This window comes from Streptomyces sp. NPDC058470, assembly GCF_042721055.1.
Lineage (GTDB): Bacteria > Actinomycetota > Actinomycetes > Streptomycetales > Streptomycetaceae > Streptomyces.
The window spans coordinates 54,649-112,180 of record NZ_JBHXMF010000023.1 but is presented as its reverse complement, the minus strand read 5'-3'; the positions used below and the strand labels follow the sequence as shown (position 1 = coordinate 112,180).

46 protein-coding genes, 2 tRNA genes and 1 pseudogene (2 of these 49 running past the window's edge) are annotated in these 57,532 nt (G+C 69.7%); 33 read left to right on the top strand and 16 right to left on the bottom strand.

Annotation, left to right across the window (positions count from 1 at the left end; translation table 11 throughout):
* Nucleotides 1-1,381, bottom strand: the 5' portion of a protein-coding gene (locus ACFWP7_RS19000) for an alpha/beta hydrolase (RefSeq protein WP_384382681.1). The gene continues 164 nt to the left of window position 1, outside the view; the window shows 1,381 of its 1,545 coding nt (coding positions 1-1,381); the start codon lies at nucleotides 1,379-1,381; the stop codon falls past the left edge of the window.
* 154 nt (nucleotides 1,382-1,535) lie between these two features.
* The gene (locus tag ACFWP7_RS18995) at nucleotides 1,536-4,400 is read right to left on the bottom strand and encodes a lysylphosphatidylglycerol synthase domain-containing protein (RefSeq protein ID WP_384382680.1); all 2,865 of its coding nucleotides are present in this window, start codon (nucleotides 4,398-4,400) and stop codon (nucleotides 1,536-1,538) included.
* A gap of 186 nt (nucleotides 4,401-4,586) precedes the next feature.
* Here ACFWP7_RS18995 and ACFWP7_RS18990 point away from each other — a divergent pair, with 186 nt between their 5' ends.
* The 5 genes from ACFWP7_RS18990 (at nucleotide 4,587) to nudC (ending at nucleotide 14,942) form a co-directional block, all read left to right on the top strand.
* Nucleotides 4,587-4,952 carry an MGMT family protein gene (locus ACFWP7_RS18990; protein ID WP_384382679.1) on the top strand — a complete coding sequence of 122 codons (366 nt, stop codon included), beginning with the start codon at nucleotides 4,587-4,589 and terminating at the stop codon, nucleotides 4,950-4,952.
* 306 nt (nucleotides 4,953-5,258) lie between these two features.
* Nucleotides 5,259-8,732, top strand: coding sequence for an ATP-dependent helicase (locus tag ACFWP7_RS18985; RefSeq protein ID WP_384382678.1), 3,474 nt, complete (start codon nucleotides 5,259-5,261; stop codon nucleotides 8,730-8,732).
* A 196-nt stretch (nucleotides 8,733-8,928) separates the two neighbouring features.
* The gene (locus ACFWP7_RS18980; RefSeq protein ID WP_384382677.1) at nucleotides 8,929-12,462 is read left to right on the top strand and encodes a UvrD-helicase domain-containing protein; all 3,534 of its coding nucleotides are present in this window, start codon (nucleotides 8,929-8,931) and stop codon (nucleotides 12,460-12,462) included.
* Between the two features lie 10 nt (nucleotides 12,463-12,472).
* A complete protein-coding gene (locus tag ACFWP7_RS18975) occupies nucleotides 12,473-13,885 on the top strand; it encodes a dipeptidase (RefSeq protein WP_384382676.1) in 1,413 nt (470 codons plus the stop codon).
* Nucleotides 13,886-13,994: 109 nt separating this feature from the next.
* The gene (gene nudC, locus ACFWP7_RS18970; protein WP_384382675.1) at nucleotides 13,995-14,942 is read left to right on the top strand and encodes an NAD(+) diphosphatase; all 948 of its coding nucleotides are present in this window, start codon (nucleotides 13,995-13,997) and stop codon (nucleotides 14,940-14,942) included.
* Between the two features lie 170 nt (nucleotides 14,943-15,112).
* Here the strand turns inward: nudC and ACFWP7_RS18965 are convergent, their stop codons facing one another.
* Nucleotides 15,113-15,367 carry a mycoredoxin gene (locus ACFWP7_RS18965; protein ID WP_384382674.1) on the bottom strand — a complete coding sequence of 85 codons (255 nt, stop codon included), beginning with the start codon at nucleotides 15,365-15,367 and terminating at the stop codon, nucleotides 15,113-15,115.
* A 184-nt stretch (nucleotides 15,368-15,551) separates the two neighbouring features.
* Here ACFWP7_RS18965 and ACFWP7_RS18960 point away from each other — a divergent pair, with 184 nt between their 5' ends.
* The 5 genes from ACFWP7_RS18960 (at nucleotide 15,552) to ACFWP7_RS18940 (ending at nucleotide 19,459) form a co-directional block, all read left to right on the top strand.
* Nucleotides 15,552-17,747, top strand: a complete 2,196-nt coding sequence (locus tag ACFWP7_RS18960) for an ATP-dependent DNA helicase UvrD2 (protein ID WP_384382673.1) — start codon at nucleotides 15,552-15,554, stop codon at nucleotides 17,745-17,747.
* 162 nt (nucleotides 17,748-17,909) lie between these two features.
* Nucleotides 17,910-18,233, top strand: coding sequence for a hypothetical protein (locus ACFWP7_RS18955; protein WP_384382672.1), 324 nt, complete (start codon nucleotides 17,910-17,912; stop codon nucleotides 18,231-18,233).
* A gap of 174 nt (nucleotides 18,234-18,407) precedes the next feature.
* Entirely contained in the window at nucleotides 18,408-18,776 is a 369-nt protein-coding gene (locus ACFWP7_RS18950; RefSeq protein ID WP_266454605.1) for a WhiB family transcriptional regulator, read from the top strand.
* Nucleotides 18,773-19,096, top strand: a complete 324-nt coding sequence (locus ACFWP7_RS18945) for a hypothetical protein (protein ID WP_384382671.1) — start codon at nucleotides 18,773-18,775, stop codon at nucleotides 19,094-19,096. The genes ACFWP7_RS18950 and ACFWP7_RS18945 overlap by 4 nt, the downstream gene beginning before the upstream one ends.
* 138 nt (nucleotides 19,097-19,234) lie before the next feature.
* The gene (locus ACFWP7_RS18940; RefSeq protein WP_384382670.1) at nucleotides 19,235-19,459 is read left to right on the top strand and encodes a hypothetical protein; all 225 of its coding nucleotides are present in this window, start codon (nucleotides 19,235-19,237) and stop codon (nucleotides 19,457-19,459) included.
* 11 nt (nucleotides 19,460-19,470) lie between these two features.
* Here the strand turns inward: ACFWP7_RS18940 and ACFWP7_RS18935 are convergent, their stop codons facing one another.
* Nucleotides 19,471-20,832 carry an ABC1 kinase family protein gene (locus ACFWP7_RS18935; RefSeq protein WP_384382669.1) on the bottom strand — a complete coding sequence of 454 codons (1,362 nt, stop codon included), beginning with the start codon at nucleotides 20,830-20,832 and terminating at the stop codon, nucleotides 19,471-19,473.
* Nucleotides 20,825-22,007, bottom strand: a pseudogene (locus tag ACFWP7_RS18930) (TOMM precursor leader peptide-binding protein). The gene ACFWP7_RS18935 and the pseudogene ACFWP7_RS18930 overlap by 8 nt, the downstream one beginning before the upstream one ends.
* 218 nt (nucleotides 22,008-22,225) lie before the next feature.
* On the opposite strand from ACFWP7_RS18930, the gene ACFWP7_RS18925 reads away from it, so the two are divergent.
* The 4 genes from ACFWP7_RS18925 (at nucleotide 22,226) to ACFWP7_RS18910 (ending at nucleotide 26,174) form a co-directional block, all read left to right on the top strand.
* Nucleotides 22,226-22,822, top strand: coding sequence for a M48 family metallopeptidase (locus ACFWP7_RS18925; RefSeq protein ID WP_384382668.1), 597 nt, complete (start codon nucleotides 22,226-22,228; stop codon nucleotides 22,820-22,822).
* Nucleotides 22,823-22,970: 148 nt separating this feature from the next.
* Nucleotides 22,971-24,710, top strand: a complete 1,740-nt coding sequence (locus tag ACFWP7_RS18920; RefSeq protein WP_384382667.1) for a TerD family protein — start codon at nucleotides 22,971-22,973, stop codon at nucleotides 24,708-24,710.
* A gap of 11 nt (nucleotides 24,711-24,721) precedes the next feature.
* Nucleotides 24,722-25,402 carry an AIM24 family protein gene (locus ACFWP7_RS18915; RefSeq protein ID WP_384382666.1) on the top strand — a complete coding sequence of 227 codons (681 nt, stop codon included), beginning with the start codon at nucleotides 24,722-24,724 and terminating at the stop codon, nucleotides 25,400-25,402.
* A 16-nt stretch (nucleotides 25,403-25,418) separates the two neighbouring features.
* On the top strand, nucleotides 25,419-26,174 hold the full coding sequence (locus ACFWP7_RS18910; protein WP_384382665.1) for an AIM24 family protein: 756 nt from the start codon (nucleotides 25,419-25,421) through the stop codon (nucleotides 26,172-26,174).
* Between the two features lie 72 nt (nucleotides 26,175-26,246).
* Here the strand turns inward: ACFWP7_RS18910 and ACFWP7_RS18905 are convergent, their stop codons facing one another.
* Entirely contained in the window at nucleotides 26,247-26,768 is a 522-nt protein-coding gene (locus ACFWP7_RS18905) for an NUDIX hydrolase (protein WP_384382664.1), read from the bottom strand.
* A complete protein-coding gene (locus ACFWP7_RS18900) occupies nucleotides 26,765-28,204 on the bottom strand; it encodes a zinc-dependent metalloprotease (RefSeq protein WP_384382663.1) in 1,440 nt (479 codons plus the stop codon). The genes ACFWP7_RS18905 and ACFWP7_RS18900 overlap by 4 nt, the downstream gene beginning before the upstream one ends.
* A gap of 194 nt (nucleotides 28,205-28,398) precedes the next feature.
* Here ACFWP7_RS18900 and ACFWP7_RS18895 point away from each other — a divergent pair, with 194 nt between their 5' ends.
* From ACFWP7_RS18895 to ACFWP7_RS18880, 4 genes are all read left to right on the top strand, one after another.
* A complete protein-coding gene (locus tag ACFWP7_RS18895) occupies nucleotides 28,399-29,511 on the top strand; it encodes an SDR family oxidoreductase (protein ID WP_384382662.1) in 1,113 nt (370 codons plus the stop codon).
* A 298-nt stretch (nucleotides 29,512-29,809) separates the two neighbouring features.
* Nucleotides 29,810-30,271, top strand: a complete 462-nt coding sequence (locus tag ACFWP7_RS18890) for a molybdenum cofactor biosynthesis protein MoaE (protein ID WP_384382661.1) — start codon at nucleotides 29,810-29,812, stop codon at nucleotides 30,269-30,271.
* Between the two features lie 149 nt (nucleotides 30,272-30,420).
* The gene (locus ACFWP7_RS18885) at nucleotides 30,421-30,762 is read left to right on the top strand and encodes a hypothetical protein (protein ID WP_384382699.1); all 342 of its coding nucleotides are present in this window, start codon (nucleotides 30,421-30,423) and stop codon (nucleotides 30,760-30,762) included.
* Nucleotides 30,763-30,849: 87 nt separating this feature from the next.
* Nucleotides 30,850-31,944 carry a PDZ domain-containing protein gene (locus ACFWP7_RS18880; protein ID WP_384382660.1) on the top strand — a complete coding sequence of 365 codons (1,095 nt, stop codon included), beginning with the start codon at nucleotides 30,850-30,852 and terminating at the stop codon, nucleotides 31,942-31,944.
* A gap of 9 nt (nucleotides 31,945-31,953) precedes the next feature.
* Here the strand turns inward: ACFWP7_RS18880 and ACFWP7_RS18875 are convergent, their stop codons facing one another.
* The gene (locus tag ACFWP7_RS18875) at nucleotides 31,954-32,496 is read right to left on the bottom strand and encodes a PPA1309 family protein (protein ID WP_384382659.1); all 543 of its coding nucleotides are present in this window, start codon (nucleotides 32,494-32,496) and stop codon (nucleotides 31,954-31,956) included.
* A gap of 164 nt (nucleotides 32,497-32,660) precedes the next feature.
* On the opposite strand from ACFWP7_RS18875, the gene ACFWP7_RS18870 reads away from it, so the two are divergent.
* From ACFWP7_RS18870 to ACFWP7_RS18855, 4 genes are all read left to right on the top strand, one after another.
* Nucleotides 32,661-35,609, top strand: a complete 2,949-nt coding sequence (locus ACFWP7_RS18870; RefSeq protein WP_384382698.1) for a UPF0182 family protein — start codon at nucleotides 32,661-32,663, stop codon at nucleotides 35,607-35,609.
* Nucleotides 35,610-35,652: 43 nt separating this feature from the next.
* Nucleotides 35,653-35,726, top strand: a tRNA-Met gene (locus ACFWP7_RS18865).
* A gap of 228 nt (nucleotides 35,727-35,954) precedes the next feature.
* A complete protein-coding gene (locus ACFWP7_RS18860) occupies nucleotides 35,955-37,769 on the top strand; it encodes a tetratricopeptide repeat protein (RefSeq protein ID WP_384382658.1) in 1,815 nt (604 codons plus the stop codon).
* Between the two features lie 185 nt (nucleotides 37,770-37,954).
* Nucleotides 37,955-38,028 (top strand) — tRNA-Met (locus ACFWP7_RS18855).
* Nucleotides 38,029-38,110: 82 nt separating this feature from the next.
* On the opposite strand, the gene ACFWP7_RS18850 is transcribed toward ACFWP7_RS18855, so the two are convergent.
* Complete coding sequence (locus ACFWP7_RS18850) at nucleotides 38,111-38,527, bottom strand: Fur family transcriptional regulator (RefSeq protein ID WP_384382657.1); 417 nt, start codon at nucleotides 38,525-38,527, stop codon at nucleotides 38,111-38,113.
* 124 nt (nucleotides 38,528-38,651) lie between these two features.
* On the opposite strand from ACFWP7_RS18850, the gene ACFWP7_RS18845 reads away from it, so the two are divergent.
* A complete protein-coding gene (locus tag ACFWP7_RS18845; RefSeq protein WP_384382656.1) occupies nucleotides 38,652-40,121 on the top strand; it encodes a catalase in 1,470 nt (489 codons plus the stop codon).
* A 141-nt stretch (nucleotides 40,122-40,262) separates the two neighbouring features.
* Here the strand turns inward: ACFWP7_RS18845 and ACFWP7_RS18840 are convergent, their stop codons facing one another.
* Together ACFWP7_RS18840 and hisN are read right to left on the bottom strand one after the other, a co-directional pair.
* Nucleotides 40,263-40,661, bottom strand: a complete 399-nt coding sequence (locus ACFWP7_RS18840; RefSeq protein ID WP_384382655.1) for a cyclic nucleotide-binding/CBS domain-containing protein — start codon at nucleotides 40,659-40,661, stop codon at nucleotides 40,263-40,265.
* A gap of 429 nt (nucleotides 40,662-41,090) precedes the next feature.
* Nucleotides 41,091-41,891, bottom strand: a complete 801-nt coding sequence (gene hisN / locus ACFWP7_RS18835; protein WP_384382654.1) for a histidinol-phosphatase — start codon at nucleotides 41,889-41,891, stop codon at nucleotides 41,091-41,093.
* Between the two features lie 501 nt (nucleotides 41,892-42,392).
* Here hisN and ACFWP7_RS18830 point away from each other — a divergent pair.
* Complete coding sequence (locus tag ACFWP7_RS18830; RefSeq protein ID WP_384382653.1) at nucleotides 42,393-42,998, top strand: TetR/AcrR family transcriptional regulator; 606 nt, start codon at nucleotides 42,393-42,395, stop codon at nucleotides 42,996-42,998.
* Between the two features lie 3 nt (nucleotides 42,999-43,001).
* On the opposite strand, the gene ACFWP7_RS18825 is transcribed toward ACFWP7_RS18830, so the two are convergent.
* Nucleotides 43,002-44,687 (bottom strand): ABC transporter family substrate-binding protein, encoded by a 1,686-nt coding sequence (locus ACFWP7_RS18825; RefSeq protein ID WP_384382652.1) that lies wholly within the window; start codon nucleotides 44,685-44,687, stop codon nucleotides 43,002-43,004.
* Nucleotides 44,688-44,857: 170 nt separating this feature from the next.
* On the opposite strand from ACFWP7_RS18825, the gene ACFWP7_RS18820 reads away from it, so the two are divergent.
* The 3 genes from ACFWP7_RS18820 to ACFWP7_RS18810 are packed head-to-tail and all read left to right on the top strand — an operon-like array spanning nucleotide 44,858 to nucleotide 48,545.
* Entirely contained in the window at nucleotides 44,858-45,844 is a 987-nt protein-coding gene (locus ACFWP7_RS18820; RefSeq protein ID WP_384382651.1) for an ABC transporter permease, read from the top strand.
* A complete protein-coding gene (locus ACFWP7_RS18815) occupies nucleotides 45,841-46,740 on the top strand; it encodes an ABC transporter permease (protein ID WP_384382650.1) in 900 nt (299 codons plus the stop codon). Before ACFWP7_RS18820 ends, ACFWP7_RS18815 begins: the two co-directional genes overlap by 4 nt.
* Nucleotides 46,737-48,545, top strand: coding sequence for a dipeptide ABC transporter ATP-binding protein (locus ACFWP7_RS18810; protein WP_384382649.1), 1,809 nt, complete (start codon nucleotides 46,737-46,739; stop codon nucleotides 48,543-48,545). Before ACFWP7_RS18815 ends, ACFWP7_RS18810 begins: the two co-directional genes overlap by 4 nt.
* 28 nt (nucleotides 48,546-48,573) lie before the next feature.
* Here ACFWP7_RS18810 and ACFWP7_RS18805 read toward each other — a convergent pair whose 3' ends face one another.
* From ACFWP7_RS18805 to ACFWP7_RS18790, 4 genes are all read right to left on the bottom strand, one after another.
* A complete protein-coding gene (locus ACFWP7_RS18805) occupies nucleotides 48,574-48,897 on the bottom strand; it encodes a DMT family transporter (protein ID WP_384382648.1) in 324 nt (107 codons plus the stop codon).
* Nucleotides 48,898-49,046: 149 nt separating this feature from the next.
* Nucleotides 49,047-50,057: a ribosome small subunit-dependent GTPase A gene (gene rsgA / locus ACFWP7_RS18800; protein WP_384382647.1), complete on the bottom strand. Its 1,011-nt coding sequence runs from the start codon at nucleotides 50,055-50,057 to the stop codon at nucleotides 49,047-49,049.
* A 16-nt stretch (nucleotides 50,058-50,073) separates the two neighbouring features.
* On the bottom strand, nucleotides 50,074-51,414 hold the full coding sequence (aroA, locus tag ACFWP7_RS18795) for a 3-phosphoshikimate 1-carboxyvinyltransferase (protein WP_384382646.1): 1,341 nt from the start codon (nucleotides 51,412-51,414) through the stop codon (nucleotides 50,074-50,076).
* Nucleotides 51,415-51,489: 75 nt separating this feature from the next.
* Nucleotides 51,490-52,212 (bottom strand): M50 family metallopeptidase, encoded by a 723-nt coding sequence (locus ACFWP7_RS18790; RefSeq protein ID WP_384382645.1) that lies wholly within the window; start codon nucleotides 52,210-52,212, stop codon nucleotides 51,490-51,492.
* Between the two features lie 50 nt (nucleotides 52,213-52,262).
* On the opposite strand from ACFWP7_RS18790, the gene ACFWP7_RS18785 reads away from it, so the two are divergent.
* The 6 genes from ACFWP7_RS18785 to ACFWP7_RS18760 all read left to right on the top strand — a co-directional run.
* Nucleotides 52,263-53,078, top strand: a complete 816-nt coding sequence (locus ACFWP7_RS18785; protein ID WP_384382644.1) for an SOS response-associated peptidase — start codon at nucleotides 52,263-52,265, stop codon at nucleotides 53,076-53,078.
* A 1-nt stretch (nucleotide 53,079) separates the two neighbouring features.
* Nucleotides 53,080-53,718 (top strand): alpha/beta family hydrolase, encoded by a 639-nt coding sequence (locus ACFWP7_RS18780; RefSeq protein ID WP_384382643.1) that lies wholly within the window; start codon nucleotides 53,080-53,082, stop codon nucleotides 53,716-53,718.
* Nucleotides 53,719-53,976: 258 nt separating this feature from the next.
* Nucleotides 53,977-54,669 (top strand): RNA polymerase sigma factor SigR, encoded by a 693-nt coding sequence (sigR, locus tag ACFWP7_RS18775; RefSeq protein WP_384382697.1) that lies wholly within the window; start codon nucleotides 53,977-53,979, stop codon nucleotides 54,667-54,669.
* Nucleotides 54,666-54,968, top strand: coding sequence for a mycothiol system anti-sigma-R factor (gene rsrA / locus ACFWP7_RS18770; RefSeq protein WP_384382642.1), 303 nt, complete (start codon nucleotides 54,666-54,668; stop codon nucleotides 54,966-54,968). Before sigR ends, rsrA begins: the two co-directional genes overlap by 4 nt.
* Before the next feature lie 152 nt (nucleotides 54,969-55,120).
* Nucleotides 55,121-56,509 (top strand): HD-GYP domain-containing protein, encoded by a 1,389-nt coding sequence (locus tag ACFWP7_RS18765; protein WP_384382641.1) that lies wholly within the window; start codon nucleotides 55,121-55,123, stop codon nucleotides 56,507-56,509.
* Nucleotides 56,506-57,532: the 5' portion of an HD-GYP domain-containing protein gene (locus ACFWP7_RS18760; protein ID WP_384382640.1), read on the top strand. Its footprint extends 215 nt past the window's final position; 1,027 of the gene's 1,242 nt are visible here — the first part of the coding sequence; its start codon is at nucleotides 56,506-56,508; its stop codon lies beyond the right edge, outside the window. Before ACFWP7_RS18765 ends, ACFWP7_RS18760 begins: the two co-directional genes overlap by 4 nt.

Genomic DNA, 57,532 nt, shown 5'->3' with positions numbered 1-57,532 from the left:
CCCCCTCGTACGGCGTCGCCGGGTCGCCGGTGTTTCCGACGACGAGGATCGGCGCCGCACCGGCAGCGCTCACGTCAGGGTGGTCGGCGGCGCCCGCCACTGCCCAGTCGGTGCAGCTGACCATGCCCCAGGCCAGATAGTCGCCGAACAACGGCGATGAGGCCCGGAACTCCGGAAGCTTCGACTCCACGTATTCGGAGGTGTAGCGCGGCTTGTCGTCCGCGCAGTTGACGGAGATGTTCGCCGCCGTGATGTTGCTGTACTGCCCGTTCTGGTTGCGCCCGTTCATCGAGTCCGACAGCAGCATCAGCACCTTGCCGTCACCGTCGTACGCCTGCTCCAGACCTTCCGTCAGGTACTCCCAGAAGTCCTTGGAGTACAGGGCCTGCGCGATGCCGTTGGTCGCGGCGGTCTGAGTGAGCTGACGCGGGAAGACGCCGGGGATCGGCTTGCTGTCGAGGTCCGCGAGAAGCTTCGCGATGCGGTCCTTGACGTCCTGCGCGGTGTCGCCGATCGGGCAGTCCTCGGTCTTCGAGGTGCAGTCCTCGGCGAAGTTGTCGAGCGCGAGCTGGAAGCCCTCCGCCTGCCCCAGCGAGCCCTGCTCCGCGTTCTGTGTCGGGTCGACGACCGCGTCGAACACCGCCCGTCCCACGTTCTTGGGGAACAAGTGTGCGTAGACCCCGCCGAGTTCGGTGCCGTACGAAATACCGAAGTAGTGCAGCTTGCCATCGCCGAGAACCTGGCGCATCAGATCCATGTCCCGGGCCGCGTCGGTGGTGCGCAGGTGCGGGAGGGTCTTGCCCGAGTTCTTCTCGCAGGCCGCGTTGAAGCTCTTGGTGTTCTCCAGCAGTTTCTCCCGCTCGGCGCTGTCGTCCGGCGTGGCGTCCTGCTGGAAGTACTCGTCGAGCTGATCGTCGCTCTCGCATGTCACGCCGGCACTGCGGCCGACCCCGCGCGGGTCGAAGCTCACCAGGTCGTAGCGAGTACGCAGCTTCGCGTAGTCCTCACCGAAGGCGGGCAGTGTGGTGACGCCGGAGCCGCCGGGGCCCCCGAAGTTGAAGACGAGCGAGCCGACGCGCTTGCTCTGGTCGCCGCTGGTCGTCGCCCGGATCAGCGCGAGCCCGATCGTGTCGCCCTTGGGCGCGGCCCAGTCGAGGGGCGCCTTCAAGGTGGCGCACTGCCACTGCGTACCGCCCGGAAGAGGCGAGGGAGCATCCCCGCCACCCTCGGACTCGGACGGCGCCGGGCAGTCCTTCCAGCTCAGCTTCTGGGCCGTCAGATCCTCGTCCTTGGAGTCGTCGCCGCAGCCCGTCATCAAGGACGACAACAGGACGGCGGTGACGGTCAGGGCGGCGGCGCGCAGCTGGGGAGGGTTCGGCATGCTCCCCATCCTGCGGTCGTGCCGGGCAGGGCGCTCGGGGCGCGAGCCGTGTGGGTGAGGACGCGCTGTGTCCCGTACGAGATGGCTCGTACGGTGCGGCGTGTCGTCGTACGAGACGGCCCCGTACGGTGCCGCGTGATCCGCCTGACAGGCTCTATAGCGCGCCCTTGCGCGTCAGGTGGTTGAAGAACAGCCACCCCGGCAGCACCGGAATCCACAGTGTCAGCAACCGGTACAGGAGTACGGCGGGTGCTGCGACCTCCTTGGGGAGGCCGACCGCGATCAGGCCGACCGTGAGGGTCGCCTCGACCGCGCCGACGCCACCGGGGGTCGGCGCCGCCGAGCCGAGCGCGTTACCGGCGAGGAAGACGACGGCGACGCTGGCGAGGCTGAGGGTGTGGGTCTCCTCGTGGCCGAATGCACGGATCGACGCGTCCAGGCACATCACGAAGCAGGCGGTGAGCAGGAGCATGCCGCCGATGCCGGTGATCAGCTTCTGCGGCCGCTGCAGCACGTCGAGCATGCGCGGGATGACGCCCGCGAACAGCGACCTCACGCGCGTGGAGACGAATTTGCGCAGGAACGGCACCGATGTCACCACGAGGACCAGTACGGCGACGGTGAGCAGACCGGCGATGACCGTGCGGGACGGCGACAGGGAGGGTGTTTTCTCGGTGCCGGTCAGGTAGCCGAAGGAGAGCAGCATCAGGATGTGGCAGCCGAGTCCGAACAGCTGCGACGCGCCGACGCTGGCCACCGCGAGCCCCGGCCGCACCCCGGCGCGCTGCAGGAATCGCGTGTTCAGGGCCACGCCGCCGACTGCGGCGGGGGCCACGATCTTCACGAACGAGCCTGCCACCTGCGCCGCCACGGCGCGCAGGAACGGAACGCGCTCGGGCACGAAGCCGAGCAGACTCATCGCCGCCGCGAAGTAGCTCAGCGCCGAGAACAGCACCGCCGCGGCGACCCAGCCCCATTCGGCGCTGTCGAAGAGGGTGCCGAACTCGATATGGGTGAGCTGGGTCAGCAGGAAGTAGGCGCCGATAGCGCCGGCGATGAAACTGAGCAGGGTGCGCGGCCGAACACGCTCCAGGCGGACGGGTTCGACCGGTGCCTGCGGCCTGATCAGCAGCACCTGGTGGCGGATCTGGGTGAGCAGATCCTCCTCGCGCGCCTCGTCCAGTGCATCGTCGATCGCCCGCTTCTCGGCCCGCTGCTCCGCCCGAACGGCCTTCTTGTCCGGCTTTTCCAGTACGGGCGCGGTGTCTTCCTTGGCTTCCTCGGCGCGGGCGAGTCTGTCCAGCCGGGAGGCCTCCAGAACCGCTTCACGCTCGCGCTGGGCGCGCTCCCGGGCGAGTTTGCGCAGAGTCGCGCGCGTGGCGCGCGTCAGCGCGATGGGCTGGAGCATCGGCAGACAGTCGGCGACCGAGTCCGGGCCGAGTACGCCGACCGCAGAGGCCACCGCGCGCTCGGCGCCCACGCGAAGCCCCATGGTGGTGACCAGCTGGGCGATGTCCACGCGCAGCAACAGGTCACCGGCGGCAATCTCGCCGCCGCGCAGATCGGTGAGGATCACCGTGCCGGAACGATCCACCAGAATCGCGTCTCCCGCGAGCCTGCGATGCGCGATGCGCCGGGACTGCAGTGCCTGCACCTGATGCCAGGTGTCGCGCAGGAGGTCGTCGGTGATGAACTCGTCGGGCAGTGAGTCGAGGGTGCGGCCACCGGTGTGCTCGTAGACGAGCATCACGGCGTCCGGGCCCAGTTCGGAGGTCGCGATCAGCTTGGGCGCGTTGGCTCCGGCCGCGATGGCCGCGTACGCGAGAAGGGCCTCCTGTTCGAGGGCCTGGCGCAGGGACTGGAGGCTGCGGCGGGTGGTGATGCCGCGCAACGTGAGCCGTCGCCATACACGGTAGAAGAAGCCCTGTGCCTGCTGCTCGCGGTCAACCACCGTGACGTCCAGTGGTGGGCCGTCCTCCAGGGTGACGAAGTAGCGTCGGCCGCGGTCGCCGTTCTCCGTGGCGACCTCATGGGCCTCCTCGCGGGCCGCCGTCACCGGATGGAAGCCGACGTGCCGCAGTCCCGCCATCAGCGTCCGCCCGGTGGGCCGTACGTTCGGCGAGCCGACCGCGTACAGCGTCCCGTACGCGACGGTCCAGCCGATCAGCACCGTGAGGATGATCGAGAACGGCGTCGTATAGCCGGTGACCAGCATCGAGAAGGCGTCGAGGAGCAGCACCACCCACAGCACCGCGCGCCAGCGGGGTCGGCGGGACATGCCGACGGCCGTCATGTACGCGATGACCGGCGCGAGATAGCCGTGCACCGGGTCGGTGAGGGCGTGGATGTCGCCCGGCGAGGGCTGGGTGAGCGCTTCCTGGATGGAGTTCGGGGCGGCTTTCGCGACCCACAGGTCGGTGGCGAGTGTCACTCCGTGCGCGAGGACCGCGGCGAGGACGCCGTCGGCGATCCGCAGCCCGTCCCGTTTGATCAGCCGTTCGATCGCGAATGCGACCGGTACCAGGAGGATCGCGATGCTCGATGCCAGACCTGCGATCTTGATCAGTAGATCGGGTGCCTGGCCCGTGCCCTTGTTGATGTCCTGTTCGAGTCCGGATGTGGTGCCGTGTGCGAACGCGGCGATGGCGAGCAGCAGGACGATCGCGAGGAACCCGACCAGGAGGCGCATCAGATCGGACGGACGGTGCACGCGCGCGGGGAGCAGCGGTTCGTCGCCCTCGACCTCGTCGTTGTGGACTTCGTCCACGCAGTCGGCGTCCCGCTCGACCTGCTTCTTCTCGTCGTCGTACGTCTTTTTGAACGTCTTGGGGGCGAGATCGTCGTCCGGCTTGGTGAGGGGCTCAGCGCGCGACGTGGTACTGGGCGCTTTGCCAGCCTTGGAGGTGGACTCGGTGATCTGCTCGCCCGTCTCCTTCTCGTCGGCTTCGCCGGAGTCCGGGCGCGACGAAGCCGCGGAGGTGCCCTCCGCGTTTTCGGGGTGCACGCCCTGCTGCCTCATGGACTCTTCTTGATCTCGTATCACCGGTCACCGCCCGCACGATGGTGGCATGCCCCACCGACACACGGGGGCATCAGGGTGCAAATGCGGGGGCGCACAGTCTGCCCCACGCGCTGCCTCGGAGCGAGGAATACGCACAGTCTTCACCACGTCACATTGTCGGTGGGGTGGTGCAGGATGGGGCGGATGAGCGAGGAGAGCCTTCCGGCGGACGACCTGCCGGAGTACGCGGAGCGGGTCCTTGAGGTCGCCGAGCTGATCCCGCCCGGGCGGGTGATGACGTACGGGGATGTCGCCGAGTGGCTGGAGGAGGGCGGGCCGCGCCAGGTGGGCCGCGTGATGGCCCTCTACGGGGGAGCGGTTCCGTGGTGGCGTGTCATACGCACGGACGGTGTGCTGCTCCCGGGCCACGAACTCGAGGCGCTGGCCCACTACCGCGTCGAGGGGACTCCACTGAAGGAGGCGGGCAGGGCGTCCGAAGGGCATCTGCCGCGCGTCGACATGAGACGGGCGCGATGGGACGGCGGCGAACGCGCGGAGAGTCACACCTGACAGCTTCCGGTATCGGACGGGCGGAGGGGGAGCCTGTGGCCCGTACGGGGGAAGCGAGGCACATCCGTGACATGCCGTACGTTCGAGGAACGCGGGACGCGCGGGGCCTGCGAGAAGAAGGGGAAGGCCTCCTTCCACAGTGCTCACCGGCGTAGCGTCGTCGACGCGGATCCCTCTCACCCCGCAGCCACCGCCCCGAACGCGCGGCAGTCCTCCCATCACTCGCCCGATCACCACCCCCGTCACGACGGCGCTCAGCGCCGACCGTGACGATCCCCAGCACAACCACCAGGACCGGCGAACCACGTGAGCTCCACTTCCTCCATCAGGCGCCTGTCGCACCCCAACGTGCGACAGGGGACCCGCGGCGCGTATCGACTGGTTCGTACCCCGCCGGGCCGAGTGGATCCCCCTCGTCTGGACGCAGGGCAGCGCTCCGTGGTTGACCACAAGGGCGGCCCACTGCTCGTTCTCGCAGGTCCGGGCACTGGAAAGACGACCACGCTGGTCGAGTCCGTGGCCGCCCGGATCGCACAGGGCTGCGATCCGGAACGGGTTCTGGTGCTGACCTTCAGCAGGAAGGCCGCCGTAGAGCTGCGCGACCGCATGGCGCTGCGCATAGGCGCCGCGCGCGCCCCACAGGCGACCACCTTCCACTCCTTCTGCTACGCCCTTGTCCGCGCCCACCAGGACAGCGACCTGTTCGTGGAACCCCTCCGGCTGCTGTCGGGTCCCGAACAGGACGTGGCGGTGCGCGAGCTGCTCGCGGGCCAGCCCGACCTGGAGCGCCTCGGTCTCACGCATGTGCGCTGGCCGGACGATCTGCGTGCCTGCCTGACCACCCGAGGCTTCGCCGACGAGGTCCGCGCGGTCCTGGCCCGCAGTCGTGAGCTCGGCCTGAGCCCCGATGCCCTGAACGCCTTCGCCGCCCGCATCGGCCGGCCCGACTGGGGCGCCGCCGCGGCCTTCCTCGCCGAGTACCTCGACGTTCTCGACATGCAAGGAGTGCTCGACTACGCGGAACTCGTCCACCGCGCGGTGCTGCTCGCCGGACGCCCCGGTGTCGCCGAACGCCTGGCCGCGCGGTACGACGCCGTCTACGTGGACGAGTACCAGGACACCGACCCGGCGCAGGTACGACTGCTGCGGGCCCTCGCAGGCAGTGGCCGTACCCTCGTCGCCTTCGGCGACCCCGACCAGTCCATCTACACCTTCCGGGGCGCCGACGTGAACGGCATCCTGGACTTCCCGGACGCCTTTCCGCGCGCGGACGGCCGCCCGGCGCCGGTCGAGGTCCTCAGGACGTCCCGCCGCTCGGGCGCCGTCCTGCTGACCGCCACCCGCCTGGTCACCCAGCGCATGCCGCTGACCCGCCTACCGGCGGAGAAGGTCCGGGCCCACCGCGAGCTGTCCCCGGTACGGGACGGCGGCCGGATCGAGGTCTACACGTACCCGACGTCCGGCACGGAGCTGGACAACATCGCCGACATCGTCCGCCGCGCCCACCTGGAGGACGGCGTCCCCTGGAGCGAGATGGCCGTCCTGGTGCGCGCCGGCTCCCGCACGATCCCGACGATCCGACGTGCGCTCACCGCGGCCGGGGTGCCGCTCGACATCGACGGCGACGATCTGCCGCTGCGGCACGAGCCGGCGGTCGCGCCGCTGCTGACAGCGCTGCGGGCGGTGGCGCGGGCGGAGCTGGGCACGGACACCGACTCCGGCGCCGACATCGACGTAACCGAGGTGGACGCTGCGGGGGACCTGCCTGGGCAGGAACACGCATCCGCGGAGGAAGCCGAGAGCGCCGACTCACGGGAGCCCCATGAGCCCCATCAGGCCGATGAGGCCCATGAGGTGGCTGTATCGGCCGTACCGGCCGGGCCGGAGCCGGAGACGCCGGAGACCCCCTGGCTCGACGCCGAAACCGCCCTCACCCTGCTCGCCTCGCCCCTCGCGAGCATGGACACCGCCGACCTGCGGCGCCTTGGCCGTGCACTGCGCGAGGAGGAGCGCGCCGCCGGCAACCACGTACCGCCGCCCTCCGACGAACTGCTGACCCGCGCGCTGGCCGAGCCGGAGCGGCTCGTCGCGCACGACCCTGCGTACGCCCGCGGCGCCCAGCGCCTGGGTGCGCTGCTGCGGAAGGCGCGGGAGCGCCTCGCGGGCGGAGGGACGGCCGAGGAGGCGCTCTGGGACCTGTGGGAGGGCACGCCGTGGCCACAGCGCCTGGAGCGGGCTGCCCGGCGTGGCGGCGCGGCCGGGCGCAACGCCGACCGCGACCTCGACGCCGTGTGCGCGTTGTTCGCGACCGCGACCCGCGCCGAGGAGCGCACCGGCGGCCGTGGCACCCTCAACTTCCTGGAGGAGATCGAGGCCCAGGACATCGCCGCCGACACGCTCACCCGCAGGGCTGTACGTCCCGACGCCGTGCGTCTGATGACCGCGCACCGCTCCAAGGGCCTGGAGTGGCGCCTCGTCGTCGTCGCGGGCGTCCAGGAGGGGCTGTGGCCGGACCTGCGCCGCCGCGGGTCCCTGCTGGAAGCCGACCGCATCGGACGCGACGGCCTGGCCGAACCCCTCACGCCCGGAGCGCTCCTCTCCGAAGAGCGCCGATTGTTCTACGTGGCCGCCACGCGCGCGCGTGAACGCCTCGTCGTCACCGCGGTGAAGGCCCCCGCCGACGACGGCGACCAGCCCTCCCGCTTCCTCACCGAACTCGGCGTCGAGCCCAAGGACGTCACCGGCCGCCCGCGCCGCCCGCTGTCCGTCGCGGCGCTGGTCGCCGAACTGCGCGCCACGACCGTGGATCCCCGAGCCTCGGACACCCTCAGGCAGGCCGCGGCCCACCGCCTGGCCAGGCTCGCCGCGCTCGGCGACGAGGACGGCCGACCTCTGGTGCCGTCCGCACACCCCTACCGCTGGTGGGGTCTGTACGAGCCGACCGAGAGCAAGATTCCGCTGCGCAACCGCGACCAGCCCGTCGTGCTCTCCGGAAGCGCTCTCGACCAGCTCGCCAACACCTGCGCCCTGCAGTGGTTCCTGGGGCGCGAGGTGAAGGCCGACGCGCCCGCGACCGCAGCCCAGGGCTTCGGCAACGTGGTACACGTCCTCGCCGACGAGGTCGCCTCCGGACGCACCCCGGCCGACCTGACCGTCCTCATGGAGCGCCTCGACTCCGTGTGGAACGCGCTCGCCTTCGACGCGCCGTGGAAGTCCGCGCAGGAGAAGGAGCACGCGCGCGTGGCGCTCGAACGCTTCCTGAAGTGGCACGTGATGGACCGCACCGGACGTACGCCGGTGGCCAGTGAGCACGACTTCGACGTGACTCTCGAAGCGGGCGACTACGAAGTACGCATCCGCGGCTCCATGGACCGCGTCGAGGCGGACGCCGAAGGCCGCGCCTATGTGGTCGACTTCAAGACCGGCAAGCAGGCGCCGAGCGCCGCCGAGGTGGCGCACCACCCGCAACTCGCCGTCTACCAGCTCGCCATCAGCGAGGGCGCCGCCGACGACGCCTTCGACGGCGTACGCCCCCAGCCCGGCGGCGCCGAACTCGTCCAGTTGCGCCAGGGTGCCGCCAAGAAGAACGGTGGTGAGACCCTCCCCAAGGTGCAGGCCCAGGAGCCCCTGGAGGGCGAGTGGGTCGGCGATCTGCTCGCCACCGCTGCGGGCAAGGTCCTCGACGAACGGTTCTCGCCCACAACCGGTCAGCACTGCACGCACTGCGCGTTCCGGGCGTCGTGCAGCGCGCGGCCCGAAGGGCGGCACGTGGTCGAGTGACGCGTGTGCCGCTCCGTGACGTGTGCACAGTTCCGTGATCCGTGCGTAGTTCTGTGACCTGTGCGTGCTGCGTGGTGCGGGCGCGGCCGAGTGGTGGGTGCGTGATGTATCGCACCACCTGCGCTGACCAGCGCATCCTTCGGCCCCGCGGCCGATGTGGCCCGCGCTGTCAGTGCGCGCCGCTAGCCTCTCTGACGTGCCAGCCCGTATCACCGACCCCGAGCAGCTCAACGAGCTCTTGGGCATCCCGTTCACCCCGGAGCAGACGGCCTGCATCACCGCACCGCCCGCCCCGCAGGTGATCGTGGCCGGAGCCGGTTCGGGCAAGACCACGGTGATGGCGGCACGCGTGGTGTGGCTGGTCGGCACCGGACAGGTCGCCCCCGAGCAGGTCCTCGGCCTGACGTTCACGAACAAGGCGGCCGGTGAACTCGCCGAGCGCGTCCGCAAGGCGCTGATCAAGGCAGGCGTCACCGACCCGGACGCGATCGACCCGGACAACCCGCCGGGCGAGCCGGTCATCTCCACGTACCACGCCTTCGCGGGCCGCCTGCTGACCGACCACGGCCTGCGCATCGGACTCGAACCGACGTCCCGCCTGCTGGCCGACGCCACCCGCTACCAGCTCGCCGCCCGCGTGCTGCGTGAGGCACCGGGACCGTACCCGGCGCTCACCCGCTCCTTCCCGGACCTGGTCGGCGACCTCCTCACGCTCGACTCCGAACTCGCCGAACACCTTGTACGCCCCGAGGACCTGCGCAGGTACGACGCCGAACTGCTGCGATCCCTGGAGGGTGCCAAACTCACCAACGCCGACCTCCGCAAGGTCCCCGACGCGGCGGCGGCCCGGCGCGAACTGGCCGACCTGGTGGGCCGCTACCGGGCAGCCAAACGCGAACGCGATCTCCTCGACTTCGGCGACCAGATCGCCCTGTCGGCCACCCTGGCCCGCACCCGCCCCGAGGTCGGAACCATCCTGCGCGACGAGTTCCGCGTGGTCCTGCTGGACGAGTACCAGGACACCTCCGTGGCCCAGCGCGTCCTGCTCGCCGGGCTCTTCGGCGGCGGCACCGGCCACCCGGTGACCGCGGTCGGCGACCCCTGCCAGGCGATCTACGGCTGGCGCGGCGCCTCCGTCGCCAACCTCGACGACTTCCCCGAGCACTTCGCGCACCCCGACGGCCGCCTCGCGACCCGCCAGGCACTCAGCGAGAACCGCCGCAGTGGGGGGCGCCTCCTGGACCTCGCCAACGGCCTCGCCGAGCCCCTGCGCGCCATGCACGCGGGCGTGGAGGCACTCCGTCCCGCCCCCGGAGCCGAGCGCGACGGCCTGGTCCGTTGCGCGCTGCTGCGGACCCACGCCGAGGAGATCGACTGGCTCGGCGACTCCATCGCCCATCTCGTACGCACCGGAAAGGCGCCCGGTGAGATCGCGGTGCTGTGCCGTACGGCGACCGACTTCGCCGAGATCCAGGGCGCGCTCGTCGCCCGCGACATCCCCGTGGAGGTGGTGGGCCTCTCCGGGCTGCTGCACCTCCCCGAGGTCGCCGACCTCGTCGCCGTCTGCGAGGTCCTCCAGGACCCCGGCGCCAACGCCTCCCTAGTACGCCTGCTCACCGGCCCGCGCTGGCGCATCGGCCCGCGCGACCTGGCCCTCCTGGGGAGGCGCGCCCGCCATCTCGTGACCCACACGCGCGTGGGCGCCGACGACGACCCGGACCGCCGGCTCGCCGCGGCAGTCGAGGGGGTCGACCCGGCCGAGGTGATATCGCTCGCGGACGCGCTCGACACGTTCCTGGAGATGCCCATCGAGGCCCAAGGGGACGACGACGGACTGCCCTTCTCGCCGGACGCGCGCGTGCGCTTCGCGCGGCTCGCCGCCGAACTGCGCGATCTGCGCCGCTCGCTGGCCGACCCACTGATGGACGTCCTGCACCGGGTGCTCGCCGTCACCGGCCTGGAGGTCGAACTCTCCGCGTCCCCGCACGCGCTGGCCGCCCGGCGACGCGAGACGCTGTCGAACTTCCTGGACGTCGCCGCGTCCTTCGCCGCGGGCGACGGAGAGGCGACCCTGCTGGCCTTCCTGGGCTTCCTGCGGACCGCCGCGCAGTACGAGAAAGGCCTCGACAACGCCCTCCCGGGCGGCGAGAACACCGTCAAGGTGCTCACCGCGCACAAGTCCAAGGGCCTGGAGTGGGACGTCGTCGTGGTCCCCGGCCTGGTCACCGGCACCTTCCCCAGCACCCAGGGGCGCGAGAAATGGACCGCCCAGGGCAAGGTCCTGCCGCACGAGCTGCGTGGAGACGCCGACACCCTGCCCGACATCGAAGCGTGGGACGCCAGGGGCATCAAGGCCTTCCACGAGGCGATGAAGGAGCACCAGCACACCGAGGAACTCCGCCTCGGGTACGTCACCTTCACCCGCCCCCGCTCACTCCTGATCGGCTCCGGCCACTGGTGGGGGCCCTCTCAGAAGAAGCCGCGCGGCCCCTCGGACTTCCTGCGCGCCCTGTACGAGCACTGCGCTGCCGGACACGGAGACATCGAGGTCTGGGCGGACGAACCCGCCGAGGACGACGAGAACCCCGCCCTTCACGAGGCGTCCGCCGACCACGCCTGGCCGCTTCCGCTCGACGACGCGGCGCTCGTACGCCGCCGCGCGGCCGCGGAGACCGTACTCGCCCACCTGGAGCGGGTCGCGTCCCACCAGGAGGCCCATCCAGGGGCCGCCCACGCCTCGACCCCCTCCCCTTCGACCCAGTTCCCGGCTTCGGCTCCGTCCTCGTACGAGGACCCTGAGTGGCCGCCTCCGCCCGAGGACGACGAACCGCCGGACCTCCAGGAGGACGACGGCTCCGAGTGGGCCTCCTGGACGGCTGACCGCCCGAAGGTTCCGCACCAGGCACCGGCCCCCGAGGCTCGTCCTCACCCCGAGGACCCGGAGCGTCTCACCCCCGAGGAATCCCGCACGCTCGCCTCCTGGGACCGCGACCTGGACGCGCTCACAGGAGAGCTCCTGCGCGCCCGCGCGGGCGTCACGGACGTACCCCTGCCGTCGTCGCTCACCGCGTCGCAGGTGCTGCGCCTTGCCGCCGACCCGGACGGCTTCGCGCAGGAGCTGGCCCGCCCCATGCCGCGCCCCCCGCAGCCCGCCGCGCGCCGCGGCACCCGCTTCCACGCGTGGGTGGAGTCCCGCTTCGAGGAGCTGCGGCTGCCCATGCTGGAGCCGGATGAGCTGCCCGGCAGCGAGGCCGAGATCGCCGACGAACGCGACCTGGAGGCTCTCAAGGACGCCTTCGAACGCACCCCGTACGCACACCGCACTCCCTACCGCGTCGAGGTTCCCTTCCAGCTCGCCATCGCGGGCCGCGTGGTGCGCGGCCGTATCGACGCGGTCTACAGGGAGGCCGAAAACAACGGTGACGGCAACGGCGCGGCCGGCAGGGAGGGCGGCGACGGCGGCACGACGTACGAGATCGTGGACTGGAAGACCAACCGCAGTCGCACCGCGGACCCCCTCCAGCTCGCGCTCTACCGCCTGGCCTGGGCAGAACAGCAGGGCGTGCCTCTGGAGGCGGTCAAGGCGGCGTTCCTGTACGTCCGCAGCGGAGAGGTCGTACGACCGGACGGCCTTCCGGACCGGGCCGCACTGGAGCGGCTGCTCATGGAGGGCCCACAGGAAGAGGCATCCGGGGAACCACCGGACGAACACGCCTCTGTGGGCGGATAGGCTCGTGGTCATGAGCAAGCCCGTTGACAACGCCGTCAGCACCGTGCGTACGTACATCCAGAACCACCGCGCCGCCTTCCTCGACGACCTCGCCGAATGGCTGCGCATCCCCTCGGTGTCGGCTCAGCCCGACCACGCCGCGGACGTACGGCGCAGCGCCGACTGGCTTGCCGCCAAGCTTCGGGAGACCGGCTTTCCCGCCGTCGAGGTCTGGGCCACGGGCGGCGCCCCGGCCGTCTTCGCCGAATGGCCCTCCGAGGACCCGGAAGCCCCTGCCGTCCTGGTCTACGGCCACCACGACGTGCAGCCCGCCGCCATCGAGGACGGCTGGGACACCGAGCCCTTCGAGCCGGTGATCCGCGGAAACCGCCTCCACGCGCGCGGGGCGGCCGATGACAAGGGCCAGGTGTTCTTCCACACACTCGGAGTCCGCGCCCACCTCGCCGCCACCGGGCGCACCGCTCCCGCCGTCCACCTCAAGCTCCTCATCGAGGGCGAGGAGGAATCCGGCTCCCCGCACTTCCGTGAACTCGTCGAGGCGAGCGCGGAGCGGCTCGCGGCCGACGCCGTGATCGTCTCCGACACCGGTATGTGGTCCGAGGACACCCCCACGGTGTGCACCGGCATGCGCGGCCTCGCCGAGTGCGAGATCGAGCTGTACGGGCCCGACCAGGACATCCACTCCGGATCCTTCGGCGGCGCCGTGCCCAACCCGGCCACCGCCGTCGCACGCCTCGTCGCGGCCCTGCACGACGAGCATGCGCGCGTGGCTGTACCGGGCTTCTACGAAGGCGTCACCGAGCTGACCGACCGCGAGCGCGAGCTCTTCGCCGAGCTGCCCTTCGACGAGGCCGAGTGGCTGCGCACCGCCAAGTCGACGGCCTCCTGCGGAGAGGCCGGACACACCACTTTGGAGCGCGTCTGGGCCCGTCCGACCGCCGAGGTCAACGGCATCGGCGGCGGCTACCAGGGCCCCGGCAGCAAGACGGTCATCCCGTCCTCGGCGATGGTGAAGCTCTCCTTCAGGCTGGTCGCGGGACAGGACCCCGACCACGTCGAGAAGGCCGTACGCGCGTGGGCCGCCGAACAGGTACCCGCGGGCATCCGGCACGAGATCACGTTCGGGGCGGCCACCCGCCCCTGCCTGACGCCCCTGGACCACCCCGCTCTGCAGTCCGTCGTACGCGCCATGAGCCGCGCCTTCGCGCAGCCCGTCCGCTTCACCCGTGAGGGCGGCTCCGGGCCCGCGGCCGACCTCCAGGAAGTCCTCGGCGCTCCGGTGCTCTTCCTGGGTATCTCCGTCCCGTCCGACGGCTGGCACGCCCCCAACGAGAAGGTCGAACTGGACCTCCTCCTGAAGGGCGTCGAAACAACCGCCTACCTGTGGGGCGATCTGGCCGAGAACTGGCGCGAGGCACACTGAAGAGGCATCCCCGAAGAAGGCGATCAACGCCCTGAACAGCCCCCTCCACACCCGCCCTGCTGAACCGTCCGTCGAAATATCCGTTACACCGGGGGAGTTGGAAGCACCCGTGACCACCTGGACCAATCACACCGCCGACCGTCCCATCTCGCTCACCGCCCCGAGCGGCATCGACCGGGCCGCCCACCACCGGCTCGACGAGGCCTGGCTCGCCGCGGCGTGGAGCCACCCCACCACCCGCGCCTTCGTGGTCTCCGGCGGCCAGGTCCTGATCGACGAGAGGGCGGACGGCACCACCGAACTGGTGATGACCCCTTCCTTCGAGGCGCCGCTCACCGAGGCACACCGCTACTTCCTGGGCACCGACGACGACGGTGTGAGCTATTTCGCACTCCAGAAAGACGCCCTCCCCGGCCGCATCGACCAGTCGGCGCGCTCGGCGGGCCTTCGCGAGGCGGGACTCCTGCTGTCTCCCCGCGACGCGGGCCTCATGGTGCACGCGGTCGCCCTGGAGAACTGGCAGCGGCTCCACCGCTTCTGCTCACGCTGCGGCGAACGCACCGCCATCGCGGCAGCCGGCCACATCCGCCGCTGCCCGGCCTGCGGCGCCGAGCACTACCCGCGCACCGACCCGGCCGTGATCATGGCGGTCACGGACGACGAGGACCGCATCCTGCTCGGCCGCCAGGTGCACTGGCCCGAGGGCCGCTTCTCGACACTCGCCGGCTTCGTCGAGCCCGGTGAGTCCATCGAGCAGTCGGTGCGCCGCGAGGTCTTCGAGGAGGCCGGTATCACGGTCGGTGAGGTCGAGTACGTCGCCAGTCAGCCCTGGCCGTTCCCCTCCAGCCTCATGCTGGGCTTCATGGCCCGCGCCCAGTCGTCCGAGATCAACGTCGACGGCGAGGAGATCGAAGAGGCCCGCTGGTTCTCCCGCGAAGACCTGCGGGCCGCCTTCGAGTCCGGGGAGGTACTGCCCCCCTACGGCATCTCGATTGCGGCCCGACTGATCGAGCTCTGGTACGGCAAGCCCCTGCCGACCCGGGGATCAGCCACCTGACACCGACCGGACGGTCGGCGGCCCGGCGTGCGGTGCACGTCCGACGCGGGCGCCGGCCGACCGAGGCCGACTACACGCCGACCTTCTGTTTGACCTGCGCCAACGCCGGGTTCGTCAACGTCGTACCGTCCGGGAAGAGGACGGTACGAACCGTCTGGGGTTCCTGGCTCTCAGGTAGCGAGGGCGGCCTTCACCTGGGCAAGGCTCGGGTTGGTCATGATCGACTCATTGCCCGAGGGGGCAACAATCAAGACGGTGGGAACCGTCTGGTTTCCGCCGTTCGCCTTCTCCACGAACGCCGCGGACTGCGGGTCCTGCTCGATGTTGATCTCTTCGTACGTGATGCCCTCGCGGTCCATCTGGCTCTTCAGCCGACGGCAGTAGCCGCACCACGTGGTGCTGTACATCGTCACAGTGCCCGGCATGTCGATTGCGCTCCTTTACGGCGTCGGGGTGCGTGCTCGCGTCTGGGGAACGTACGCGACGCGGCCGCCATTCCCGCGGGGGGTACCCCGGTGGGATGCAACGCCTGCCGCATTAGTACGACTGCGGGTGCCCCCTGTGGACAACCCGGCTCACCCGTCCCCGGCGACCTGGCAGCATGGCGGGGTGACAGCAGCAACGCACTCCACACTCTTCCCGCAGGTTCCGGACACGGCCGACGCGGTGCTCGACGGGCTCGACCCCGAGCAACGCGAGGTCGCCACCGCCCTGCACGGACCGGTGTGCGTGCTGGCGGGCGCCGGCACGGGCAAGACACGGGCCATCACCCACCGCATCGCCTACGGGGTGCGCGCGGGGATCCTCCAGCCCTCCACCGTGCTGGCCGTCACCTTCACCAACCGTGCCGCGGGTGAGATGCGCGGCCGCCTCAGGCAGCTCGGCGCGGGCGGCGTCCAGGCCCGGACGTTCCACTCGGCCGCGCTGCGCCAGCTCCAGTACTTCTGGCCGAAAGCGGTCGGCGGCAGCCTGCCCCGGCTCGTCGATCGCAAGATCCAGCTGGTCGCCGATGCGGCGGCCGCCTGCCGCATCCGCCTCGACCGGGGCGAACTGCGGGACGTCACCGCCGAGATCGAGTGGTCCAAGGTCACCCAGACCATCCCCGCCGACTACGCGGCCGCCGCCGCCAAGGCCGGCCGCGAAGCCCCCCGCAACCCGGCCGAGATCGCCCAGCTCTACGGGACCTACGAAGACCTCAAGCGCGATCGCGGGGTCATCGACTTCGAAGACGTCCTGCTGCTCACGGTCGCCGTCCTTCAGGACCGCCACGACATCGCGGAGCAGGTCCGCGCCCAGTACCAGCACTTCGTGGTCGACGAGTACCAGGACGTCAGCCCCCTCCAGCAGCGTCTGCTGGACCTGTGGCTCGGCGAGCGCGACAGTCTCTGTGTCGTCGGCGACGCCAGCCAGACGATCTATTCGTTCACCGGTGCAACTCCTGACCACCTTCTCGACTTCCGCACCCGTCACCCCGGAGCCACCGTCGTCAAGCTCGTCCGTGACTACCGCTCCTCGCCCCAGGTGGTCCACCTCGCCAACGGCCTGCTCGCCCAGGCCCGTGGCCGGGCCGCCGAACACCGCCTGGAACTGATCTCCCAGCGGTCCCCTGGCCCCGAACCCGTCTACGCCGAGTACCCGGACGAGCCCGCCGAGGCCGAGGGCGCGGCCCGCCGCATCCGCGACCTCATCGCATCCGGCGTCCCGGCGGGCGAGATCGCGATTCTCTTCCGTACGAACTCGCAGTCCGAGCTCTATGAACAGGCGCTCGCCGACGCCGGTGTGCCCTACCAGCTGCGGGGCGCCGAGCGGTTCTTCGACCGCCCCGAAGTGCGCAGGGCGGGCACCGCCCTGCGCGCCGCGGCCCGGTTCGGAGGCAACGACTCGCTCCTCGACGATGTCATCGACCTGCCCTCGCAGGTCCGCGCGGTGCTTTCGGGCGAAGGATGGACCAACCAGCCCCCTGCCGGCTCCGGTGCTGTCAGAGAGCGCTGGGAATCGCTGGCCGCCCTCGTTCACCTTGCCCACGACTTCGCCGCGGCCAAGGAGGGCGCCACTCTCGGAGACCTGGTGGCAGAGCTCGACGAGCGCGCGAGCGCCCAGCATGCCCCGACCGTCCAGGGCGTCACCCTCGCCTCCCTCCACTCCGCCAAGGGACTGGAGTGGGACGTCGTCTTCCTGGTCGCCGTCGCCGAGGGCATGATGCCGATCACCTACGCAAAGACCGACGAGCAGATCGAGGAGGAACGCCGCCTCCTCTACGTCGGCGTAACCCGCGCCAGAGAGCACCTCTGTGTCTCCTGGGCGCTGTCCCGCTCACCCGGCGGCAGACCCAACCGACGGCCCAGCCGCTTCCTCGACGGGCTGCGCCCCGGCTCGGTCACCACGGCGGGCCGAAGCGGCGGCGGGGGCCCGGGAGGTATCGAGCGAGGTATCGGGAGCAGCGGCGGCACAGTGGTGCGGCGTTCGGTCCGGACCCCCGCCCGCTGCCGGGTCTGCGGCCGCACTCTGACGGACGCCGGTGAGATGAAACTGATGCGCTGTGAGGACTGTCCCTCCGACATGGACGAGGGTCTCTACGAGCGGTTGCGGGAGTGGCGGGCGGTGCAGGCGCAGCGCAGTGGGCAACCCGCGTTCTGTGTCTTCACCGACAAGACGCTGATGGCCATCGCCGAGACCGTGCCCGACGACGCGGGCGAGCTGGCTCGGATCCCTGGCGTCGGAGTCCGCAAGCTGAACCGCTTCGGCACCGATGTTCTGGCCATCTGTGCAGGTCAAGATGTTGGAGAGGGCGATGGAGGCGACTGATACGAACTCGTCGAAAAAATAGTTTGCGCATGCCCCAGCAATCCCCATAGGTTCTTAACACGGAACGGCGGCCTTCTCCGAGGCCCTGGTTTCGTGCTGTACTTAATAACCGTCGGACTGGCTCACCCTGGTCCCCCTAGACGCCGAGAGGAGGCGATTCCAGTGATCAGCATCACCACGAGCTTCATCAGCACCGTCAAATTGACCGATCTCTCGGTCGCCTCCACGTGCCTGCTCGGCGCCTCGAACCTGGGCACCGGTCTGACCGGCAATCCTGCCGTCCGTCCGGCGTCCTCCGTGTCTCTCTCGGGTCTTCCCATCCGGGAGCGCAATGAGCGACCGATCCAGGCACTGGAATCAGCAGTAGTGGCAGAGGCGCGTGCCTATGCCTTTGCAGCAGCCGGTGCCGGATCCCTGAAGCAGACGAAGCAGCACCACACGATGTGGGCCTTCCGTGGGCCTGAACCCTGGAGTGATCCAGCCTGATTCTCGATCAGGCCGGCGCCTTCAGGGCCGCGGAACCCCACCCGGGATCCGCGGCCCTTCTGTTTGTCCCCGACCGGGGACGGCGGAGCGAAGGGGCCTCGGGACAAGAAAAGAACCCGGTACCAGCCGCCAACCGGCCAACCGGCCGGCACGACCAGACGAGGAAGACGAACCGTGCAACTCGAAGCGCACGCCCCGTCCGTACCGCCTTCCGAAACGATCTCCCCGCCCGGCCTCACGGAGGACTCCACCTTGATCCCGCTCACTGCGCTCACCGCGCTCGACGACGCCATCGAGAACCTCGGCGTACCCGTCCCCTGCCGTTCCTACGACCCGGAGGTCTTCTTCGCCGAGTCGCCGGCCGATGTCGAGTACGCCAAGTCCCTCTGCCGTACCTGCCCGCTGGTCGAGGCCTGCCTCGCCGGTGCCAAGGAGCGGCGTGAGCCTTGGGGCGTCTGGGGTGGCGAGCTCTTCGTCCAGGGTGTCGTCGTGGCCCGCAAGCGGCCGCGTGGCCGCCCCCGCAAGAACCCGGTCGCGGCATGAACATCCGAGGAACGATCGACCGCCCCCTGACGAACGACCCCAAGAAGCAGGCCCCGATGAAGCCGTCCACCAGCGAACCCGCCGGTTCCGCGATCCCAGACTTCACCACCACCGACGCGAAGGACTCGCGTCAGAACAGGACCCGAGAGATGCAACTCATTCCAGAAGCCCTGGCTCGTGCGCATATGCACGAGCGACTGCAGGAGGCCGAGCGGGAACGCCGGGCCATGCGCCTGGCGACCGCACGCCGGATGCAGCGTCGTGCCGAGCGCGCCTCGATGCGTGCCCGGCGTGCACTGGCCATGGCGGTCATGCAGTAGCCGACGGCAGTCGCGGGCACAGCAGCAGAAAGTAACTCCTCGCGGGGGTCGGTCCGTCCGGACCGGCCCCCGCAGTGCGTCCGCCCCCGCGGTGCGTTGCGTCCGGCGAACCGTCGATCACGGCGATATCGTCGCCGGGTGACGAGTCTTCCCGGGGACAGTGACAGCACCGGCTCAGCGCAGCGGCCAGACGTTGCCGAGGCCGAGCACATCGTGTGCGCTCGCTGCGGCACTCCGGCCGACGGCCCCCAGCCGACGTGGACCTGTTCTGTGGAGAACGGCAGCCGTCACTACTTCTGTGACAGCTGCGCTCGTACGCATCTGAGGGCGATCGAAGGGCGGCTGGACTCCGCGTGGTGGTGAACCGCGCCTCGTCAGGCTTCGGCGGCCTGCTCCCTCTCGTCCAACTCCTCCTCCGGCAGGAAACCGGGCAGCCACCCCTCCAGTTCATCGCGTAGACGGACCGTCGCGCCCAGTTGGCACAGGACACCGATGGTGCTGAGGGTCACGCGGTGTATCAGGAGATACGACGGAGGCAGGTTGAGTCGCTTGCCCAGCTGGTGGGCGGGGGAGCGGGGGTCGCCCACGCGAGCGGCCTGGCTGCGCATCCAGCCTCGGGTGAAGGTGAACTCGTCCGCCTGGGCCGGTTCGATGATCGGCAGGAGATAGTCCAGGACCGCGTCGGGTTCGAGCTCGATGGACTCCTTGACGAAGCCTTCCTCGCAGAGCAGCTCGTAGACCGCCTCGGCCTCGCCGTCGAGGGTCATGCGGAGGGACGCGCCGATCGTTGAAGGCAGGCCGCCGGGGAGGCGGTCCACCGTGCCGAAGTCCAGGACACCCAGGCGCCAACCGGTCTTCTCGTCCGGCAGGAGGCGGAAGTTGCCCGGGTGTGGATCAGCGTGCAGCAGTCCGGTGCGGGCCGGGCCAGAGAAGAGGAAGCGGGCCAGCAGCTGGCCGGCGCGGTCCCGCTGCTCCTGCGTGCCGTTGGCGATCACCTCCGACATGGGAATGCCGTCGATCCATTCGGTCACCAGAATCTGGTCGCACTGGTGGACCACCGCCGGTACCAGGACATCCGGGTCGCCCGCGAACTCGGCCGCATGGGCCTCCTGGGCCTGCGCCTCCAGTCCGTAGTCGAGCTCCTCGGACACCCGGTCGCGCAGCTCCGCGATGAGCGGCTTGATGTCCATTCCCGGGATCAGAGGACCCAGGAGCCTGGCGAACCGGCTGAGCTGAGTCAGATCGGACAGCAGAGCCTCGCCCGCTCCGGGGTACTGCACCTTCACCGCGACCTCTCGGCCGTCATGCCACACCGCGTGGTGCACCTGGCCGATGGAGGCCGCCGCGGACGGCTTGTCCTCGAACTCGAGGAACAGCTCGAACCACTCCTTACCGAGCCTTTCCTCCAGCACGGAGTGCACGGTGCGTGTCGGCATCGGAGGCGCCGCCTCCTGGAGCTTTGTCAGCGCCGCGCGATAAGGCCCCGCGACCTCTTCGGGCAGCGCCGACTCGAAGACGGACAGTGCCTGCCCGAACTTCATCGCGCCGCCCTTGAGCTCACCGAGCACCTTGAACAACTGCTCGGCCGTGCGCTGCTGCAACTCGCGGCCGACGATCTCTGCCGACTTCCCACCGATCCGTTTGCCAAGCCCCCAGGTGGCCCGCCCCGCGAAGCCCAATGGCAGCGCGGCGAGTTTGGCCGTACGGGTGACTGCCTTCCGAGGAAGATCAGACATGCGCCCTCCAGTTAGCCGGACAGCCGAGCCGCGTACGGCTGTTCCTCCGCCATTGTCTCGTGCGGCTCCCCGACTTCCGAGGCGCGCTCCCCTTTCTTATGTTTCTCCGCTGCGCCGCACCGGCATGCGGGATGCGGCCAGACCGGCCTCGCGTGCCAGTCAAACCCCGGAACAGACGCCTCCCAGCGTGCCCCGGCACTGGAAGGCAGTTCCCCGTCGAGGTAGGCAAGCGCATGACCTGCGGCCATTCCGGCCACCCCGGCCGCCAGCGCGAGGTCGCATGCCGGGACCTGGCGCTGTTGGCCGGAGCGCCACTGCGCGACCAGGCGTGGCCAGGTCGGATCACGGTCGGCGCGCCCCTGGTCGAGACAGCCCGCGCAACCGGTGTCACCAGGCAGCACCAGGGGGCCGACCATCCCCGTGCCCTCCACGACGCCCGCGTACAGATGTGGTGTTCCCGAGGTGATCAACGGCTCGGCGGCCACCGGGTCGGGCGCGTGGACGGCGAGGCCGTCTCGCGGGGTGAGGATCACCAGCGACAGTCCGAGTTTCTCCGCGTCCGGGGGTGTCCGCGGCGGACGCGCCGGTGCCGCTCGGCGTACCGCCCGCCGGGCGGCTTCCTCCCGGCGTTCACCGATGGACTCGGCGGGCAGTCCGCCCGGTGCGACGTCCCACGGTTCGACGCAGCCGCCGTCGCGGACATCGACCTCGCCCACGCCCGCGCCGGCGAGCAGCGAGGCCAGGAGCACTCCCACCCGGCCGGCACCCCGCACCTGTACGCGCAGTGAGCGGCGGGCGGCCAGCCGTTTCATGCCTTCGCCCGGCTCGGGGGTGACGAGGGAGAGAGACGCGAGGTCGGGGCGCAGCCGGTCGAGGACCGCTTTCTTCTTACGCAAGGTGTCTGCGGCCGGGCCGCCTCCGGTGGCGTCGTCCAGCAGGCCGGACCGGGCGAGCCGGTCCAGCAGCCCGTCGACATGCCCGTCGGGAAACCCCATTCTGCGCCCTTCCTCGCGGAGGAGCGGCAGACCGCGTGTCCCGTTGAGGAGATCGAGGAAACTGCCTGTCGCCGTGTCGACCGGGCCAAGGATTATCGCGTGCGCGGGCGCCATTCCGAACTGAACGGTGTTGAGATCTCGCCAGCCGCGCCGCAGCGCGGGCTTCACGATCGGATGCATGACCTACCCCCGTACTCCGTGGATCGTCCCCGTGTGTAGGCCGGTGTGGGTCCCGCTTCGCCGACCGAATGCCAGCATGCCCTTCGCGGTCCGAGGGTGCCGAAAGTTATCCACAGGCAGCGGTATACGTCGTACAAATCGAGCGCACAGGGTGCGGATCGGCATCGAACCGTCTCGGGGACGGGACTTCCCCCATGTGCAGCGGGTAACGTCGGGGCGTGCCCGCCGACCCACTGCACCGCGCCGGAAACCCACAGCGCAGTACGACGAGCCCGCCGCCAAGCGGCTCGGGGGCGAGCGCGATCGAGGTCCGCAGGAGCGCGCGAAGGCGCAGAACGGTCTCCGCGTACCGCGAGGGCGATCGCACCATTGTGCTCATCCCCGCCCGGATGTCCGAGGCGGAAGAACAGCGCTGGGTGACCGTCATGCTCGACAAACTGGCCGCCCAGGAGAAGAAGAGGGTGCCCTGTGATGCCGAGCTGAGCGAGCGCGCCGCGCGTCTATCAGGTCAGTACTTCGACGGCAGGGCCCGCCCCACCTCTGTTCGCTGGGTCACCAACCAGAACACGCGCTGGGGCTCATGCACACCGGCCGAGGGCAGTATCCGTCTGTCGCACCGGCTGCAGGGCATGCCCGAGTACGTCGTCGACTACGTACTCGTCCATGAACTCGCGCATCTGCTCGTGCCCGGCCATGGGCCCCGCTTCTGGCGGCTCCTGGAGGCGTATCCGCGTACGGAGCGTGCGCGTGGCTACCTCGAAGGGGTGGTTGCCGCCGATCGGCTGCCCCACCCGCCCGCCACGCGCGAGGATTGAGGGGCCTGGTCCACCCGCGTCCAAGCCGGCCCGTCCGCACCGAAGGGGCTGTTGTGTACCGGGTCTGTACCGGCTCCCTCCACTGTCAGAGTTTGCCGTTAGCCTGACGCGACGCACTTGCTTTCGGGATGGGGGACGGTCGTTACGCATGGCCAGGGAATTCCAACGCGGCCACAAGGCCAAGATCAGTGATCTCACCGCGGGCACCGATCTGTACGTAGGCGTGCAGATCGCCGGCCCCGGGCTGACCTTCGACATCAGTTGCTTCGGTCTGGACACCGACGAACGGCTCTCGGACGATCAATACTTCGTCTTCTTCAACCAACCGAAGTCCCCTGAGGAGTCCATTCAGCTTCTCGGCGCCCAGGCGGGTGACACCGAGTCCTTCCGTGTCACGCTCGACCGGATCCCGGCGAAGATCCAGAAACTGTCGTTCACCGCGACCCTCGACGGCGCCGGGCAGATGTCCCAGATCGCCCCCGGATATCTCCGTATCGTCGCGGGCGGTGAGGAGGTGGCCCGGTACCCGTTCAGCGGCGCGGAGTTCTCCACGGAACGTGCCGTGATGCTGGGCGACTTCTACCTGAAGGACGTCTGGCGGTTCGCCGCCGTGGGACAGGGCTTCGACGGCGGGCTCGACGCGCTGCTGAAGAACTTCGGTGGCGAGGTCGCCGAGGAGGAGCCCGCCGTGCAGCCGCCGCAGGCCACCGCTACACCGTCCTTCGCGCCGCCGGCACAGGCCACCGCACCCCCCGCGTTCGGCGCGCCGAGCGCGCCGGCACCGGTGCCGCAGCCCGCCGCGCAGGGCTTCGCGCCGCCTCCGGGAACCACACCGCCGCCCGTCCCGGCGCCCGCGCCTTCGGTGCACGCCGCCCCGACCATCGTCGCGCCGCTGCACACTCCGCCGGGTGGAAGCGTGCCGCCGCCGGGCCCCGCACCGTACGTGCAGCCTCCGGGACAGCCCGGTCCGCCGCCGGGCTACGGCCAGCAGCCTCCCGGCCAGACGGCTCCACCGCCGCCCGGCTACGGCCAGCAGGCCCCGCCTGCACCCCCGGGCTATGGCCAGCAGGCCTCGCCCACGCCCCCCGGCTACGGTCAGCAGGCTCCCACCGCACCTCCCGGTTACGGTCAGCAGCCGCCGTACGGCCAGGCCCCCGGGCAGATTCCCGGGCAGCCGGGTGCGCCCTCCCCGTATGGAGTTCCCCAGGGAGCCCCACAGGGTGGTGCCGGTGTGTCCGCCGCGTTGCAGGCCTTCAAGGAGACGCCCACCGGGCAGCGCTGGACCCAGCAGAACAAGAAGCTGGTCCGCGTCGACCTGGGCGCGGGCGGTGATCAGGCAGTCCTGGCGCGCCAGGGCAGCATGGTGCTCTACCAGGGCAAGGTCGACTTCAGCTACAAGGGCGCCGGCTTCGCCGGGCGGATCGTGGGCAACGCGACCGGCCAGGAGATGCAGCTGATGCGCTGCTCGGGTCGCGGCCAGGTGTTCCTCGCCGAGAACGGCTCCCATGTGCACCCCATCGAACTCCAGGGCGACGGAATCTGTGTGTCCGCCGAGAGCGTCCTCGCCTTCGACGAGACGCTTCAGTACGAGGTCCGCAGGATCGAGGGGCACGGCATCCCCGGGGGTGCGCTGTTCACGATGCAGTTCCAGGGGACCGGCACGATCGTCGTGAAAACCCACGGAGCACCCGTCGTACTGCCCGTCACGCCCACGACGTTCGCCGACTGCAACGCGGTCGTCGCCTGGTCCGCGGCCTCCCAGGTGATCGTCTCCAGCCAGGTACGGATGCGCAGGAACGCCTACCCCGGCGACACCGGAGAGAGCGTGAACCTCCAGTTCCGCGGCGCGCCCGGCAATTTCATCGTCGTCCAGCCGTACGAGGTCTGAGGGAGCCCGTCATGAACCAGCCACTCTCGGGCTTCGCCCCGGCACCCGTCACCGCCCGCATGGAGAACCACGGCAACCACATGCTGAAGGTCGCCATGCAGACCGGAAACGACCTCCTCGCGCGCGTGGGGTCGATGGTCGCCTACGAAGGGTTCGTCCAGTACGAGCCCAACCCGCCTGCCGTACGTCAGATCGCCCGCGACTGGGCAACCGGTGAGGGCGCGCCTTTGATGAGGGCCTCCGGCGACGGACTGCTCTACCTCGCCGACTACGGGGCGAACGTCGTCGTCATCAACCTCAACGGGGACGCGATCTCCGTCAACGCGACGAACCTGCTCGCCTTCGACGCCCACCTCACATGGGGCGTCGAGCGCGTCAAGGGGCTCGCCAAGTTCGCCGGACAGGGCCTGTGGAACACGAAGATCTCCGGGCAGGGCTGGGTCGCGCTGACCTCCCGGGGCAAGCCGATCGTCGTCGACTGCGGCGGCGGTGAGGACGAGACGTACGTCGACCCGGACGCGCTCGTCGCCTGGTCCCCGAACCTCAAGGTGAAGGGCAAGCGCAGCTTCAAGGCGCAGTCGCTGATCGGACGCGGCAGCGGCGAGGCTTTCCAGATGGCGTTCTCCGGGCAGGGCATCGTCGTCGTCCAGCCCAGCGAGGACAGCACCGACCGTCTCCGAGTCCGGGGCTGAGGGGGAGCAGGACACCATGCAGAGCCCGCTTTTCGGCTACAACGAACAGCAGACCCAGGAGCGCTACAGCCTGCAGAACTCGCAGATGCTGCGCGTCGTTCTGGAGGGTCACGACGACATCCTCGCGCGCAAGGGCACCATGGTCGCGTACCAGGGACTCGTCGAGTTCGACGCCGAGTACCAGAACAGCGGCCAGCAGCGGTCGCGCGCGTTCACCGGCGAGGGCCTCGACCTGATGCGCTGCCACGGGCAGGGGACCGTCTACCTGGCGAACCTCGCCCAGCACGTGCACGTGGTCGACGTGGACCAGGACGGTCTCACCGTCGACAGCAGCTACGTACTGGCGATGGACTCCTCGCTGCACCACGAGGTCATCGCCGTGGACAGCCAGTACGGCATCTCCGGCTCCGGCAAGTACCAGCTCAACATTACGGGTCGCGGCAAGGTCGCGCTGATGACCTCAGGGATGCCGCTGCTGATGCAGGTCACGCCCGACAAGTACGTCAACTGCGACGCCGACGCGATCGTGGCGTGGTCCACGAGCCTGCGGGTACAGATGCAGGCCCAGACGCACTCCTCCGGAGTGTGGCGGCGCCGTGGCAGCACGGGTGAGGGCTGGGAGCTCAGCTTCCTGGGCCAGGGCTACGCGCTCGTCCAGCCCAGCGAGCTGCTGCCGCCGCAGAACGCCGTGATCGGCCAGGGGGTGCGCGCCCAGTACGGCATGGGGCAGCAGGGCGCGCACGCACAGAACCAGGGGAACGCCTGGAGCTGAGCGGCCGGCAAGAACGGGTAAGGGGCGACCACCAGGGCGGTCGCCCCTTACCCGTGTGTCGCCCTTACCCGTTCACAGTCGCGCGCGGGTCGCTTCCAGGAGTCGTACGACCGACTCGTCGGCCACGCCCGCGACCTCCTCGTACGCGAACCAGCGCAGGTCCAGCGACTCGTCGCTGATCTCCTGCACGGCTCCCGGTGCGGCCACCGCCGCGTACTGGACGTCGAAATGGCAGTGGCACGGCGGCGGGATCGGATGCCGGTCCAGCCGCACCGGACCGCCGGGGAGCAGTTCGAGAGCCGCGATGCCCGACTCCTCCGTCGCCTCACGCAGAGCCGCGGCCTCCATCGTGGCGTCCTGCGGCTCGCAGTGACCACCCATCTGGAGCCACATGCGCAGCTTCTTGTGGAGGGTCAGCAGTACGCGGCCGTGCTCGGGGTCGATCACGAGGGCGCTCGCCGTGATGTGACCGACGGTGCAGGCCTTCCACATGCCGTCCGGGTGCGCCGCCAGATGGTCCAGGTACGCCTGGCGCAGCTCTTCCTGGTCCTCGTAGCTCTTGAGTACGAGGACCGCGTCGTCGTACAGGCTCACTCGGCGTCGTCGCCCTTGTCGTCGTCCTTCTTCAGGTTCGGCTTCTCGCCGGAGCCGGAGCCGGAGCCGTCCGCCGCCTCGCCGAGCATCTTGTCGATCTCGGAGAAGTCCAACTGCTCGCGGTGCACGAAGCCGTCCGGGTCGTCCAGGTCGGAGGCGGTGGGAAGCATGTCCGGGTGGGCCCACAGACCGTCACGCCCGTCGACACCGCGCGCGTCGGTGAGCGAGGCCCACAGGCGCGAGGCGTCTCGCAGACGGCGCGGGCGCAGCTCCAGGCCGATCAGCGTGGCGAAGGTCTGCTCGGCGGGACCGCCCGAGGCGCGACGGCGGCGCAGCGTCTCCCGCAGCGCGTCGGCGGACGTCAGACGCGGCTTGGCGGCCGCGTGCACAACCGCGTCCACCCAGCCCTCGACGAGCGCGAGAGCCGTCTCCAGGCGGGCCAGCGCGGCCTTCTGCTCCGGAGTGTCCTCCGGCTGGAACATGCCCTGCTGAAGCGCGTTCTGCAGCTCTTCCGGGTTCTGCGGGTCGAACTGGCCGACCACGTCCTCCAGCTTGGCCGTGTCGACCTTGATCCCGCGCGCGTAGCCCTCGACAGCGCCGAACAGGTGCGAGCGCAGCCACGGCACGTGCGCGAAGAGGCGCTGGTGGGCGGCCTCGCGCAGGGCGAGATAGAGCCGCACCTCGTCCTGGGGGATGCCCAGGTCCTTGCCGAACGACTTGATGTTCAGCGGCAGCAGCGCGGCCTTGCCGGCCGGGCCGAGCGGCAGACCGATGTCACTCGAACCGACGACCTCACCTGCGAGCACGCCCACGGCCTGCCCGATCTGCGTACCGAACATGGCGCCGCCCATGGAGCGCATCATGCCGATGAGCGGGCCCGCCATGGCCTGCATCTCCTCCGGCAGGACTTCGCCCATGGCCGCGCCGACGCGCTCGGCGACCGGGTCGACGAGCTCCTTCCACACCGGCAGGGTCGCCTCGACCCACTCCGCGCGGCTCCAGGCCACGGCGGAGCCGGCGCCGGACGGCAGGGAGGTCGCGTCGTCCAGCCACAGGTCGGCCAGGCGCACGGCCTCCTCGATCGCGGTGCGCTCGGCGGGGCCGACGCTCGCGTCCTTGGTGCCGTCAGAGGTGCCCTGGGAGACCGTCTGGCGGGCGATCTGCTTGGCCATGTCCCAGTTCACCGGACCGCCCTCGTACGAGAGCATCTGGCCCAGCTGCTGGAATGCGGCGCCCAGGTCATTGGGGTTCATGGAACCGAACATGGCTGCGAGCGGATTGTCGGCGCCGGGGCCGCCGGCTCCGGGGAATCCCCCGAAACCGAGCGGGTTGGCCGGTCCCTGGCCACCGCCGCTCTCCTGGTCCTTCTTCTTGCCCTCGTCGCCGTTCTCCGGCTCCTCCGGCGGAAGGCCGAATCCGAATGGGGTGTCACTCACGGGATTCCTCGGCTGGTAAGGCCGCCGGTTCGTTCCCCGACGGCGGCTTGCCCGACAACACCACCCAGCGTAGACACCTCAGCCCGATCAGGCCTCGGTGCTTCGCCGACTCTCCGCCTGCGGCAGGATGGATGCCACCTGGTACGCACGCGTCACGCGCGTCCGTTACTGAAGACAACCGCTGGAGACGCCCGGTGAGTTCCCCAGATCCGCAGGTTCGCGCAGCGCGAAACCACTCAACCAGCCCGGCAGCGCGCGGGCCCGTCGTCGCGGTCACCGGCGCCGCGTCCGGCGTGGGTGCGCTGCTCACCGAGCGGCTCGCCGCCAGCGAAGGGATCAAGCAGGTCATCGCCATCGACGAGCGGCGCGGCGAGTGCGCGGCCGCTCAGTGGCACATCCTGGACGTCCGCGACCCGGTGATCGCCGAGAAGCTGCGCGGAGCGGATGTCGTCGTGCACCTCGCGCTCGACCTCGATCTGGAGTCGGACGCGGCAGCACGGACGGCGTACAACGTACGGGGGACGCAGACCGTGCTCACGGCTGCCGCCGCGGCCGGGGTGCACCGGGTGGTGCTGTGCACCTCCGCGATGGTCTACGGGGCGCTGCCCGACAACGAACTGCCCCTCTCCGAGGATGCCGAACTGCGGGCGACCGCCGAGGCCACGGGGGTGGGTGACCTGCTGGAGATCGAGCGGCTCGCGCGACGGGCGCCGCGCGCGCATCCGGGACTTAATGTCACCGTCGTCCGCCCCGCTGTGCTGGTCGGCGGCACCGATACGGCTCTGACCAGGTATTTCGAGTCGCCGCGGCTGCTTGTGGTGGCGGGGTCGCGGCCCGCGTGGCAGTTCTGTCACGTCGAGGACCTGTGCAGTGCTCTGGAGTACGCCGTCGTGGAGAAGGTGGAGGGGGAACTGGCCGTCGGGTGCGACGGGTGGCTGGAGCAGGAGGAGGTCGAGGAGCTCAGCGGGATCAGGCGGATGGAGCTGCCGTCGGCGGTCGCTCTTGGCGCGGCGGCTCGGCTGCACCGGATCGGGCTCACTCCCTCGCCTGCCGGTGATCTTGCGTACACGATGTATCCCTGGGTCGTGAGTGGGAGTCGGCTGCATGACGCCGGGTGGCGGCCCCGGTGGACCAACGAGGAGGTCCTTGCGGAGCTGCTGGAGGAGGTCGCCGGGCGGCACACTGTGGTGGGGCGGCGGCTTGGGCGCAAGGATGCGACTGCGGCTGGGGCCGCGGGGGCCACGGTGGCGTTGCTGGGGGCGGCTGCGGTGGTGCGGCGGGCGCGGAAGGCTCGGCGGCGGATCTGAGTGCCGGGGCTTGGGTGCGCCCGCGCGCGTGTTCATGGCGCCCTCCGGCTCTGCTGGCGTAGAGGCGGGTTTTTCGCCCCCTCCGCCCCTTCCCGTCCCGTTCCTGGGGGCTGCCGCCCCCAGACCCCCGCTGTCGGCCTGAACGGCCTCGTCCTCAAACGCCGGACGGGCTGAAGGTTGTGCCTCGTCCTCAAGCGCCGGACGGGCTGGATTCTCGGAGGCTCCTCCGAAGGGGTATGCCCTGTGCCGGGTGATGACGGTATTCCTAGGTGTCCGTGGGGTGCGGCACGATGGGCGTATGGCACCTACCTATGAGCATCCCGGTGAGCAGGGCGCGCAGGATCCTATTCGGCTGCTTGCGATTCGTGAGGAGGCGTTGTCGCTCGACGAAGTTTTCCGGGCTGTGGGGGACGATGCCGCCGGGGGGACCGCGTTGTTCGTGGGGACGGTGCGGAATCATGACGGGGGAGCCGACGTCGATGAGCTGGGGTATTCGTGTCACCCCAGTGCGGAGGCCGAGATGCGGCGGGTCGCCGAGAAGGTGGTCGCCGAGTACCCGGTGCGGGCGCTCGCCGCCGTCCACCGGGTCGGGGACCTGGGCGTCGGGGATCTCGCTGTCGTCGTCGCCGTGTCGTGCCCGCACCGGGGTGAGGCGTTCGAGGCGTGCCGCAAGCTCATCGACGATCTGAAGCACGAAGTGCCGATCTGGAAGCACCAGAAGTTCTCGGACGGCACGGAGGAGTGGGTCGGGGCCTGCTGAGGGTTCACCGAGTCGTTGGCCGAGTTCGTCACCGACGTGTCATCCGCCTTCCGGTTGCGTAACCGACCCCCTGCCATGAGCGTTGACACTGCTGATGGTTAATCTGCTGATCAGTCAGTTGCGGTCGCTCACGGGGTTGGGAGGTCGGCATGGCGGCGCTCGCCTGGTTGCTGATTCCGCTTTTGGCTGCGATCGGTGCCGGACTGTGGGGTAGTTGGGCCAGCCGGAATCGCAAGACTGCGGGAGACGGCATCGAGCTGGACGGTTACGCACGCTTCCGCGCGGCCATGGAAAGGCCTGAGGTCGTGGGCAGGCATGAGGTTGTGGGCAGGCATGAGGTTGTGGAGAGGCCCGGCGTCGCCACGACGTCCGTGACGGTCGCCAAGACGTCCGTGGCCGTGGCCAAGACCTCGGTGGCTGTGGCCAAGGCGCCTGTGGCCGTGGCCAAGACCTCCGGGGCCCTGGAGAAGTCCTCCTCCGACGCCGTCTGACGCTTCGGGGCTTTCCCACCGAAGCGCAGGGCCCCGTACGGACGGCCCCGACGGTGCGTTGACAGTGCCGTCCCGTAATGTCGTGGCATGCCACGCCGCACCGCGACGATGCTCGCCTCCACCCTGATCCTGATCGCGCTCCTGTGCGCGGGAGTGTTCATCAAAGTGCCGTACTCGGAGATGTCGCCGGGCCCGACCGTGAACACGCTGGGCGATCACGACGGCGAGCCCGTGCTGCAGATCACCGGGCGCAAGACCTACCCGGCCACCGGGAACCTCAATATGACGACCGTCCGGGTCACCAGCGCCGACTACAACATGAACCTCGTCGAAGCGGTCTACGGCTGGCTGGCGCACGACAACAAGGTGGTTCCGCACGACACGCTCTACCCCGACGGCAAGACGGAGGAGCAGTCGACGCAGGAGAACGCCGAGGAGTTCAGCCAGTCCCAGGAGAGCGCCAAGGTCGCGGCCCTGGAGGAGCTGGACATCCCGGTGCAGTCCTGGGTGATCGTCTCCACGGTCCTCAAGGACTCCCCGGCTGAGGGCGAGCTGCACGCCGGAGACGTGATCAAGGCTGTCGACGGTACGGCGGTGAAGGCGTACGACGACGTCGCGAAGCTGGTCACCAAGCACAAGCCGGGCGAGAAGGTCGTCTTCACGATCGTGCCCGCCAAGGCTCAGGCCGCCGCCGAGAAGGAGCACAAGACGGCGACCGAGACCGAGGACATCACGCTCACCACCAAGAAGTCCGACGACGAAGGTGAATCACGCGCCATCGTCGGCATCTCCGCCGGGACCGACCACACCTTCCCGTTCACCATCGACATCAAGCTCGCCGATGTCGGCGGACCGAGCGCGGGGCTGATGTTCGCGCTCGGAATCGTGGACAAGCTCACCCCGGGCAACCTCACCGGCGGCAAGTTCGTCGCCGGCACCGGCACCATCGACGACGCCGGCAAGGTCGGCCCGATCGGCGGCATCGAGATGAAGACGGTCGGCGCGCGGGAGAAGGGCGCCCAGTACTTCCTGACGCCCGCGGACAACTGCGCGGACGCTGCCAAGGACACCCCCAAGGGGCTCACGCTCGTCAAGGTGAACACCATCGACGACGCGATGAGCGCCCTCAAGGACATCAGCTCCGGCAAGACGGGCGACCTGACGGAGTGCAGCACCAAGTAGTCCGAAGGACTACTCCGCGAAGGTCGCCGACAGCGCCTCCGCCAGTCCCGGCACCAGGCCCGAGCCCGTGAGCACCTCCGTCGGGGCGTCCTTCTCGCGCAGGCGCAGCGCGGAGTCGCGGGTGCCGTCGCGCAGCACACCGACCGTCATACGTACCTCCTGACGGTCCGGGTGCTCGGCGACCCACCTCGTGAGCTTCTTCTCGCTGAGGCCCTCCGGGACGGAGGCCTCGGCGGACGGCGGCAGCATCAGCCGCTCCACAGTGAGCGCGCAGCCGACCACGGCGTCCGGCCAGGCGATGGTGCCGAGGAACTCGTCCAGCGGCTTGTCGGCAGGGATCTCGTCCTGCTCGATAGGGGTGAGACCGGTGGTCTCCGGCTTGTCCTGCAGGCCGAGCTGGGCCGCGAGGCCGGGTTCTTGGGTCCGCAGCCGAGCGGTGTCTACGAGGGCGAAGAGGCGAGCGGGCTGGTCCCAGCCGAGGCCGGAGGCGTACTCGTCGATCTCGAGTACGGCCCGGGTGAGCGGGCTCGCCGCCATGGGAGTGTTGGACATGGTCACAATCCTGCCTCGTTAGTACCCGGAAACGGGAACCGAGTAAAGCGTGAGTAAGTTGCATAGATGAGGCTCCACGATCACGGAGCCTGACGAATGGTCCACGATCACGGGGACCTGACGGACCAACAGCGAACTTCGAGGTGCGCACCTTGGCTTTCCAGATGCCGGACCGCGGCGGAGGCCCGACGGGGCCACGGATCAGAGTGGGCCGACCGTCCCGGCGTGTCCGGACCCTGCTCATGACACTGGGCGTGCTGGCCGCACTGGCCATGGCCTTCGTCATGTTCGCGGGGTTCTGGACGGACTGGCTCTGGTACCGCTCGGTTCATTACTCGTCCGTGTTCACGACCACTTTGTCGACGAAAATCGGGCTGTTCTTTGTCTTCGGTCTCCTCATGGCGGCCTCGGTCGGCGTGAACATCTGGCTGGCGCACCGGCTGCGCCCGCCGCTGAGTGCCATGTCGATGGAGCAGCAGAGCCTCGACCGGTACCGGATGGGGATCGCGCCGTACAAGAGGTGGTTGCTTCTCGGGATCACGTCCCTGGTGGGGCTGATCGCCGGCGCGTCCGCCTCGGGCCAGTGGCGTACGTGGCTGATGTGGGTGAACGGGGTTCCCTTCCACCAGAAGGACCCCCAGTTCGGCCTCGACATCTCCTTCTACACCTTCGACCTGCCCTGGTACCGCTTCCTGCTCGGTTTCGGCTTCGCCGCCATCGTGCTCTCGCTGATCGCAGCCGCGCTCACGCATTACTTGTACGGGGGGCTGCGCGTCACCAGCCCGGGGGCGCGTGCCACGGCCGCCGCCACCGGTCATCTCTCGGTGCTGCTGGGCCTCTTCGTCGCGCTGAAGGCGGTCGCCTACTGGCTCGACCGGTACGGACTCGCCGTGAAGTCCAGTGACTTCAAGGCGACCGACAACTGGACGGGTCTCAGGTACGTCGACGCCAACGCGTATCTGCCGGCCAAGACGATCCTGTTCTGCATCGCCGTCATCTGCGCGCTGCTGTTCTTCGCCACCCTGTGGCGGCGGACCTGGCAGCTGCCTGTCATCGGCTTCGGTCTGATGGTGCTCTCCGCGATCCTCATCGGCGGCCTGTACCCGGCGATCGTCCAGAAGTTCCAGGTCCAGCCGAACGAGCAGGCCAAGGAAGCGCCGTACGTCGAGAAGAACCTCAAGGCGACCCGGGAGGCCTACGGGATCCAGGACGCCGAGGTCACGGACTACGCGGGCACCAGCGAGACCAAGGACACGACCAAGCTGCGCGAGGACGCCGACACCACGGCGAGCGTCCGCCTGCTGGACCCGAACATCGTCTCGCCGGCGTTCCAGCAGTTGCAGCAGATGAAGAACTACTACGCCTTCCCGACCAACCTGGACGTCGACCGGTACACCGTGGACGGTACGGACCAGGACACGGTCATCGGTCTGCGCGAGCTGAACCTCGCCGGTATTCCGAAGAACAACTGGATCAACGACCACTTCCGTTACACGCACGGATACGGCGTGGTCGCCGCCAAGGGCACCACGGCGACCTCCGGTGGCCAGCCGGTCTTCACCGAGTCCGACCTGCCGTCCAAGGGCGACCTGGGCACGTACGAGCAGCGGGTCTACTACGGCGAGAAGACCACGCAGTACTCGATCGTCGGCGGTCCCCAGAAGGAGATCGACTACTCGGACGACGACGGCGAGAAGACCACCAGCTACACGGGCAAGAGCGGGGTCAACCTCTCGAACCCGGTCAACCGGGCCGCGTACGCAGTGGCGTTCAGTGAGCCGCAGATCCTCTACTCGGGCGCTATCGGGGAGGGTTCGCGGATTCTCTACAACCGCACGCCCAAGGACCGTGTCGAGGCGGTGGCCCCCTGGCTGACCATCGACGGTGACGCCTACCCGGCCGTGGTCGACGGGAAGATCCAGTGGATCGTCGACGCGTACACGACCACGAACGGCTATCCGTACGCCTCCCGCACCACCCTGGGCGACACGACGGCGGACTCGCTGACCGCGACCAACAACCAGCGTGCGGTGGTGGCCCAGCAGAACCAGGTCAACTACATCCGCAACTCGGTGAAGGCGACCGTCGACGCGTACACCGGCGAGGTCAAGCTCTACCAGTGGGACACCGAGGACCCGGTCCTGAAGACCTGGATGAAGGCGTTCCCGAACACGGTGGAGCCCAAGAGCGACATCTCGGCCGACTTGATGGCCCATCTCCGGTACCCGCAGGACCTGTTCAAGGTCCAGCGCGAGCTGCTGACCCGCTACCACGTGAAGGACGCTGACACCTTCCTCAGCGGCAGCGAGGTGTGGCAGGTGCCGGACGACCCGACGAACAAGTCGGGCGACGCGGTCCCGCCGTACTACCTGAGCATGGAGATGCCCGGACAGACGGCGCAGGAGTTTTCGCTGACGACGACGTTGACGCCGAACGGCAGAGACAACCTGAGCGCCTTCATGTCGGTCAACGCCGAGGCGGGCACCCCTGACTACGGCAAGATCAGAATTCTGAAACTGCCGACCAGTGAACCGGTCGACGGGCCCAAACAGGTCCAGAGTCAGTTCAACTCCCAACCGACCATCGCCGAGTCCATCAGACTTCTGCAGGGCGGCGACTCGGAGGTCGAGTACGGCAACCTGCTGACGGTGCCACTCGACGGAGGGCTGCTCTATGTGGAGCCCGTCTACGTACGCGGTGGTGGACTGAAGTACCCACTGCTGCGCAAGGTGTTGGTGAGCTACGGAGGCAGGACCGCCTTCGAGAACACCCTCGACGTAGCGCTCAACAAGGTCTTGGGGACAGAGGGTTCGACCACCGAGCCACCACCACCGGACGAGACCACGGAGCCACCGCCGACGTCGAACAACCCGACGGTCCAGGAGGCGCTCGGCGACGCCCAGAAGGCCTTCGACGAAGGCCAGGAAGCTCTCCAGAAGGGCGACTGGGAGGCGTACGGCGTGGCTCAGAAGGATCTTGAGGACGCGCTGAAGCGGGCCGAGGAAGCGCAGGCCAAGGCCGACGAGACCAGCGGTGGCAGCGGCAGCAGTCCGAGTCCGAGCAGCAGCCCGAGCGGTAGTCCGAGCAGTAGTCCGAGCCCGGGCGGCGACTGAGTCAGGGGCCACCCCGCGCCGTGGTACGGTTGCAACACAACGGCGCGGGGTGGAGCAGCTCGGTAGCTCGCTGGGCTCATAACCCAGAGGTCGCAGGTTCAAATCCTGTCCCCGCTACTAAAATCGAAGGCCCGGATCCTGATCAAGGATCCGGGCCTTCGACGCGTGCGGCGACGCGCGAGGCTTCCGTGGTGACCCGGCGACTCCCGTGAAGTGCTGCTCCAAACGGGGGTAGTTGGGAAATCCGTGTTTGACTTGTCTCTCTGTGGGCATGTCGACAAAACGCTGAAGTGACCTCACTGGCTGCGGTATACCAGGTGTACCCAGGTTGCAGGTGGTGCGACGATGGACGTTATGGGGGACAAGGCAACTCTGTTGGATACAGGGCGTTTTGTGCAGCCTTCCGATCGGGACGAAACCGGCGAGGCTGTCGAGGAGGCACGCCAACGGCTCGCCGCGGAAGCCGGCGATGTCGAGGCGATGAGTGTCCTCGGAGCGATGCTGCTGCGCCGCGGTGATCTCGACGGAGCCGAGCCTCAGCTGCGCGCTGCCACCGCCGCCGGTGACCGCGCGGCCGCCAACAACCTGGGTGTCCTCCTGCACCAGCGCGGGTACGCCGAAGACGCCGCCGGCTGGTGGCGGATCGCCGCCGTCGCGGGCTCCGCGGCCGCCGCGCACGCCCTCGGCCGCTACCACCGCGAGCGCGGCGACGAGCCCGCCGCCGAGTACTGGCTGCGCCAGTCCGCCGAGCAGGGGCACGCGCTGGGCGCGTACGCGCTCGCGGATCTGCTGGAGCACCGCGCCGACGTGGGCGCGGAGCAGTGGATGCGGGCCGCCGCCGAGCGCGGGCACCGCGAGGCCGCGTACCGGCTGGCGCGGGCCCTCGACCGCAAGGTCGTGGACTCGGGCCGTGCCAGGGCCGACAACGGCGTCATCGGCGCCGGCGGTGAAGAGGCCGAACAGTGGTATCGGCAGGCCGCCGCACGCGGGCACCGGAGAGCTGCGCTGCATCTCGGGGCGATCCTGGAGAAGCGCGGCCAGCTCAAGGAGGCTGGGCGCTGGTATCTCACGTCCGCCAAGGACGGCGAGGCGCGGGCCGCCTGTGCGCTCGGCTTCCTGCTCCGGGATGCGGGCGACCCCGACAGTGCCGCCGTGTGGTGGCTGCGGGCCGCCCAGGACGGCGACGGGAACGCGGCCAACGCCCTGGGCGCGCTGCATGCCGAGCGCGGCGAGACGCAGACCGCCGAGCGCTGGTACCGCGCCGCGATGGACGCCGGCGATGTGAACGGGGCGTACAACCTCGGGCTGCTCTGTGCCGAGCAGGGGCGGACCGCGCAGGCCGAGCAGTGGTACCGGCGTGCCGCGTACGCGGGGCACCGCGAGGCGGCGAACGCGCTGGCCATCCTGCTGCTCCAGGTCGGTGACGCCGCCGGGGCCCAGCCGTGGTTCTCCAAGGCCGCGGAGGCCGGAAGCGTGGACGCCGCGTTCAATCTGGGGATTCTGCATGCCGGGCGGGGGACCGAGGACGACGACGCGGCGGCGCTGCGATGGTACGAGCGGGCCGCTGCCGCCGGGCACACCGAGGCGGCGCTTCAGGTGGCCATCGCGCGGCTGCGGGAGGGCGACGAGCGGGAGGCCGAGCGGCATCTGCGGGGTGCGGCGGGGGGCGGCAGCGCGGAGGCGGCGTACCGGCTGGCCGCCGTGCTCGACGCTCGGCGGCCGCCGGTGCCCGCACATGAGTTGGGCGAGCCCGCGCAGGAGAAGAGCGAGTGCGAGGAGTGGTACGAGCGGGCGGCGTCTCAGGGGCACCGCCGGGCGCAGGTGCGGGTCGGCATGCTGGCCGCCGCGCGGGGCGACGTGGTGGAGGCGGCGCGGTGGTACCGCGAGGCCGCGGAAGCCGGGTCGCGGAACGGTGCGTTCAATCTGGGGCTGCTGCTCGCTCGGGAGGGGAGTGAGCCGGAGGCCGCGGTGTGGTGGGAGCGGGCCGCTGACGCGGGGCACGGGCGGGCGGCGCTTCGGCTCGCGCTCGTGTACGCGCGGGGCGGGGAGCTTGCCGAGGGGCAGCGGTGGGCCGACCGGGCCGTGTCTCTTGGGCCCGCCGAGGTTTCCGAGCGGGCGGCTCGGCTGCGGGATGCGTTGCGGGAGGAGTTGTCGGCGTGAGGGTGGGGGTTCGGGTGGTGGGGGGGGGCGGGGATTTTCTTCGCCCCCTCCGCCCCTGCCCTTCCCGTATCTGGGGGCTCTGCCTCCAGACCCGCGGTCGCCCGAAGGGATCGTCCTCAAACGCCGGACGGGCTGAAAGGGATTTGCGCTGGTCCGCAGGGGTGACGTACTGTTCAGATCAACGGCGCGGGGTGGAGCAGCTCGGTAGCTCGCTGGGCTCATAACCCAGAGGTCGCAGGTTCAAATCCTGTCCCCGCTACTCAAGACCGAAGGCCCGGAACCAATGGTTCCGGGCCTTCGGTGTGTTCGGCTTCGGGTGCGCCGGGAAGGGCAGGAAGTCGTCAGGCCGCCGCGCAGTTCGGACAGAGGCCGCGGTAGGTCACCTCGACGTCCGAGACCGTGAAGCCGAAGCGCTCCGAGTCGGGGAGATCGCTGAGCGGGTTGCCGTCCGGGTGGACGTCGCGGATCGCGCCGCACCGGGCGCAGACCAGGTGGTGGTGCGGACGGTGGGCGTTCGGGTCGTACCGCTTGGCGCGCTTGTCGGTCGCCACTTCCAGCACCTCGCCGAGTGAGACCAGCTCGCCCAGCGTGTTGTAGACGGTCGCCCGGGAGATCTCGGGCAGCTTGGCGACGGCGCGTGCGTGTACCTCGTCGGCCGTCAGGTGGACGTGATCGCCGTCGAGGACTTCGGCCACGACACGCCGCTGCGAGGTCATCCGCCATCCGCGTCCGCGCAGTCGTTCCAACAGGTCACTCATAGGAGCCAGCCTAACAGTAAGAGGAACAGATCCCGAAGAGGTGTGACTTTGGAGCCTTGATTGATTTAGATATTGTCTAATGTAGGATCTGTTCTGGCAGTGGCCAAGGACAGAACTTGCAGGAATGACGCAGGAGGCGCACGTGACGCAGGGACCGCTTACGACGGAGGCCGGCGCGCCGGTGGCCGACAATCAGAACAGCGAGACCGCGGGTGTCGGCGGGCCCGCCCTCGTCCAGGACCAGGCGCTGCTGGAGAAGCTCGCGCACTTCAACCGTGAGCGGATCCCGGAGCGCATCGTGCACGCGCGTGGCGCCGGCGCGTACGGCACCTTCACGCTCACCCGTGACGTCTCACAGTGGACCCGCGCGAAGTTCCTCTCCGCGGTCGGCAAGCAGACCGAGACCTTCCTGCGGTTCTCGACCGTGGCCGGCAACCTCGGGTCCGCGGACGCGGTCCGTGACCCCCGCGGCTTCGCGCTGAAGTTCTACACCGAAGAGGGCAACTACGACCTCGTCGGCAACAACACCCCGGTGTTCTTCATCAAGGACGCCATCAAGTTCCCCGACTTCATCCACACGCAGAAGCGCGACCCGTACACCGGATCGCAGGAAGCCGACAACGTGTGGGACTTCTGGGGGCTCTCGCCCGAGTCCACGCATCAGGTGACCTGGCTCTTCGGCGACCGTGGTATCCCGGCGACGCTGCGCCACATGAACGGCTACGGGTCCCACACGTACCAGTGGAACAACGAGGCCGGTGAGGTCTTCTGGGTCAAGTACCACTTCAAGACCGATCAGGGCATCAAGAACCTCACCACCGAAGAGGCCGTCCGGCTCTCCGGTGTCGACCCCGACTCGCACCAGCGCGATCTGCGCGAGGCCATCGAGCGCGGTGACTTCCCGTCCTGGACCGTGCAGGTGCAGATCATGCCGGCGGCCGAGGCGGCGCACTACCGCTTCAACCCCTTCGACCTCACCAAGGTGTGGCCGCACGTGGACTATCCGCCCGTCGAGATCGGCAGGCTCGAGCTGAATCGCAACCCGGAGAACATCTTCGCCGAGGTCGAGCAGAGCATCTTCTCTCCGGCCCACTTCGTGCCGGGCATCGGGCCCTCGCCCGACAAGATGCTTCAGGGGCGGTTGTTCGCGTACGGCGACGCCCACCGCTACCGCGTCGGCATCAACGCCGACCACCTGCCGGTGAACCGGCCGCATGCCACCGAGGCGCGCACCAACTCGCGTGACGGCTTCCTGTACGACGGCCGCCACAAGGGTGCGAAGAACTATGAGCCCAACTCCTTCGGCGGTCCCCTCCAGACCGACCGTCCGCTGTGGGTGTCGACCCCGGTCTCCGGTGGAACCGGCAATCACGAGGCTCCCCTTCACGCCGAGGACGACGACTTCGTGCAGGCGGGCAATCTGTACCGGCTCCTCTCCGAGGACGAGAAGGTTCGGCTGATCGAGAATCTGGCGACGTTCATCGCCAAGGTCTCCCGGGACGACATCGCCGAGCGGGCGATCGCCAACTTCCGGCGGGCCGACGGGGAGTTCGGGAAGCGGTTGGAGGTTGCGGTTCTGGGGCTGAGGGGTTGAGGGGTTGAAAGGCCGAGGGGTTCAAGGGCTGAAGCGCTGAGGGGTTGAAGGGCTGACGGTCGGTGGCCGGCCGGAGCGCTTTTCGTCGGGGCGGGCCGGATCTCCTGAATCAGGGGGTCCGGCCCGTTTGCACGGGCGGGCTCAGACCTGTGCGGGTGTGCGTCGGCGGGTCGGGGCCCAGCAGCGGATGATGTCGCGGACCGAGACGATGCCGACGGGGCCTGCTCCGTCGAGCACGATCAGGTGCCGGAAGCCGCCGTGCGACATGGCCGCCGCGGCTTCCTCCAGGGTCCAGGCGGGGGCGGCGAAGACGACGTCGGTGGTGGTGTGACCGGCTGCGGTCTCCGTGTCGGGATTCTGGCCGAGGGCCACCGAGTTGAGGATGTCGCGCTCGGTGAGGATTCCTAGTCCGCTGGAGTCCTCGTCGAGGACTACGGCCGCGCCGATGCGGCGCGCGGACATCAGGCGGGCCGCCTGGCGGAGGGTGTGTGCCGGGCCGATGGTGAGGACCACCGTGCTCATGGCGTCGCGGACGAGCATGGGCTGGAGCCACCTCCTTGGTGAATCGCTTGTCCTGGTGGGGGCCGGTTGCTTGGCTGCGTTCAGAGCTTCGGCGGGGTGTCGATTCACTGGGTGTGTCCGGTGCTTCGGCGGGGTGTCGATTCACTGGGTGTGTCCCGTGCATCGGCGGGGTGTCGATTTACTGGGTGCGCCGGTTCTTCGGCGAGTGGCCGATTCGTCGGGTGCGTTCAGTTCGTCGGGAGGGTGCCGAGTCGCTGGGTGCGTTCAGGTCTTCGGCGGGGTGCCGAGTTCCTGGCAGCGGCGCCAAGTGTCCTGGCGGGCCGTCATGAGAAGCGGTTCACATGTTCACAAGTGGGGGGACTCTCAGAGTCGCAGGTAAAAGGAGGGTCAACAAGGGGGCGCGTGCGGCGAATTCGGGGCGCCCGGGGGGTGCGCAGGAGCCTCGGTTCAGTACCGCTGGTTCAGGTATCCCAGTAGTTCGTCGTGGAGGATGCCGTTCGATGCCGCCGCGTTGCCGCTGTGCGGGCCGGGGCGGCCGTCGAGGCCGGTGAAGGAGCCGCCCGCCTCCGTCACGATGATCGCGGTCGCCGCCATGTCCCAGAGCGACAGCTCGGGTTCGGCGCAGATGTCGACCGAGCCCTCGGCGACCATCATGTACGGCCAGAAGTCGCCGTAGCCGCGGGTGCGCCAGACGACCTTCGTGAGGTCGAGGAAGCCGTCGAGGCGGCCCTGGTTCTCCCAGCCGCTGAGCGACGAGTACGCGAAGGAGGCGTCCGTCATGCGCGAGACCTGGGAGACGCGGAGCGGGGAGGCCGAGGTGAGGCTGCGGCCCGTGAACGCGCCGTGGCCCTTCGCGGCCCACCAGCGGCGGCCGAGCGCGGGGGCGGAAACCACGCCGACGACCGGCTGGTAGCCGCCCTCGGCTGCCGCCATCAGGGAGATGAGGGTCGCCCAGACGGGTACGCCGCGTACGTAGTTCTTGGTGCCGTCGATCGGGTCGATCACCCAGCGGCGGGGGCCTGTGCCCTCGATGCCGTACTCCTCGCCGAGGATCGCGTCGCGCGGCCTTGCCCGCTGGAGCTGGCCGCGGATGAGTTCCTCGGCGGCCTTGTCGGCCTCGCTCACCGGGGTCATGTCCGGCTTGGTCTCGACCTTCAGATCGAGCGCCTTGAACCGGGCCATCGTGGCGGCGTCGGCGGCGTCCGCGAGGACGTGGGCGAGACGCAGGTCATCGTGATAGTCGGGCATGAGCGAACCGTATCTGCCCGTTCGTCGGGAGGGCTATACGGACTGGGGGATCTTCGTGGGGGCGGTGCGGGGGCGCGTGTCTGGCTGGGGTTGGCCGGCTGCGCGGGTGCGTGTGCCTTCGCGTTTCCGCCGGGGGTGGGTCGGGGCCGCGCCGGAGCCTCCGTCCTCGGTCTGGCGCGGAATCGGCCGTTCAGGAAGCTGACGGTGTTGACGCGCCAGCCGCTGCGGGCGGAGGTTCCGGCGCGGCCCCTTCGGTGGGGTGGCGGGTGCGGGTGCGTGGGGGCGTGCGTGCGTGCGCTGTGCGGTCGGCTCCGGGTGCCCAGCGGTGCCCAGCGGTGCCCGGTGGGCGCGTGCCCGTCCCGTTGGGTGAGCGGCTCGGCTTCGCCTTCGGGCGGGGGCGCGCGGTGGGGGCGTGCGCCTTGGGGTTGTCGCTAACCCTTGACAGTGAAGCTGTGCGCGTCAAATCTGAGCTGCGGAGCCGATCGCCCCAGGGAGGCGATGATGCCTGCTGCTCGGGAATCCCTTTTGGACGCCGCCTTTACGGCGCTTGCGCGTCGTGCGTGGTCTGCGGTGCGGATGGTTGATGTGGCCGCTGTCGCCGGGGTGTCGCGTCAGACGCTCTACAACGAGTTCGGGAGTAAGGAGGGGCTTGCGCGTGCCCTCGTACGGCGGGAGGCCGATGGCTATCTCGCGGGGGTCGAGCGGGTGTTGAGCGCTCATGCGGACGCGCGGGAGCGGCTGGTCGCGACGGCTGAGTGGACCGCGTCGGCGGCGCGGAGCAATGTGCTCGTACGGGCTTTGCTGACCGGGTGCTGGAGTGAGCGGCTGCCCTCGCCGACGCTCTCGGCGGTGCCCTCGTCGTCCGCCGTGCCCGCGCAGCGGCGGGCGGACGGGCCGCTGCCCTCGCCCGCGGACTTCGTGGCGCTGGTTCGCGACCGGGCCGTCGTCTCGCTCGGCGCGTCGAGGGCGGACGCGGCCGAACTCGCCCGCTCCTGCGAACTGGTCGTGCGTCTGTCGCTGTCCTGTGTGGCGGCGCCGCCCGGCGACGGCGGGATCACGGACCTGGTGAAGGCCGCGCTGACCCCGCCGCACCGGCTCAGCTCTTGAAGGTCATTTGTTGAGCCAGCCGACCTTCGTGAAGTCGTCGTCGGCCAGGCCGCCCGCACCGTAGTTGGCGAGGCCAGAGCGGACGGCGAGGACCTGGGGGCGCTGGTAGAGCGGGATGGAGTGGCCCAGGGCCCAGATCTTGGTGTCGGCCTCGTTGTAGAGCTTGGCCTGCTCGGTGGGGTCGGTGGTCTCGGCGGCCTGCTTCAGGAGGGTGTCGATCTCCGGGGAGCCGACGGAGCCGTAGTTCTCGTACAGGTTCTTTCCGTCGACCTGGCGGTAGATCGGGTAGGCCTCGGAGCGGAAGACCTGGTCCACCCAGCGGAAGCTGGCGAGCTCGAAGTTGCCGATGGTGATGTATTTCGAGAAGTAGTCGTTGGCGGGCACCTTCTTGATGGTGACCTTGATCCCGACCACCGCGAGCTGCGCCTGCACCAGCTCGGCCTGGTCCTCCTGGGCGGAGGTGCCGCCCGCGCTGAGGGTGTAGGAGAGGGTGAGCTGCTTGCCGTCCTTCTCCCGGGTGTCGCCGTTGAGCTTCCAGCCCGCCTCGTCGAGCAGCTTGCCCGCCGCGTCGAGGTCGTACGTGCCGTACGTACCGGAGTTGTCCTGGTAGCCGGCCTGGTTGGGCATGAAGAAGTGGCTGCCGTACGGCTCCAGTTCGACCGGGAGGTCCTTGCCGAAGGCGGTGGCGATGGACTTGCGGTCGATGGCGTGCTGGAGTGCCTGGCGGATGCGGACGTCCTTGAGCGGGCCGCTCGCGCCGTTGAGCGTGATGTGGACCTCGTCCCAGCGGGCGCCGGTGCGGATGTCCGTGTCGGCGGCCTTCACCAGGCGCTTGTAGTCCTCGGGGAGGATCGCCGAGGCGTAGTCGATCTCCTTGTTGAGGTACGCGTCCGTCCAGGCCGTGTAGTCCAGGGCGCGGAAGACGATGGAGTCCAGCTTGGGCTTCGTGCCCCACCAGTCGGGGTTCGGGACCGCGGTGATGGTCTGGGCGGTCTTGTCGTACGAGGAGATCTTGAAGGCGGCACCGGTGACCGGGATCTTCTCCGTCCAGCCCTTGTTGAACTTGGCCGGGGTGTCGATCCCCACCGCAGGCAGCAGCGGGTCGAACAGCCGCTTCCAGTCGGCGTACGGCGAGGAGTAGGTGACCTTCACCTGGTGGGCGTCGGCGCCCTGTTCGACCTTGCTGACCTGGTCGTAGCCGGAGGTGTTGGCGGCCTCGTACTCCTTGTTGGTGCCGTTGTTCGCCTTCCACAGGGCGTTGAAGTCACGCCAGCTCAGCGACTTGCCGTCGGACCACTTGGCCTTGGGGTTGAGCTTGTACACGACGACCTGGGGGCTGGTGGAGGTCACGGAGGCGGAGAGCAGGAAGTTCGTGTTCGGGTGGACCTCGCCGCGTGCGTCGGCGGAGAAGAGGTCGGGCTCGACGAGTTCGCTGATCTCGGCGGCGTCGCCCTGGTTGCCGTTGGCGGTGTAGCGGTTGAAGTCCGCGATGTACTGGGAGATCGGGAACTTGACGGTGCCGCCCTGCTGGATGTCGTCGAGCGGGTGGGCGTTGATCTGCTGGCTGCCGGCCGGGGCGGCGCTCTGCTGGGCCTGGGGCTTGTCGTCGTCGGACGAGCCGCAGCCGCTCACCAGCAACGCGGCGGCCGCGGTGGCGGCGGCCAGCGCTGCGGTGGGGGTTCTGCGCATGTCGGTGTCCTTTGTGGGTTGGACTGTTTGCCTATGCGGTCCGGCGAGCGCCGGCGGGCATCAGTGAACGCGCCGAACGTAGAACGGCTACGGCGGTCGTGGGAGCCGTTCTGGACTGCTGTCATGGTCTCTTCATGGCCACGTAACAGTGGGCCGGAAGGATGCGTTCCGTGCCTGCCTACCTGGCCAAGCGCCTCGGCTACTACGCCGTCCTGCTGCTGGCCGCCGTGTGCCTCTCCTATCTGCTGTCCTCGTATGCGCTCGACCCCCGCGCCTACTACGAGGGCCGGCAGCCGCCCATCTCCCCGGACGCGGTGAACCACCACCTCACCGCGATCGGTGTCAACGACCAGGAGCCGCTGCTCAGCCGCTTCCTGAGCTGGGCGGGGCACGCGGCCCGCGGTGACCTGGGGCAGACGATCGACGGCACCTCCGTCAACGCGGAGTTCGGCCGGCGCGTCGGGGTCAGCCTGCGGCTGTTGCTCGCGGGGACCCTGCTCGGCACGGTCGCGGGCGTGCTGACCGGAGCCTGGACGGCGGTGCGCCAGTACCGCCTCAGCGACCAGGCCGTGACCCTCGCGTCCTTCGCGCTGCTCTCGACTCCCGTGTTCCTGCTGGCGGTTCTGCTCAAGACCGGGGCCATCTGGTTCAACCAGACGACCGGGACGGATCTCATCCAGTTCACCGGGGAGAAGAGTCCGGGTCTAGAGGGCGGGTTCGGGACCGTGCTCAGGGACCGGGCGGTGCACCTGCTGTTGCCGACGCTTTCCGTCGCCCTCTTCGCCATCGCGAGCTACAGCCGCTACCAGCGCAACACCATGCTCGACGTGCTCGGCTCCGACTATCTGCGCACGGCGCGGGCGAAAGGGCTCAGCCGTCGGGCCGTACTGCTCAAGCACGGACTGCGGACGGCCCTGATCCCGATGTCGACGTATTTCTCGTACGGATTCCTCGCCCTCTTCACCGGCGCCATCTTCACCGAGACGATCTTCGGCTGGCATGGCATGGGGGAGTGGTTCATCGCCTCCATCGGCAAGAACGACGTCAACTCGGTCGTCGCCGTCAACCTCTTCGCGGCGGTCACCGTGCTGCTGTCCGGCTTCCTCGCGGATGTGCTGCACGCCGCGCTCGACCCGCGTATCCGGCAGGCGTCATGACGGCCACCATCGCCCCCACCGCGGTGGTAGGCCCGGTGGGGCGCGGGTCCGTGGTGCTGCGCCGCTTCGTCCGCCATCGGGGCGCGCTCGCCGGGGCCGTCGTCCTCGTGCTGCTGTTCCTGCTGGCCTTCGTCGGGCCGTACGTCACCCCGTGGTCGTACAGCCACATCGACTACACCGCGCTGCGGTCGGCGCCGAGCGCCGAGCACTGGTGGGGGACCAACCGGATCGGGCAGGACGTGTTCGCGCAGACCGTGCGGGGGCTTCAGAAGTCGTTGCTCATCGGGTTGTTGGTGGCGGTCTTCTCGACCGGGCTCGCTTCGTTGGTCGGTGCGTGTGCCGGGTACTTCGGGGGGTGGGCCGACCGGGCGCTGATGTTCTTCGTCGATCTGCTGCTGGTCTTCCCGTCCTTTCTCATCATCGCGGCCGTCTCGCCGCGGATGCCCAGCGGCAGCTGGTTCGTGCTCGTCGTGCTGCTCGCCGTCTTCGGGTGGATGATCACCGCGCGGGTGGTGCGGTCGATGACACTGTCCTTGAAGGAGCGCGAATTCGTGCGCGCGGCACGGTTCATGGGGGTCGGCCCGTTCCGGATCATCTGGCGGCATGTGCTGCCGAACGTCGCCTCATTTCTGATCATCGACGCGACCATCGCGGTGGGCGGGGCCGTGATGAGCGAGACCGCGCTGTCGTACTTCGGGTTCGGCGTCCAGTCCCCCGACGTCTCGCTCGGCACGCTGATCGCCTCGGGGACCGGTGCGGCCGTGACGTACCCCTGGATGTTCTTCTTCGCGGCCGGGCTCCTGGTCGTGTTCGTGCTGGCGGTGAACCTGGTGGGGGACGGGCTGCGGGACGCGCTGGATCCGACCTCGCGCCGAAGGAAAGGGGCCTCCCGGTGACCTCGGTGACCACGGTGCTCGAAGTGGCCGGTCTGGACGTCGACTTCGACGGCAGACCCGCCGTCCGTGACGTGAGCTTCTCGCTGGCCCGGGGCGAAGTCCTCGGCCTGGTCGGTGAGTCGGGCTCGGGGAAGTCCGCCACCGCGCTCGCCGTCCTTGGACTGCTACCCGACAACGCGACTGTACGAGGGTCCGTACGGCTCGACGGACAGGAGCTGATCGGCGCCGGTGAAAGGGAGTTGACGCGGATCAGGGGCAGCCGCGTCTCCATGGTCTTCCAGGACCCGCTCTCCGCGTTCACGCCGGTCTACCGGATCGGCGACCAGATCGCGGAGGCCGTACGAGCACATCAGGACGTCTCCCGGGAACGCGCCCTGGAGCGTGCGGCCGAACTGCTCGACCTCGTCGGCATTCCCGCGTCGCGGGCGCGAGCGTTCCCGCACGAGTTCTCCGGCGGAATGCGTCAGCGCGCCATGATCGCCATGGCGATGGCGAACGAACCCGACGTGATCCTCGCCGACGAGCCGACCACCGCCCTCGACGTCACCATCCAGGCCCAGGTCCTCGACGTGCTGCGCACGGCCCAGCGGGAGACCGGCGCCGCCCTGCTCCTGGTCAGCCACGACCTCGGCGTGATCGCCGGGATGGCGGACCGGGTGGCCGTCATGTACGAGGGGCGGGTGGTCGAGGCGGGGACGGCCGTGGAGGTGTTCGGGCGGCCGCGGGAGCCGTACACCCGGCAGCTGATCGCGGCCGTGCCCCGACTTGACGACGTACGGCCCCGTGCGACCGAACTCCGCACGGGAGAACCCGTGTTGAAGGTGCGCGGGCTCACCAGGACCTTCCCCCTCCTCAAGGGGAGCGTCTTCAGGCGGCGGGTCGGCAGCGTGTACGCCGTCGACGGCGTCGATCTCGACATCCGGCGCGGCGAGACCCTCGCGCTCGTCGGGGAGTCGGGGTCGGGCAAGTCGACGACCCTCTTCGAGCTGCTCGAACTGGCCGCGCCCGAGGGCGGGACCGTGGAGTTGTTCGGGCAACGGCTCGGGACACTGGGGAAAGCCGAGCTGAAGGCGCTGCGCCGGCGGATGCAGATCGTCTTCCAGGATCCGATGGCCTCCCTCGACCCGCGTCTGCCGGTCGGCGACATCATCGCCGAGCCCTTGCGCACCCAGGGCGCCGACCGGTCGACGATCGCCCGGCGCGTCCCCGAGCTGCTCGCCCAGGTCGGGCTCGAAGCGGCGCACGCCGAGCGCTACCCGCACGAGTTCTCCGGCGGTCAGCGCCAGCGCGTCGGCATCGCGCGGGCGCTGTCGGTCGAACCGGAGCTGCTGGTCCTCGACGAGCCGGTGTCCGCGCTGGACGTCTCCGTCCAGGCCGGAGTCCTCGAACTCCTCGACCGGCTGAAGAAAGAGCTGGGGCTCGCCTATCTGTTCGTCTCGCACGACCTGTCCGTCGTACGGCACATCGCGGACCGCGTGAGCGTCGTCTACCTCGGCCGGACCGTCGAGTCGGGCTCGGTCGAGGAGGTCTTCGAGCGACCCCGGCACCCGTACACACAGGCCCTGCTGTCCGCCGTACCGCTGCCCGACCCGGAGCGTGAACGCGAGCGGCAGCGCACCCGGATCCTGCTGGCCGGGGACCCGCCGAGCCCGACCGAGCGGTACGAGGGCTGTCGGTTCCGGGCCCGCTGCCCGCTGTACGCGGGGCTCGCCGAGGGGGAGCGGAAGAAATGCGCCCACGACGTGCCCGTGCTGGACGGGGACGGGGCGGCCTGTCATTTCCCGCGGGTACGCGAGGTCATCTGACTTTCAGTGAGCCGGACCTGAGTGGCCGTCAGTGCGCCGAGCCCGAGAGCTGAAGCCCGATGACCCCCGCGATCACGAAGCCGATCGAGACGATCTTCAGAGTCGATACCAGATCGCCGAGAAAGATCATGCCGTAGATCGCCGTGCCCGCCGCGCCGATGCCGGTCCACACCGCGTACGCGGGGCCGACGTCCAGCTTCTTCAGGGAGAGGGTCAGCAGGCCGAAGCTGCCGAGCGCGAAGATGCAGAACGCGACCGTGGGCCAGAGTCTGGTGAAGCCGTGCGAGAGCTTCAGGCAGACTGCGAAACCGGTTTCCAGCAGTCCTGCCACAACGACCAGCAGCCATGCCATGGCTTGTCCTCCCACGTCCGAACGTCGACTGCTTGGTCTGGTGTGTGTGGTTCAGGTCAGCGGTTTCCCGGGGCACTCGGTGCGATTATGCATTTACCGGCGCGGTACGGGCGCAAACAACGCGGAGGTCACCCGGCGAACAAACCGGGTCAGTCGCCCTCGTGCCGCTCCCGCGTCGCGAGCAGCCGGCGCAGCGAGTAGAGCCGCGCGGGGTCCGCGTGACCGTCGGCCACCCACTGGTCCAGTGCGCAGTCCGGCTCGTCGTGACTGCACGCGCGCGGGCAGCCCTCGGTGCCCGGTTCGAGGTCGGGGAAGGCCTTGATGACGCGGGACGGATCCACGTGGTGCAGGCCGAAGGACCGCAGGCCCGGGGTGTCGACGACCCAGCCCGCGCCTTCCGGCAGCGGGATCGCGCGTGCCGAGGTCGTGGTGTGCCGGCCGCGGCCGGTGACGGCGTTGACATGGCCGGTGGTGCGCCGCCGGTCCCGTGCGACGAGCGCGTTGACCAGGGTCGTCTTGCCGACGCCGGAGTGTCCGATGAACGCCGTGATCTTGTTGTTCAGTTGCTCCCGGACCCGGTCCACCGCGTGGCCGTCCTCGAACTCCTCGCGGGTGGTGACGACGTAGGGGATGTCCAAGTCGCCGTACAGCTCAAGGAGTTTGTCCGGCGGGGCGAGGTCCGACTTCGTCAGCACGAGGAGAGGTTCCAGTCCGCCGTCGTACGCCGCCACCAGGCAGCGGTCGATCAGGCGCGGGCGCGGCTCGGGGTCGGCGAGGGCCGTGACGATGGCGAGCTGGTCGGCGTTGGCGACGACCACGCGCTCGAACGGGTCGTCGTCGTCGGCCGTGCGGCGCAGGACCGAGGTACGCGGCTCGATACGGACGATGCGGGCGAGGGTGTCCTTGGCGCCGGACAGGTCACCGATGATGGCGACACGGTCGCCGACCACCGCCGCCTTGCGGCCCAGTTCGCGGGCCTTCACGGCCATCACGACACGGTCGTCGACCAGGCAGGTGAGCCGTCCTCGGTCGACGGTGAGGACCATGCCCTCCGAGGCGTCCTCGTGCTTGGGGCGGATGTTCGTACGCGGACGGTTGCCCTTGCGGTTCGGGCGGGTGGGGATGTCGTCCTCGTCGGGGTTCTTGCCGTAGCGGCGCATGATCGTGATCCGCCCGTCAGTTCCCGAGCATTCCGGTCCACAGATCGGGGAAGTCCGGGAGGGTCTTCGCCGTCGTCGCCACGTTCTCGATCTGTACGCCCTCCACCGCCAGACCGATGATCGCGCCTGCGGTCGCCATCCGGTGGTCCTCGTAGGTGTGGAAGATGCCGCCGTGCAGTCGGCGCGGGCGGATGTGCAGGCCGTCGGCGGTCTCGGTGACATCGCCGCCGAGTTCGTTGATCTCCTTGGTGAGCGCGGCCAGGCGGTCCGTCTCGTGCAGGCGCAGATGAGCCACGCCGTGCAGCGTCGAGGGGGAGTCGGCGAGCGCCGCCACCGCCGCGATGCCCGGGGTCAGCTCGCCGACCTCGCTCAGATCCACGTCGATGCCGTGCACCGAGCCCGAGCCGGTGAACTCCAGGCCCGCCTCGGTCAGTTCGCAAGAACCGCCCATGTCGGTGAAGATCTCGCGCAGCCTGTCGCCGGGCTGGGTGGTGTGCGCGGGCCAGTCGGGGACGACGACCTTGCCGCCGGTCACCAGGGCCGCCGCCAGGAACGGCTGCGCGTTGGACAGGTCCGGCTCGACGGTGAGGTCCCGGCCGAGCAGGGCGCCCGGCGTGACCCGCCAGACGTTGGGCTCGCCGCCCGACTCCGGGGTGTCCACCTGGGCGCCGACCGCGCGCAGCATGTCGACCGTCATCCGGATGTGCGGCATGGAGGGCAGCGAGGAGCCGGTGTGGCGGACCTCCACGCCCTGGTTGAAGCGCGGGCCGGAGAGCAGGAGGGCGCTCACGAACTGGGAGGACGAGGACGCGTCGATCTCCACCGGGCCGCCGTCCAGGGCGCCGCCGCCGTGCACGGTCAGCGGCAGGGTGCCGCGGCCGTCGTCGTCGATCCGGGCGCCGAGCAGGCGCAGCGCGTCGATCACACCGTTCAGCGGGCGCTCGTACGAACGCGGGTCGCCCTCGAAGCGGATGGGGCCGTCGGCGAGCGCGGCGACCGGAGGCAGGAAACGCATCACCGTGCCGGCGTTGCCGACGTCCACCGTGGCCGGGCCGTGCAGGCCCGAGGGGATGACCCGCCAGGCCTCGCCCGAGGCGTCCGGGCCCGCGGCGACCGTGGAGCTGGACGACACCGTCTCCTCGATGCCCACGCCCATCGCACGCAGCGCGCCCGCCATCAACAAGGTGTCGCGGGAGCGGAGCGGGCGGCGCAGCCAGCCGGGCTCGGAGGCGAGCGCCGCGAGGACGAGGGCGCGGTTGGTGACCGACTTGGACCCCGGTACGTGGACCGTCGCGTCGACGGCTCCGCTTGCGTGCGGGGCGGGCCAGAGGGCGGTGTGGGCGGGGTTAACGGTCATGCGCCCCACTTTAGTGGGGGTTCGCTGTGCTGGGTTTGGCCGGGGAACGGCCCCGCGCCGCCGAGTTCCCGGACGTCACACCTCCAGGAGCCACCGGCCCCCGCCTATCAGGGAGCACAGGGACACCGCGTGGAACAGGAAGAGCCACAGACCCGCCGGTACGTGCGTGAGGCGGGACAGCTGGTCCGCGTCGGAGTCGCCCGCGCCGCCGCGGCTTCGCTTGGCCTGCAGTTCGAAGGCCGGGCGAACGCCTCCGACCAGCAGGAACCACACCACCGCGTACGCGAACGCCGCCTGGACCTGGGGGCCGGCGAGCCAGGACACCACCACGAAGGTGCCGCCGGTCAGGAGCACCGTGAGCGCGCCGTACGCGTTGCGGATCATCACCAGCATCGCCAGCAGCAGGGCCGTGGCCAGCCACAGCAGGGCGGTGATGTGGCCGGCGCCGAGCAGTGCGGCGCCGCCGAGGCCGAGCAGCGGGGGAGCGGTGTAGCCCGAGGCGGCGGTGAGGATCATGCCGAGCCCGGTGGGCTTGCCGCGGCTGACGGTGAGGCCGCTGGTGTCGGAGTGCAGTCGTATACCGCTCAGGCTGCGCCCGGTGAGCAGGGCGACCAGACCGTGGCCGCCCTCGTGCGCGATGGTGATGGCGTTGCGGGCGAGCCGCCAGACGCCGTGCGGGACGGTCACGGCGAGGGCCGCGACCAGGGTGGCGATCACCACCCACAGATCGGGGTCCGGCTGGCTCCCGAAGATCTCGTCCCAGAGCCCTGAGAGCGAGGTGGCTGCGGTGCTGTCCATTGTCGGCGGTGGCTCCCTCTGGGGTCGTGGAATCTGGCAGTGTGGCACGTATGTGCGGACGGTATGCAGCGAGTCGTGGCCCCGAGGATCTCGCAGGAATCTTTGAGATCGAGCAGTGGGAGCCCGAGGAGACTCTGGCCCCCGATTTCAACGTGGCCCCGACCAAAGAGGTCTACGCGGTTCTCGACCGTCCCGTTAAGGACGCCGATACCCCGGAACCGGTTCGTCAGCTGCGCACACTCAAGTGGGGGCTCGTTCCGTCCTGGGCCAAGACGCCCGAGGGCGGTGCGCGGATGATCAACGCGCGCGCCGAGACCGTCCACGAGAAGCCCTCGTACCGCCGTGCCTTCGCCACCCGGCGCTGCATCATCCCCGCCGACGGTTACTACGAGTGGGTCACCGGCGCCGGGGAGCGCGATCTGGAGGTCGAGGGGAAGAAAAAGCGGCCGCGCAAGCAGCCGTACTTCGTGACGCCGGCCGACGGCTCGGTCTTCGCGATGGCCGGGCTGTACGAGTTCTGGCGGGACAAGACGCTGCCCGACGAGCATCCGCTGGCCTGGTGGGTGACGTGTTCCGTCATCACGACCGAGGCGGAGACCACGCCGCTCGCGGTCGCTCCCGGCGACGGGCCGCACGCGCTGGCCGACATCCATCCCCGTATGCCCCTGATGCTCACACCGGATCGCTGGGACGCGTGGCTGGATCCCGCGCGGACGGACGTCGAGGACCTGCGCTCGCTGCTCGCTCCGCCTCCGGCGGGGTTGATGCGGGCGTATCCCGTCTCCACGGCCGTGAGCAATGTGCGGAACAACGGGCCGGAGCTGTTGAAGGAGCTGGAAGGGCCAGAAGAGGGCACACTCTTCTGACGTGAGTTCTGATGTGACCGAGGTCGTTGAAACGGACGCTGGCACCGCCCGCGTCACCTGGCACCAGGCGCGTGACGCGCGGCTTGTTCTTGCCGTCAGCCATGGGGCGGGTGGGGGAATCGAGGCGCGGGATCTTCAGGCGCTGGCGGCGGTGCTGCCGGCGCACGGGGTGAGTGTCGCGCTGGTCGAGCAGCCCTGGCGGGTGGCCGGCAAGAAGGTGGCGCCCGCGCCGAAGACGCTCGACGTGGGGTGGCGTGGGGTGTGGCCCGCGGTGGCCGAGCCCGGGCTTCCGGTGATCGCGGGCGGGCGCAGCGCCGGAGCCCGAGTGGCCTGTCGTACCGCGGTGGAGCTGGGCGCCGCTGCCGTACTCGCGCTCAGTTTCCCCCTGCACCCGCCGGGCAGGCCCGAGAAGTCGCGCGCCGGCGAGCTGCTCGGCTCCGGGGTGCCCACCCTCGTCGTACAGGGCGGGAACGATCCGTTCGGGAAACCCGAGGAGTTCCCGGCGGGGTCGTACGAGATCGTCGAGGTGCCGTACGGCGATCATGGCTTCGCCGTCCCGAAAAGGGCGCCGATCGACCAGGACGAGGCCGTGAGGATCGTCACTGACGGTGTGGTGAAGTGGACCTCGTCACTCGGGTAACCCCCGGGAATGTTGAGCGGCGGACCTCTGTTGACCGGATACAGACAGCACGGAGCGTGTGCTGGACCGTTCGTACGAGAGGAAGTCCGCCGCATGGGTTCGACCATCTGCCCGAGCCGCAACAGCAGCGCTGACCTGGACTGGACGGTGCTGCACGCGGGTAAGAACGCGCCTATTCGGGCGGCGGCGGGTGTCGATGTTCGTCTATCCTCCGATTCCAGTGGGACCGGTCTCGGTCTCGCTACGTCGCTGGAGGAGGTGGGTCCGGTCACTGGGACCGACGCAGGGACCGAACATGGCCAGGCGGACCAGCCCGAGGGCCAGGGCACGAGCGACGCGACGACGGAATCATCCACGGAGCGCAGCGCGCGCTTCGAGCGGGACGCGCTCGAATTCCTCGACCAGATGTACTCGGCCGCGTTGCGCATGACGCGCAATCCGGCCGATGCCGAGGACCTGGTGCAGGAGACGTACGCGAAGGCGTACGCGTCCTTCCACCAGTTCCGCGAAGGCACCAACCTCAAGGCGTGGCTCTACCGCATCCTCACCAACACCTTCATCAACTCCTACCGCAAGAAGCAGCGTGAGCCCCAGCGCAGTGCGGCCGAGGAGATCGAGGACTGGCAGCTGGCGCGCGCCGAGTCGCACATGTCGACCGGCCTGCGTTCGGCCGAGTCGCAGGCGCTCGACCACCTGCCCGACTCGGACGTCAAGTCGGCTCTGCAGGCGATCCCCGAGGAATTCCGGATCGCCGTCTATCTCGCGGACGTAGAGGGCTTTGCGTACAAGGAGATCGCCGACATCATGGGGACACCCATCGGCACCGTGATGTCCCGACTGCACCGGGGCCGTCGCCAACTGCGCGGCATGCTCGAGGACTACGCGCGTGACCGCGGGCTGGTTCCGGCCGGTGTCGGAGAGTCGAACGAAGCGAAAGGCTCGGGCTCATGAGCTGCGGAGAGCCGCACGAGACGGACTGCAGTGAGGTACTCGACCATCTTTACGAGTTCCTCGACCACGAGATGCCGGATTCGGACTGCACCAAGTTCGAAGTGCACTTCGAGGAGTGCTCGCCGTGCCTGGAGAAGTACGGGCTCGAGCAGGCCGTGAAGAAGCTGGTCAAGCGGTGCTGCGGACAGGACGATGTGCCGACCGATCTGCGCGCCAAGGTCATGGGCCGCATCGATCTGATCCGGTCCGGGCAGACCGTGCCCGAGCATGACGTGGCCGCCGCGCCCCAGGAGTCCTGAGCCACCGGCCCGGAGGCGTCCCCGCAGGGCTTCTCGTCACCCGTACGTGCTAATCCGTGGGCTCTGAGCCCACGGATTGGGCCGTTGGTGTCCCCCGGCCTTTCCCACCGCCCTAGGCTCCGGAGTTCTGGAGTCGGGGAGGGGACGAGGAGATGGGGTCGGTGCCGGCCTGGGCCCGTGTGTACGTGGCCTGTGTCGTTCTCGCTGCCCTGGCCTGTCTCGCCCCGCTGCCGGCCGTCCGGGTTCCCTGGTGGATCGTCGCGCTGCTCTCCGCGCTGTACGCCGGGTGTGAGCGGATCACCCTCCCGCGTGGACCGAGGACCGCGGGTGTCCCCGGCCGCGAGGCCCCCAGAGGGATGGGCACCTTTCTCCCCGTGCTGCTCGCCGGGGCCTTTCTGCTACCGCCTCCGGCCGCCGCGCTCGTCGCGCTGTCGGGGGCTCTGTTCGCCCGGGTCGAGCAGCGGCCGCGCCGACTGCGCCGGGTCTGGCGGGCCGCGCAGCTCGCCGTAGCGATCTGGGCGGCCTCCCGGGTGCACTGGGCGCTGGGCGGCCGGGACGCCGTGGTCGCGCCGCACTTCCCGTACGCGCTCGTGCCCGCCGGGGCCGCGGTGCTGACCTTCTGCCTGGTGCTCACCCTCCTCGACGGCGGCATTCTCGCGCTGGCCGAGCGGGTGCCGGTGCGCGGCGCCTGGCGCGGCCTCTTTCCGCGCTCGCTCGCGCCCGCCGCCGTGCACGGGCTCGCGGGGCTGATGATGGCGGTGCTGTGGCGCAGTCCGTACGGGCCCGTCGCCGCGCTGCTCGTGCTGTTGCCGATGTACGTCTCCTGCTGGGTGTTCGCCCAGTACCACCGGGAACGGGCCGCCCACCAGGCCACCATTCGCGCACTCGTCCAGGCCGTCGACATCAAGGACGAGTACACGCGCGGACACAGTGAGCGGGTCGGGCAGGCGTCGATGATGATCGCCCGTGAACTCGGCATGGACGACGAGCGGGTCGAGGTACTGCGGTTCGCCGGGATCCTGCACGACGTGGGGAAACTAGGGGTTCCCACCCGGTTGTTGCAGAAGGACGGGCCGCTGACCCCCGAGGAGCGGCGGGTGATCGAGCTGCATCCCGAGTACGGGCACGAGATGGTGCGGGGCATCGGGTTTCTGGGGGAGGCTCGGTCGGCGATTCTGCATCACCATGAGCGGCTGGACGGGAGCGGATACCCGTACGGGCTGATCGGGGCGCAGATTCCGGAGTTCGCCCGGGTGGTGGCTGTCGCGGACGCCTTCGACGCGATGACGTCCACGCGGTCCTATCGCCGGGCGCGGCCGGTGCCGGCGGCGCTGGAGGAGCTCGAGCGGTGTGCGGGGGCGCAGTTCGATCCGGGGGTGGTGGGGGCGTTGACGCGGGCGCTCGGCCGGTACGGGTGGCATCCCGCCGTTACGGCTGATACCCACACGCCACTGCGCGGCGGTGTCTGCCCGCCCGCTGCGCCACCTGTTTCCAGTCGGATGGATGGGCACCCTGCAAACGTCGGCAGGAGAGGCCCGTGAGTCCCCCGCTCGCCCTCACCCTCGCCCGTACCCTCGCCCTCCTCCTTGCCCTCGTCTCCCTTGCCGTCGTCCTCTGGACCGGCGTCGAAGACCGCTCTGCGGCCCTCGCCTTCGGCATCCTCATCGCCGTGGGGGAGCTCACCCGGTGGAGTGGCGGCGAGGAGCGGGAGTCCGCGCCGCTCGGGGCCGCGGGGGCGCTGTCGTACGCGCTGCTCGGGGAGAACGCCGGGCAGGCCACGCATCACGGGGTGCCACAGGTCGTCGCGGTGGTCGCGGCGGCCGCTCTTCTGGGGTGTGTGCCGCATGTGGCGAGGGGGCACGGGCCGACCGCCGACCACCTCACGCGGCGGGTGCTCACCGTCGGATTCGCGGCCGTCTGCTTCCAACCCCTCTACAACCACGGGGAGTTCCTGGAATGGGGCGGTCCGGCGTACGCCCTGTTGCTGGTCGCGCTGCTGGTCCTCACCGCTCTCTGTGACGCCGTACTCGCGGCGGCGATGAAGCATTCGCGGACCCGGTGGCCGTTCGGGCCGCTGCTGCGGGACGAGTTGCGGGCCATGCCGGGGATCGGGTCCGCCGTGTGTGCGACGGGGGCCGTGATGGCGCCGGCCGTCGCGGTGGTCGGGCTCTGGGCGCTGCCCGTGTTCTCGCTGCCGTTGCTGCTCACCCAGCTGTCCTTCCGGCGGTATGCCGCCGTGCGGGTCACCTACCGGCAGACCATCGCCTCGCTGGCCAGGGCCACCGAGATCGCGGGGTACACACCTGCCGGGCACGCCCGGCGGGTGGCCGCGCTCAGCCGGGCCGTCGGGCGCGAGCTGGGACTTTCGGAGGCCGACCTGACCGTGTTGGAGTACGCGGCACTGATGCACGACATCGGACAGCTCAGCCTCCTCGATCCGGTTCCGGCCGGGGCCACCGCCGTGCTCCCCGCGGACGAACAGCGGCGGATAGCGCTGCTCGGCGGCGCCGTCGTACGGCAGACGGGTGTCGACGCGGAGGTGGCGGTGGTGGTGGAACGGCAGG

Bases quoted from the DNA above. Each gene is read 5' to 3' on its own strand.
- ACFWP7_RS18995 (WP_384382680.1), bottom strand. From the start codon at position 4,400: ATGAGGCAGCAGGGCGTGCACCCCGAAAACGCGGAGGGCACCTCCGCG.
- ACFWP7_RS18990 (WP_384382679.1), top strand. From the start codon at position 4,587: ATGAGCGAGGAGAGCCTTCCGGCGGACGACCTGCCGGAGTACGCGGAG.
- ACFWP7_RS18975 (WP_384382676.1), top strand. From the start codon at position 12,473: ATGAGCAAGCCCGTTGACAACGCCGTCAGCACCGTGCGTACGTACATC.
- ACFWP7_RS18965 (WP_384382674.1), bottom strand. From the start codon at position 15,367: ATGCCGGGCACTGTGACGATGTACAGCACCACGTGGTGCGGCTACTGC.
- ACFWP7_RS18945 (WP_384382671.1), top strand. From the start codon at position 18,773: ATGAACATCCGAGGAACGATCGACCGCCCCCTGACGAACGACCCCAAG.
- ACFWP7_RS18935 (WP_384382669.1), bottom strand. From the start codon at position 20,832: ATGTCTGATCTTCCTCGGAAGGCAGTCACCCGTACGGCCAAACTCGCC.
- ACFWP7_RS18920 (WP_384382667.1), top strand. From the start codon at position 22,971: ATGGCCAGGGAATTCCAACGCGGCCACAAGGCCAAGATCAGTGATCTC.
- ACFWP7_RS18915 (WP_384382666.1), top strand. From the start codon at position 24,722: ATGAACCAGCCACTCTCGGGCTTCGCCCCGGCACCCGTCACCGCCCGC.
- ACFWP7_RS18910 (WP_384382665.1), top strand. From the start codon at position 25,419: ATGCAGAGCCCGCTTTTCGGCTACAACGAACAGCAGACCCAGGAGCGC.
- ACFWP7_RS18890 (WP_384382661.1), top strand. From the start codon at position 29,810: ATGGCACCTACCTATGAGCATCCCGGTGAGCAGGGCGCGCAGGATCCT.
- ACFWP7_RS18885 (WP_384382699.1), top strand. From the start codon at position 30,421: ATGGCGGCGCTCGCCTGGTTGCTGATTCCGCTTTTGGCTGCGATCGGT.
- ACFWP7_RS18880 (WP_384382660.1), top strand. From the start codon at position 30,850: ATGCCACGCCGCACCGCGACGATGCTCGCCTCCACCCTGATCCTGATC.
- ACFWP7_RS18875 (WP_384382659.1), bottom strand. From the start codon at position 32,496: ATGTCCAACACTCCCATGGCGGCGAGCCCGCTCACCCGGGCCGTACTC.
- ACFWP7_RS18870 (WP_384382698.1), top strand. From the start codon at position 32,661: ATGCCGGACCGCGGCGGAGGCCCGACGGGGCCACGGATCAGAGTGGGC.
- ACFWP7_RS18860 (WP_384382658.1), top strand. From the start codon at position 35,955: ATGGACGTTATGGGGGACAAGGCAACTCTGTTGGATACAGGGCGTTTT.
- ACFWP7_RS18850 (WP_384382657.1), bottom strand. From the start codon at position 38,527: ATGAGTGACCTGTTGGAACGACTGCGCGGACGCGGATGGCGGATGACC.
- ACFWP7_RS18845 (WP_384382656.1), top strand. From the start codon at position 38,652: ATGACGCAGGAGGCGCACGTGACGCAGGGACCGCTTACGACGGAGGCC.
- ACFWP7_RS18840 (WP_384382655.1), bottom strand. From the start codon at position 40,661: ATGCTCGTCCGCGACGCCATGAGCACGGTGGTCCTCACCATCGGCCCG.
- hisN (WP_384382654.1), bottom strand. From the start codon at position 41,891: ATGCCCGACTATCACGATGACCTGCGTCTCGCCCACGTCCTCGCGGAC.
- ACFWP7_RS18830 (WP_384382653.1), top strand. From the start codon at position 42,393: ATGCCTGCTGCTCGGGAATCCCTTTTGGACGCCGCCTTTACGGCGCTT.
- ACFWP7_RS18825 (WP_384382652.1), bottom strand. From the start codon at position 44,687: ATGCGCAGAACCCCCACCGCAGCGCTGGCCGCCGCCACCGCGGCCGCC.
- ACFWP7_RS18815 (WP_384382650.1), top strand. From the start codon at position 45,841: ATGACGGCCACCATCGCCCCCACCGCGGTGGTAGGCCCGGTGGGGCGC.
- ACFWP7_RS18805 (WP_384382648.1), bottom strand. From the start codon at position 48,897: ATGGCATGGCTGCTGGTCGTTGTGGCAGGACTGCTGGAAACCGGTTTC.
- rsgA (WP_384382647.1), bottom strand. From the start codon at position 50,057: ATGCGCCGCTACGGCAAGAACCCCGACGAGGACGACATCCCCACCCGC.
- aroA (WP_384382646.1), bottom strand. From the start codon at position 51,414: ATGACCGTTAACCCCGCCCACACCGCCCTCTGGCCCGCCCCGCACGCA.
- ACFWP7_RS18790 (WP_384382645.1), bottom strand. From the start codon at position 52,212: ATGGACAGCACCGCAGCCACCTCGCTCTCAGGGCTCTGGGACGAGATC.
- ACFWP7_RS18785 (WP_384382644.1), top strand. From the start codon at position 52,263: ATGTGCGGACGGTATGCAGCGAGTCGTGGCCCCGAGGATCTCGCAGGA.
- rsrA (WP_384382642.1), top strand. From the start codon at position 54,666: ATGAGCTGCGGAGAGCCGCACGAGACGGACTGCAGTGAGGTACTCGAC.
- ACFWP7_RS18765 (WP_384382641.1), top strand. From the start codon at position 55,121: ATGGGGTCGGTGCCGGCCTGGGCCCGTGTGTACGTGGCCTGTGTCGTT.